50 protein-coding genes and 1 other annotated feature (1 of these 51 running past the window's edge) are annotated in these 57,671 nt (G+C 45.9%); of the genes, 13 read left to right on the forward strand and 37 right to left on the reverse strand.

Annotation, left to right across the window (positions count from 1 at the left end):
- Window positions 1-86: 86 nt before the first annotated feature.
- A complete protein-coding gene (locus tag KGMB01110_RS04355; RefSeq protein ID WP_119297673.1) occupies window positions 87-1,001 on the reverse strand; it encodes a magnesium transporter CorA family protein in 915 nt (304 codons plus the stop codon).
- A 310-nt stretch (window positions 1,002-1,311) separates the two neighbouring features.
- Between KGMB01110_RS04355 and pfkB the strand changes: the two genes are divergently transcribed.
- The 3 genes from pfkB (at window position 1,312) to KGMB01110_RS04370 (ending at window position 5,156) form a co-directional block, all read left to right on the forward strand.
- Window positions 1,312-2,223 (forward strand): 1-phosphofructokinase, encoded by a 912-nt coding sequence (gene pfkB / locus KGMB01110_RS04360; protein ID WP_117888986.1) that lies wholly within the window; start codon window positions 1,312-1,314, stop codon window positions 2,221-2,223.
- A 118-nt stretch (window positions 2,224-2,341) separates the two neighbouring features.
- Entirely contained in the window at window positions 2,342-4,276 is a 1,935-nt protein-coding gene (locus tag KGMB01110_RS04365; protein ID WP_119297674.1) for a PTS fructose transporter subunit IIABC, read from the forward strand.
- A gap of 139 nt (window positions 4,277-4,415) precedes the next feature.
- The gene (locus KGMB01110_RS04370) at window positions 4,416-5,156 is read left to right on the forward strand and encodes a DeoR/GlpR family DNA-binding transcription regulator (protein ID WP_119297675.1); all 741 of its coding nucleotides are present in this window, start codon (window positions 4,416-4,418) and stop codon (window positions 5,154-5,156) included.
- 201 nt (window positions 5,157-5,357) lie between these two features.
- On the opposite strand, the gene KGMB01110_RS04375 is transcribed toward KGMB01110_RS04370, so the two are convergent.
- On the reverse strand, window positions 5,358-6,767 hold the full coding sequence (locus KGMB01110_RS04375; RefSeq protein ID WP_119297676.1) for an alanine/glycine:cation symporter family protein: 1,410 nt from the start codon (window positions 6,765-6,767) through the stop codon (window positions 5,358-5,360).
- Window positions 6,768-6,980: 213 nt separating this feature from the next.
- On the opposite strand from KGMB01110_RS04375, the gene upp reads away from it, so the two are divergent.
- Together upp and KGMB01110_RS04385 are read left to right on the forward strand one after the other, a co-directional pair.
- Entirely contained in the window at window positions 6,981-7,616 is a 636-nt protein-coding gene (gene upp, locus KGMB01110_RS04380) for a uracil phosphoribosyltransferase (protein ID WP_117602708.1), read from the forward strand.
- A gap of 126 nt (window positions 7,617-7,742) precedes the next feature.
- Window positions 7,743-8,016, forward strand: a binding site (T-box leader).
- A gap of 132 nt (window positions 8,017-8,148) precedes the next feature.
- A complete protein-coding gene (locus tag KGMB01110_RS04385) occupies window positions 8,149-9,834 on the forward strand; it encodes a carbon starvation CstA family protein (protein WP_119297677.1) in 1,686 nt (561 codons plus the stop codon).
- A 58-nt stretch (window positions 9,835-9,892) separates the two neighbouring features.
- On the opposite strand, the gene KGMB01110_RS15020 is transcribed toward KGMB01110_RS04385, so the two are convergent.
- From KGMB01110_RS15020 to KGMB01110_RS04455, 16 genes are all read right to left on the reverse strand, one after another.
- Window positions 9,893-10,036, reverse strand: coding sequence for a hypothetical protein (locus KGMB01110_RS15020; RefSeq protein WP_170141687.1), 144 nt, complete (start codon window positions 10,034-10,036; stop codon window positions 9,893-9,895).
- Entirely contained in the window at window positions 10,033-10,212 is a 180-nt protein-coding gene (locus KGMB01110_RS15950) for a hypothetical protein (RefSeq protein WP_408631087.1), read from the reverse strand. The genes KGMB01110_RS15020 and KGMB01110_RS15950 overlap by 4 nt, the downstream gene beginning before the upstream one ends.
- Window positions 10,178-10,426: a hypothetical protein gene (locus KGMB01110_RS04395; RefSeq protein ID WP_243112663.1), complete on the reverse strand. Its 249-nt coding sequence runs from the start codon at window positions 10,424-10,426 to the stop codon at window positions 10,178-10,180. The genes KGMB01110_RS15950 and KGMB01110_RS04395 overlap by 35 nt, the downstream gene beginning before the upstream one ends.
- Window positions 10,427-10,532: 106 nt before the next feature.
- A complete protein-coding gene (locus KGMB01110_RS04400; protein ID WP_119297678.1) occupies window positions 10,533-11,879 on the reverse strand; it encodes an MATE family efflux transporter in 1,347 nt (448 codons plus the stop codon).
- A 246-nt stretch (window positions 11,880-12,125) separates the two neighbouring features.
- Window positions 12,126-13,535, reverse strand: a complete 1,410-nt coding sequence (locus tag KGMB01110_RS04405; RefSeq protein WP_119297679.1) for an APC family permease — start codon at window positions 13,533-13,535, stop codon at window positions 12,126-12,128.
- 20 nt (window positions 13,536-13,555) lie between these two features.
- Entirely contained in the window at window positions 13,556-13,912 is a 357-nt protein-coding gene (locus KGMB01110_RS04410) for a P-II family nitrogen regulator (protein WP_119297680.1), read from the reverse strand.
- Window positions 13,881-14,768, reverse strand: a complete 888-nt coding sequence (locus tag KGMB01110_RS04415) for a helix-turn-helix domain-containing protein (protein ID WP_119297681.1) — start codon at window positions 14,766-14,768, stop codon at window positions 13,881-13,883. The genes KGMB01110_RS04410 and KGMB01110_RS04415 overlap by 32 nt, the downstream gene beginning before the upstream one ends.
- Before the next feature lie 16 nt (window positions 14,769-14,784).
- The gene (locus tag KGMB01110_RS04420; RefSeq protein ID WP_119297682.1) at window positions 14,785-15,912 is read right to left on the reverse strand and encodes a tyramine oxidase subunit B; all 1,128 of its coding nucleotides are present in this window, start codon (window positions 15,910-15,912) and stop codon (window positions 14,785-14,787) included.
- A 137-nt stretch (window positions 15,913-16,049) separates the two neighbouring features.
- Window positions 16,050-17,177 carry an NAD(P)/FAD-dependent oxidoreductase gene (locus KGMB01110_RS04425; RefSeq protein WP_119297683.1) on the reverse strand — a complete coding sequence of 376 codons (1,128 nt, stop codon included), beginning with the start codon at window positions 17,175-17,177 and terminating at the stop codon, window positions 16,050-16,052.
- Window positions 17,170-17,499, reverse strand: coding sequence for a (2Fe-2S)-binding protein (locus KGMB01110_RS04430; protein WP_119297684.1), 330 nt, complete (start codon window positions 17,497-17,499; stop codon window positions 17,170-17,172). Before KGMB01110_RS04430 ends, KGMB01110_RS04425 begins: the two co-directional genes overlap by 8 nt.
- Before the next feature lie 15 nt (window positions 17,500-17,514).
- Entirely contained in the window at window positions 17,515-19,092 is a 1,578-nt protein-coding gene (locus tag KGMB01110_RS04435; protein ID WP_119297685.1) for an FAD-dependent oxidoreductase, read from the reverse strand.
- Between the two features lie 12 nt (window positions 19,093-19,104).
- Window positions 19,105-19,437: a (2Fe-2S)-binding protein gene (locus KGMB01110_RS04440; RefSeq protein ID WP_119299079.1), complete on the reverse strand. Its 333-nt coding sequence runs from the start codon at window positions 19,435-19,437 to the stop codon at window positions 19,105-19,107.
- 253 nt (window positions 19,438-19,690) lie between these two features.
- Complete coding sequence (locus KGMB01110_RS04445) at window positions 19,691-20,572, reverse strand: DMT family transporter (RefSeq protein WP_119297686.1); 882 nt, start codon at window positions 20,570-20,572, stop codon at window positions 19,691-19,693.
- 29 nt (window positions 20,573-20,601) lie between these two features.
- Complete coding sequence (locus tag KGMB01110_RS04450) at window positions 20,602-21,867, reverse strand: MYG1 family protein (RefSeq protein ID WP_119297687.1); 1,266 nt, start codon at window positions 21,865-21,867, stop codon at window positions 20,602-20,604.
- A complete protein-coding gene (locus KGMB01110_RS15245; RefSeq protein WP_330508270.1) occupies window positions 21,864-22,067 on the reverse strand; it encodes a DUF6198 family protein in 204 nt (67 codons plus the stop codon). The genes KGMB01110_RS04450 and KGMB01110_RS15245 overlap by 4 nt, the downstream gene beginning before the upstream one ends.
- Window positions 22,068-22,266: 199 nt before the next feature.
- A complete protein-coding gene (locus KGMB01110_RS04455; protein ID WP_119297688.1) occupies window positions 22,267-23,733 on the reverse strand; it encodes an IS1182 family transposase in 1,467 nt (488 codons plus the stop codon).
- 340 nt (window positions 23,734-24,073) lie between these two features.
- Here KGMB01110_RS04455 and KGMB01110_RS04460 point away from each other — a divergent pair, with 340 nt between their 5' ends.
- On the forward strand, window positions 24,074-27,862 hold the full coding sequence (locus KGMB01110_RS04460; RefSeq protein WP_119297689.1) for an InlB B-repeat-containing protein: 3,789 nt from the start codon (window positions 24,074-24,076) through the stop codon (window positions 27,860-27,862).
- A gap of 101 nt (window positions 27,863-27,963) precedes the next feature.
- Here the strand turns inward: KGMB01110_RS04460 and KGMB01110_RS04465 are convergent, their stop codons facing one another.
- The 19 genes from KGMB01110_RS04465 to KGMB01110_RS04555 all read right to left on the reverse strand — a co-directional run bounded on the left by KGMB01110_RS04465 (window position 27,964) and on the right by KGMB01110_RS04555 (window position 50,568).
- Window positions 27,964-29,358 (reverse strand): alanine/glycine:cation symporter family protein, encoded by a 1,395-nt coding sequence (locus tag KGMB01110_RS04465; RefSeq protein WP_119297690.1) that lies wholly within the window; start codon window positions 29,356-29,358, stop codon window positions 27,964-27,966.
- A 333-nt stretch (window positions 29,359-29,691) separates the two neighbouring features.
- Window positions 29,692-30,054, reverse strand: a complete 363-nt coding sequence (locus KGMB01110_RS04475; RefSeq protein WP_243112665.1) for a hypothetical protein — start codon at window positions 30,052-30,054, stop codon at window positions 29,692-29,694.
- Between the two features lie 153 nt (window positions 30,055-30,207).
- Window positions 30,208-32,007 (reverse strand): S8 family peptidase, encoded by a 1,800-nt coding sequence (locus KGMB01110_RS04480; RefSeq protein WP_119297692.1) that lies wholly within the window; start codon window positions 32,005-32,007, stop codon window positions 30,208-30,210.
- A 144-nt stretch (window positions 32,008-32,151) separates the two neighbouring features.
- Complete coding sequence (locus KGMB01110_RS04485; protein ID WP_117889007.1) at window positions 32,152-33,168, reverse strand: glycosyltransferase family 2 protein; 1,017 nt, start codon at window positions 33,166-33,168, stop codon at window positions 32,152-32,154.
- A gap of 321 nt (window positions 33,169-33,489) precedes the next feature.
- Entirely contained in the window at window positions 33,490-33,795 is a 306-nt protein-coding gene (locus tag KGMB01110_RS04490) for a type II toxin-antitoxin system PemK/MazF family toxin (RefSeq protein ID WP_119297693.1), read from the reverse strand.
- Window positions 33,795-34,037, reverse strand: coding sequence for an AbrB/MazE/SpoVT family DNA-binding domain-containing protein (locus KGMB01110_RS04495; RefSeq protein WP_119299081.1), 243 nt, complete (start codon window positions 34,035-34,037; stop codon window positions 33,795-33,797). The genes KGMB01110_RS04490 and KGMB01110_RS04495 overlap by 1 nt, the downstream gene beginning before the upstream one ends.
- Window positions 34,038-34,125: 88 nt before the next feature.
- Window positions 34,126-35,307, reverse strand: coding sequence for a hypothetical protein (locus KGMB01110_RS04500; protein ID WP_119297694.1), 1,182 nt, complete (start codon window positions 35,305-35,307; stop codon window positions 34,126-34,128).
- A gap of 239 nt (window positions 35,308-35,546) precedes the next feature.
- Entirely contained in the window at window positions 35,547-35,945 is a 399-nt protein-coding gene (locus KGMB01110_RS04505; RefSeq protein ID WP_243112667.1) for a GtrA family protein, read from the reverse strand.
- Window positions 35,946-35,968: 23 nt separating this feature from the next.
- Window positions 35,969-37,066: a UDP-galactopyranose mutase gene (gene glf / locus KGMB01110_RS04510; RefSeq protein WP_117602671.1), complete on the reverse strand. Its 1,098-nt coding sequence runs from the start codon at window positions 37,064-37,066 to the stop codon at window positions 35,969-35,971.
- Window positions 37,053-38,030 (reverse strand): glycosyltransferase family 2 protein, encoded by a 978-nt coding sequence (locus KGMB01110_RS04515; RefSeq protein WP_119297695.1) that lies wholly within the window; start codon window positions 38,028-38,030, stop codon window positions 37,053-37,055. Before KGMB01110_RS04515 ends, glf begins: the two co-directional genes overlap by 14 nt.
- A 42-nt stretch (window positions 38,031-38,072) precedes the next feature.
- Complete coding sequence (locus KGMB01110_RS15250; RefSeq protein ID WP_243112669.1) at window positions 38,073-38,495, reverse strand: DUF3048 C-terminal domain-containing protein; 423 nt, start codon at window positions 38,493-38,495, stop codon at window positions 38,073-38,075.
- Window positions 38,492-39,154: a DUF3048 N-terminal domain-containing protein gene (locus KGMB01110_RS15255; protein WP_243112671.1), complete on the reverse strand. Its 663-nt coding sequence runs from the start codon at window positions 39,152-39,154 to the stop codon at window positions 38,492-38,494. Before KGMB01110_RS15255 ends, KGMB01110_RS15250 begins: the two co-directional genes overlap by 4 nt.
- 28 nt (window positions 39,155-39,182) lie before the next feature.
- On the reverse strand, window positions 39,183-40,580 hold the full coding sequence (locus KGMB01110_RS04525; protein ID WP_119297696.1) for a DUF6020 family protein: 1,398 nt from the start codon (window positions 40,578-40,580) through the stop codon (window positions 39,183-39,185).
- A gap of 82 nt (window positions 40,581-40,662) precedes the next feature.
- Window positions 40,663-43,248, reverse strand: coding sequence for a YfhO family protein (locus KGMB01110_RS04530; RefSeq protein ID WP_170141688.1), 2,586 nt, complete (start codon window positions 43,246-43,248; stop codon window positions 40,663-40,665).
- Window positions 43,241-44,203: a glycosyltransferase family 2 protein gene (locus KGMB01110_RS04535; protein WP_117602666.1), complete on the reverse strand. Its 963-nt coding sequence runs from the start codon at window positions 44,201-44,203 to the stop codon at window positions 43,241-43,243. The genes KGMB01110_RS04530 and KGMB01110_RS04535 overlap by 8 nt, the downstream gene beginning before the upstream one ends.
- On the reverse strand, window positions 44,197-46,407 hold the full coding sequence (locus KGMB01110_RS04540) for a glycosyltransferase family protein (protein WP_119297698.1): 2,211 nt from the start codon (window positions 46,405-46,407) through the stop codon (window positions 44,197-44,199). The genes KGMB01110_RS04535 and KGMB01110_RS04540 overlap by 7 nt, the downstream gene beginning before the upstream one ends.
- Window positions 46,408-46,422: 15 nt before the next feature.
- Window positions 46,423-48,090, reverse strand: coding sequence for a hypothetical protein (locus KGMB01110_RS04545; RefSeq protein ID WP_119297699.1), 1,668 nt, complete (start codon window positions 48,088-48,090; stop codon window positions 46,423-46,425).
- Between the two features lie 18 nt (window positions 48,091-48,108).
- Entirely contained in the window at window positions 48,109-49,377 is a 1,269-nt protein-coding gene (locus KGMB01110_RS04550; protein ID WP_119297700.1) for a lipopolysaccharide biosynthesis protein, read from the reverse strand.
- 147 nt (window positions 49,378-49,524) lie between these two features.
- Complete coding sequence (locus KGMB01110_RS04555) at window positions 49,525-50,568, reverse strand: site-specific integrase (RefSeq protein WP_119297701.1); 1,044 nt, start codon at window positions 50,566-50,568, stop codon at window positions 49,525-49,527.
- A 133-nt stretch (window positions 50,569-50,701) separates the two neighbouring features.
- Between KGMB01110_RS04555 and rfbF the strand changes: the two genes are divergently transcribed.
- The 7 genes in view from rfbF to KGMB01110_RS04590 are tightly spaced (at most 26 nt apart) and all read left to right on the forward strand, a layout consistent with a single transcriptional unit that may run on beyond the window.
- Window positions 50,702-51,481 carry a glucose-1-phosphate cytidylyltransferase gene (gene rfbF, locus KGMB01110_RS04560; RefSeq protein ID WP_119297702.1) on the forward strand — a complete coding sequence of 260 codons (780 nt, stop codon included), beginning with the start codon at window positions 50,702-50,704 and terminating at the stop codon, window positions 51,479-51,481.
- Between the two features lie 6 nt (window positions 51,482-51,487).
- The gene (gene rfbG / locus KGMB01110_RS04565; RefSeq protein ID WP_119297703.1) at window positions 51,488-52,561 is read left to right on the forward strand and encodes a CDP-glucose 4,6-dehydratase; all 1,074 of its coding nucleotides are present in this window, start codon (window positions 51,488-51,490) and stop codon (window positions 52,559-52,561) included.
- Window positions 52,542-54,164, forward strand: a complete 1,623-nt coding sequence (locus tag KGMB01110_RS04570; RefSeq protein ID WP_119297704.1) for an aldolase catalytic domain-containing protein — start codon at window positions 52,542-52,544, stop codon at window positions 54,162-54,164. Before rfbG ends, KGMB01110_RS04570 begins: the two co-directional genes overlap by 20 nt.
- Before the next feature lie 21 nt (window positions 54,165-54,185).
- Window positions 54,186-54,692, forward strand: a complete 507-nt coding sequence (locus KGMB01110_RS15520; RefSeq protein WP_119297705.1) for an NAD-dependent epimerase/dehydratase family protein — start codon at window positions 54,186-54,188, stop codon at window positions 54,690-54,692.
- A complete protein-coding gene (locus KGMB01110_RS15525; protein WP_119297706.1) occupies window positions 54,635-55,108 on the forward strand; it encodes an NAD-dependent epimerase/dehydratase family protein in 474 nt (157 codons plus the stop codon). The genes KGMB01110_RS15520 and KGMB01110_RS15525 overlap by 58 nt, the downstream gene beginning before the upstream one ends.
- A complete protein-coding gene (locus KGMB01110_RS04585; protein ID WP_119297707.1) occupies window positions 55,101-56,036 on the forward strand; it encodes a glycosyltransferase family 2 protein in 936 nt (311 codons plus the stop codon). The genes KGMB01110_RS15525 and KGMB01110_RS04585 overlap by 8 nt, the downstream gene beginning before the upstream one ends.
- Before the next feature lie 26 nt (window positions 56,037-56,062).
- A protein-coding gene (locus KGMB01110_RS04590) for a thiamine pyrophosphate-binding protein (protein ID WP_119297708.1) crosses the window boundary here: on the forward strand, window positions 56,063-57,671 show its 5' portion. 203 nt of this gene lie beyond the right edge of the window; the window shows 1,609 of its 1,812 coding nt (coding positions 1-1,609); the start codon lies at window positions 56,063-56,065; the stop codon falls past the right edge of the window.

Genomic DNA, 57,671 nt, shown 5'->3' on the forward strand with positions numbered 1-57,671 from the left:
TATTTTATTTCTTATTCTTTACACGCAATCTAATCTTGCTTCTTTCTACTCTGCCACTCACCTGACACATCTCGCCTTCTTGTGTTTTACAGCATATTCTTCCTCTTGAAAATGAACACGCAGACCAGAACCACGATCACACTCAAAACTACCACTCCCGGATATCCGCCTTCCAGCCCCGGCATATCCTTAAAATTCATGCCATACCATCCCGTAATCAGAGTCAGCGGGAAGAAAATCGTGGAAATCACCGACAGATACTGCATCGTATTGTTCTGTTTTGCATCGATCTGTGACTGATAGGCATCCCGAACCTGCATGGCATATTCGATCAGATGCATGGTCTTATTCATCAAACGATCCGCACGGTTTGTCACCGTGCCAAAATATTTTAACTGATCCGGGTCAAAAAATCCGGTTTCATTTTCCTCCAGTTCCTGTCCCAGGTCACACAGTTCATCATAATATCCCCGCAGCGTCAGAAGTTCTTTTCGAATCGGCATCAATTTGCTCTGGAAGTCTTCCGTCTTTCCATGCATGATCTCATCTTCCATCCGCATGATCTGCTTCTCATACCGATTCAGAAGGGACAGATCCCGGTTGAGAAATTCTGTGATAAAATTATATAAAAACCGTTCCTTCGTCGGGCCCTGCTGCGGCTTTCGTTTGGTCACTCGCCGTACCAGCCGTTCCGCAAAATCATCATTGTCCGCAATCACAATATATTTTTCATTGATAAAAAACTGCAGCTTGTATCGACTGCCCAGCACATCCAGCAGTCTCGGAACACATAGGGTTCCATACACACTGTCCTGTTGTGTTTCAACCTTACAGAAATAAATTTCTTCCAGTTCCACATCCCCGTCAAAATGAATTCCTACTTTTGCAAGAATATCCTTGCATTCTTTTGAAGTTGTCAGAAATACGGCAGGTATTCCATTTTCCAGCACCTCTTTCGGTGTCACCAGTTCCAGTTGATCTCCTAATGTATATACTAACATACTTTACGTTCCTCTTTTCCGGCTCTTCTTTTCCGGTTCTTCATCAATCTCTTTCCTGCTTTTTTATTATAACACGCCTGTACACTCCGTAAAAGCCTTACTTCATACAGCTGGTTTCACTCCGTCAAATTCGGTCGTTCCATCCTGTTTTCTCCCTTCATTTCTGTATATTTCTGTATATTTTTTTCAGTTTCATCACAGACTATACAAATTCAACAAAAAGATCCCAATTATTTTGTGAATTAGTTTGATTGATTTTGACTGTTTTTGATCGTATAATAAACTTATCAAAACACAGGAGGCACACAAAATGATTTATACAGTTACCTTTAATCCATCTCTGGATTATATTGTCACCGTAGATGATTTTAAACTGGGGCTAACGAACCGTACCACTTCTGAGCTGATGCTTCCCGGTGGAAAAGGGATTAACGTATCCATCGTATTGGGAAACCTCGGAATCGACAATACCGCACTGGGATTCACCGCCGGATTCACCGGAAAAGAAATCGTAAGACGGGTAGAGGAACTCGGCGTAAAATCTGATTTCATCCCGATTGAGGAAGGATTCTCCCGCATCAACCTGAAGTTGAAATCCATCGACGGAACCGAGATCAACGGAAGCGGTCCTGTCATCAGTCAGGAGAAAATCGATCAGTTGATGGAAAAGCTTCACGTACTGACCAGTAAAGATATCCTGGTTCTTGCCGGAAGCATTCCAAGTTCTATGCCAGATGATATGTACAGCAAGATCATGGCAGAGCTTCAGGACACCGGAGCAATGATCGTAGTTGACGCCACCCGCGACCTTCTGGTCAATGTCCTTCAATATCATCCATTTCTGGTCAAGCCCAACAACCATGAACTGGGCGAGATCTTTGATGTAGAACTCAAGACACGGGAAGACGTTGTCCCCTACGCAAGAAAGCTTCAGGAAATGGGTGCCACAAATGTACTGGTTTCCATGGCCGGTGAAGGAGCAGTCCTGGTCGCAGCCGACGGAAGCGTTTCTGCCGCTCCCGCCCCGAAAGGAACCCTTGTAAACGGAGTCGGTGCCGGAGACTCCATGGTTGCCGGATTTATTGCCGGATGGATGGAAAAACACAGTTATGAACACGCATTCCACATGGGCGTTTCTTCCGGAAGTGCCAGTGCATTTTCCGAGCTGTTAGCAACCAAAGAAGAAATTCAGGCTGTTTATCAGCAAGTGATTTCCATGTAATAAAACACGAATTGCCGAATCCTGATTCCTGCGAATTCGGATCCCGGTACTTCTCAGTTCAGAATGTTGCAAAGATATCAAATCTCTATCATAAAGGAAAGAATGAAGGAGGAAAACAATGAAAATTACAGATTTACTCGACAAACGAAGTATCTCTCTTAGCGGTGCTCCCACATCCAAAAGCGAAGCACTGGACCAGATGGTCGAACTAATGGCAAAAAGCGGTAAGATCGACGATACCGAGGCTTATCGCAAAGCCGTGTATGCAAGAGAGGAAGAAAGCACCACAGGTATCGGCGAAGGGCTTGCCATCCCTCATGGAAAATGTGACGCAGTCAACGCTCCCGGACTGGCTGCCATGGTCGTCAAAGACGGCGTTGATTTCGACGCACTGGACGGAGCACCGGTTTCCCTGATCTTCCTGATCGCCGCTCCAAACACGGAAGACAATGTGCATCTGGACGTATTAAGTAAATTATCTGTCCTGATGATGGACGAGGACTTTGCAAACTCTTTAAGAAATGCAGCCTCTCCGGAAGAATTTATGGCAATCATCGATAAGGCCGATGACGAAAAAGCCGGCATTGATGAACGTCTGGCTGAGACTTCTATTCCCGAAGATTCTGCAAACAACTCCGAGGTACCTTCCTTTAAACTGCTGGCTGTTACAGGCTGCCCGACCGGCATCGCACATACTTATATGGCAGCAGAAGGTATTGAAAAAGCCGCAAAAGAACGAGGATGTGCCGTTAAAATTGAGACCCGCGGATCCGGCGGTGCAAAAAATGTACTGACTGCTCAGGAAATTGCAGATGCAGACTGCATCATCATCGCAGCCGATACTCAGGTACCGATGGATCGTTTCGATGGAAAGCCGCTGATCGAGTGTCAGGTTTCCGACGGAATCAGCAAAGCCGGTGAGCTTCTGGACCGTGCCATGAACGGAGACGCTCCGATTTACCACGCTGCTTCCGGTTCTTCCAAAGAATCCCAGACCACAAAATCAGGCGGTGGTGCCGGACACCAGATCTACACCCAGTTGATGAACGGTGTTTCTCACATGCTTCCGTTCGTAGTCGGTGGTGGTATCCTGATTGCTCTTGCCTTCCTGATTGATGGATTAAGCGTAGATATGAATTCTCTGGCGGTTGCTGATCGTGCCAACTTCGGTACCATCACACCGATTGCTGCCTGGTTCAAGACCTTAGGTGGCGTTGCATTTGGATTTATGCTCCCGATTCTGGCAGGATACATTGCCATGGCCATTGGCGACAGGCCCGCTCTGGTTCTCGGTTTTGCCGGCGGTATGATCGCTTCCGGCGGAAAATCCGGATTCTTAGGTGCACTGGTTGCCGGTTTCGTTGCCGGATATGTGATCCTTCTGCTGCGTAAAATTTGTGACAAACTTCCGGAAGCTCTGGAAAAGATTGCACCGGTTCTGATCTATCCTGTTGTCGGACTTCTGATCATGGGACTTCTGATGTCCTTTATCGTGGAACCTGTTATGGGTGGTATCAATACTGCACTGAACAATGCACTTGCAGGCATGGGCGGATCCAGCAAAATTCTGTTGGGTATGATTCTCGGTGGAATGATGTCCATTGATATGGGTGGCCCGTTCAACAAAGCCGCTTACGTTTTCGGTACCGCTGCCATCGCTGCCGGAAACTATGATATCATGGCTGCAGTCATGATCGGTGGTATGACACCGCCATGTGCCATCGCTCTTGCAACCATTCTGTTTAAGAAGAAATTTACCAAAACCGAAAGAGAAAGTGGTCCTACCAACTTTATCATGGGTCTTGCATTTATCACAGAGGGTGCCATCCCTTACGCTGCTGCCGACCCACTGCATGTTCTTCCTTCCTGTATCGTAGGATCCGGTCTTGCCGGCGCACTTTCCATGGCATTCGGATGTACTCTGATGGCTCCTCACGGTGGAATCTTCGTATTCCCGGTTGTAGGAAATGCCCTGATGTATCTGGTTGCCCTGGTTGCAGGTATCGCTGCCTCCACCGTTCTTCTTGGTATTTTAAAGAAGGATGTAGAATAACTGTTTTCTTTTCTCGTAATTTAGTATAGAATAGGGTAAACACCTAAAAAGGTTCACCAGACCTTTTTGGTGTATGCTTGACAACAAGAAGTCTCCTGACACACAGGAGACTTCTCTTAAACTTAAAGGTGGTGTTTTTTTGTTATCTGAACAACGTCATGCAATGATCCTGGATCTCTTAAACCAGCGTCATAGTATCACTGTAACCGAACTGACTGAACTGCTTGATATCTCCGAATCTACAGCACGAAGAGATATTACACAGCTTGATAAAGAAGGTCGTCTGACCAAAGTATTCGGCGGAGCCGTTTCCTCCGACAGTCTCTATCTGTCCCAGGAACCAACCGTTGCCCAGAAAAAAGATCTGAACAAGGAGGAAAAGATCCGAATCGCCCGGTACGCCGCTTCTCTGATCCGCCCTCATGATTTTGTCTATCTGGATGCCGGAACCAGCACCGGATATATGCTGGAACATATTCAGGAAAAGGATGCAACCTTTGTCACCAACGCCGTAGCCCATGCCCAGAAGCTGGCCGCCAAAGGATTTCATGTCATCTTACTGGGTGGTACCCTAAAACAGTCCACCGAAGCCATCATCGGAACCTCTGCTTCACTTATGCTGAATGATTACCATTTCAGCATCGGATTCTTCGGTGCAAACGGTGTCTGCAAAGAAGCCGGTTATACCACTCCGGATACCGAAGAAGCCCTGATCAAAAAATCAGCCGCCCTACAATGCCACAAATTCTACGCACTGTGCGACCATTCCAAATTTAATGTGGTCAGTTCTGTGACATTTGCTCCTTTTGCCAGGGGAATCCTGCTTACCGACAGTTGCCCGGAAGATTATAAGGGTGCAAAGAATATACGGATCTGTTAATTCTCTCCATCCCACAAAAGGATTGCAACGGGAACCGCTTACGCTTACCTCCGCCCCAAAGAGATACTCTTCGAGCTGCGTCTAAAACTTGCTCGAAGGAAGTTCCGGGGCTGCGGATGTTCCCTTATGCAATCCTTTTGCGGAATGATAAAATCTCGTCGGGAATTCAACCTGACAGGCTGACCGACTCAGTTCTTTCTTTTATTTTTTCTTCATGCGTTTCTGCGCCTCATAATCCTTTAACTCTCCCAGTGCTTCATCTGACAGCAGATAGAGGAACACTACATTAAAGACTGTCATCAGTCCGATTCCCACATCCCCAAGATCCCATACAAAGGTATATGCCGCAATTCCACCGATAAACAGCATCACCAGTGCCAGAATCTTGTAAGCCGTCTGGGAAAGCCAGTTATCTCCAAACAGATAGGATACATTACTTCTTGCATAGAATAAAATTCCAAGAAACGTGGAAAAACTAAACATAAACAGCGTCGCCGCGATAAAGACCACGCCAAATTCTCCCAGATGGTATCGCATCGCTGTCTGGAGCAGTTCCATCCCGGATAATCCTGTTGTCATCTCTTCCGGTGCCAGAAGCATGATCATTGCTGTACAGGTACAGATAATGATGGTATCAATAAATACCCCCAACGCCTGCACCAGCCCTGCCTGCACCGGTCTGTGACATTCTGCTGCCGCTGCCGCACAGGGTGCCGAACCGGAGCCTGCTTCATTGGAAAACAATCCCCGTTTTACTCCGTTCATGATCACAGCACCGATTCCACCGGCTGCGGCCTGTTTCAGTCCGAAGGCTTCCCGGAAGATTCTGGAGAACACTGCCGGAAGACTGCCTAAATTGGTAAAGATAATAAATAATGTAATTACAAAATAAAGAGCAGCCATCACCGGAACCAGAAGATCCAGCACTTTTACAGTTGCATTTTTCCGAAGCACGATCACCGCCGCAATAATCACCAACACAATTGTCGTATAAAGTGGCGGAATGTGGAAAGCATTTTCAAAAGAGGAGGCCACAGAATTGCTGATTACCTGACTGATTCCACACCAGCAAATCAAGCCGGAAATTGCAAACAAAACTGCCCAGATGACTTTTCCACCCTTTTGACCAGTTTTCTTTTCTCTTCTCGCCTGCACATAATCATGGATATAATAAGCCGGGCCGCCCCGATATCCCCCATATAACGGATCTTTTTCCTTATGGATCTGTGCCAGGGTTGCTTCCGCGAATGCGGTACAGGAACCAATCAGCGCTGTCACCCACATCCAGAAAACAGAGCCGGCTCCCCCGATGGATACCGCCGCCACAACACCGACCAGATTGCCCATTCCTACTCTGGTCGCCGTGGACACAATCAATGTCTGAAAGGTAGAAAGACTGAAACTTCCCTCTTTCTTTTCCACCAGTGCCCGCACCATATCCGGCAGCATACGAAGCGACATAAATCGAGTCCGAATTGTAAAATAAATTCCGGTCGGGATCAGTAAAATAATCAACAGCGAAATCCCCAATGTGCTGCCTCCCGGAAGTGGAATACGAATCAGGTCTCCCCAAAGCATTCCATATACTTTTTCTATCAGCGCAACTATCATTTCCCCAATTTTCCTCCCTGTCTGTGCAATAGCTTACATTGCATAGTTTCTATATTTATTTAATGCAGTAAAGCATTTTTTAATTATACATGATTTCTTTCCCTCTGTAAAACATAAATTCCTCCCTTTTCCATGGTTCACATTGCATTCTTCGTCATTTTTCTTTATAATCACTAATAGAAATATACTCTAGTAAAAGGACGGTACCTGGCTATGAATGAAAATAATGTACACATCATGACACATCCGCTGATTCAGCATAAGATTTCCATGCTTCGCGATAAGCAGACCGGAACCAATGAATTCCGTAAACTGATCGAAGAGATTGCAACACTGATGGGCTACGAAGCACTTCGGGATCTGCCACTGGAAGATGTGGAGATTGAAACACCGATTGAGACCTGCCAGACTCCGATGATTGCCGGCAAGAAGCTTGCCATCGTTCCGATCTTAAGAGCCGGACTTGGTATGGTAGAGGGACTGCTTGCTCTGGTTCCTTCCGCAAAGATCGGACACATCGGTCTTTACCGTGACCACGTGACCCACGAGCCGCACGAATATTACTGCAAACTTCCGGATCCCATTGATCAGCGTTTGATCGTAGCTCTTGATCCGATGCTTGCAACCGGTGGGTCTGCCATCGCAGCTGTAGATTTCATCAAGCAGCACGGTGGAAAACAGATCAAATTCATGTGCATCATCGCGGCTCCAGAAGGACTCAAACGCCTTCAGGAAGCACACCCGGATATCCAGATCTATGTCGGCCATCTGGATCGTCAGTTAAATGAGGACGCTTATATCTGTCCGGGACTGGGAGACGCAGGCGATCGTATTTTCGGTACTCTTTAGGTTCTGTACCTTCTTTCATAAATACACGGTTGCATTTGCATAACTTTTTCAGTCCAGATCTTTGTACTTTTTCAGATACACGCTTGACATTCGACAAAACAGGACTATAATAGCTTTTATCAACAGACAAATGCGATGAACAGGACACGACTTCCTATTCTGTAAGTGTTTTCAGAGAGTCTTCGGTTGGTGCGAGAAGACAGCATGAGAAAGTGAAGCCATCCCCTGCAAGCAGCTTGGGCCAACACATTTTTACCAAGATTTGAAACGCCAGTAGTCCAAGCCGGGTATCTACCGTTAAAAGGATGCTCATTCACAGGATGAGACTAGAGCGGCCATATTGTTATAGGGCAAAAGAAGTGGTATCGCGGAGATTAGATTTTTAACCTTCGTCTTCTCATGGAGTAATCCAGGAGAAGACGGAGGTTTTTTCGTTTCACCGGAAACAGGTTCTTTTTTAATTTCCAGAATCGGATTTGTTGTTGATCGTATCTATTATCTAAACGTTGTTCTAATAAAGGAGTGTATGAGTATGAACACATTAGTTATCATCTTAATCGCAGCCGTATTCCTCCTTGGAGGGTATATGCTGTACGGTCGTTGGCTTGCCAAGAAATGGGGCATCGATCCTCAGGCAAAAACACCTGCTGTTGTACATAACGACGGAGAAGATTACGTTCCCACCAATGGATGGACCGTATTCGCCCATCAGTTTTCCTCTATCGCCGGAGCCGGCCCTGTTACCGGTGCGATCCAGGCTGCTGCTTTCGGATGGGTTCCGGTTCTTCTGTGGATCCTTTTAGGCGGAGTCTTCTTCGGAGCCGTAACCGATTTCGGAGCGCTCTATGCCAGTGTGAAAAATGACGGAAAATCCATGGGACTTCTGATTGAACAGTATATCGGAAAAACCGGTCGTCGTCTGTTCCTTGGATTCTGCTGGCTGTTTACATTGATCGTTATCGCAGCTTTCGCAGATATGGTTGCCGGAACCTTCAACGCATACGTGGTAACAGACGGAGTTCAGGCTCTTGCCGACGGTGCAAAGACCAACGGTGCAGCCGGAACGATTTCCCTTCTGTTCATCGCATTTGCCATTGTATTCGGACTGATCCAGAAGAAATTCAATTTCAAAGGATGGAAACAGGTTGTATTAGGACTGGTTTTCACAGCCGCAGCTCTTCTGATCGGAATGAATCTGCCGCTGATCGCAACCAAAGATACCTGGTCTTATCTGACCTTCGCTTACATTTTCCTGGCTGCTGTTCTTCCGATGTGGCTCTTGATGCAACCTCGTGATTACATGACAACCTTTATGTTCGCCGGAATGATCATCGGTGCCGTTCTTGGTCTGGTAGTCGCTCATCCGTCTATGAACCTGCCGGCTTACACCGGATTTACCAATGACGCTCTTGGAAATCTGTTCCCGATCCTGTTTGTTACCGTTGCCTGCGGAGCCGTATCCGGATTCCACAGTCTGGTATCTTCCGGTACATCTTCTAAGACTGTAGCAAACGAAAAAGATATGTTGAAAGTCGGTTACGGAGCCATGGTTCTGGAAAGTCTTCTGGCTGTCATCGCTCTTTGTGTAGCCGGTGCCGCTGCTTCTGCAGATGGTACAGCCGCTGTGGGAACTCCGTTCCAGATCTTCTCTGCCGGAGTCGCAGGATTCCTGGAAATGTTCGGTATTTCCACCCACGCAGCACAGTGCTTCATGACCATGTGTGTCTCTGCTCTGGCTCTGACCAGTCTGGATTCCGTAGCCCGTATCGGACGTATGTCCTTCCAGGAACTGTTCAGTGTGGATGATATGGAACATGCAGAAGGATGGAGAAAACTTTTGTGCAACAAATATTTCTCCACCGTTGTTACCCTGCTTTGCGGATTTATCCTTACCAAAGTCGGATATGCCAACATCTGGCCACTGTTCGGAAGCGCCAACCAATTGTTAAGCGCTCTGGTTCTGATCACACTTTGTGTCTTCCTGAAAGTTACCAAACGTGAGAACCGTACTCTGTTCCCGCCACTGATCATCATGCTGTGTGTTACCTTTACCGCACTGGTTCAGCGTTCCATCGCACTGGTCAAGGCATTCAGTGCAGGAACCGCAGTCTTCATGGTAGAAGGACTTCAGCTGATCCTGGCACTCCTGCTGATCGTTCTGGGTGTAACCATCGTGCTTCACTCCGGAAAGAGACTGTTCAAGAAAGAACATGCATAAAAAATACACGTTCCGGTTTGTTCCACTGCCGGGACGTGTATTTTTTTACTCTGACTGTTTATTCTTTCATTCTTATCACAACATTTCCCACATGTTCCACAGCGCCGGCTGTACGTATCGCCTGTTCCAGATCATCCAGTGAAAATTCCTGTGTAATGATATGTTCCAGATTCCACTTTCCACAGGCCATGATCTTTTTCATTCCAAAATACTGAAATAATACAGTGAATGCTCTCTCTTTGCATTTGGAATCAGAATATACTCCGAAAAGCCGCCAATAGTTCCTGCACGCTTCGTGTCGTCTTTTGCATAACGTGGATAAGGATAAACCCTTTCTCCAACTTTAAAATCTGTAACATTCTTCCCTGTCTTCACCACACGTGATGGCCGTTGTACCGCTTCCGATCACATTCATAGAAAGGCACATCCCTACCCCTGCGATCAATGCAGTGATAATCCCAAATGTGTAAACAAACACCGTAGCCGGAAGTTTAGCCTTTGCATCCAATTTGCGAAGGGCGACCACCTTCGATGTATCCTTTGGTGCATATTCATTTACAAGTTGCTCTGCATAAAGTTTATCCGTGTTCATAGCTCATTGCCTCCTTTGTTTGATACTCTTATCTTACCAGCAACAAAGGACGGACAGAACAACACACACAGTGCTTTGTGTCGATTTCAGGTAAAAACTGCTTTTCTCACGCTTTTATATCTCTGTGGCTTTTTACATTTTTCCGATAAACCACCAGCGCGATCACTGCAGTCAGTGTTTCTGCGATCCAGAACGCATGCCAGACTCCCTTCGCCCCCATAATGCGACTCAACAGATATGCCGCCGGAATAATGATCAAAATGTAACGGCACAAAGAGATCACCAGTGAAGGAGTTCCTTTGCCCAGCCCTTCCAGTGCTCCGGATGCTGTTACCGATACAGAAGAGATCAAAAATCCAATACTGATGATCCGAAGTGCCTGCGCTCCTGCTTCCACTGTCTCCGGACTGCTGGTAAACATTCCCATCATAGTTCCCGGTATCGCATGACAGATCAGCGTTCCGGCTGCCATAATTCCTCCACATAATCCCAGAACAATCCAAAACAGCCTGTCCACACGTTTGTACTCTTTTGCCCCATAATTATATCCTACCAGCGGGCGCATTCCCTGGATGATTCCATTTGCAGGAAGATACAGGAAAGTCTGAAGCTTATAATAAATTCCAAGCACCAGAATATACACTTCTGAATAGGCTGCCAGAATCGCATTTAAGACTGAGATCAGAATCGATGGTAACGCCAGATTCAAACTTGCCGGGATTCCTACCGAATAAAGCCTTTTTATCATCCATCCGTCCGGTCTCCAATCTTCTCTTACCAAATGGATCGACATTGGATTTCTCTTCTGAAGCAACAAGTAGATTGCCAGTGTCACTACCTGCCCCAGTCCGGTTGCAAGCGCGGCTCCTCTTATTTCCATCCTCGGGAAAGGCCCTGTTCCAAAGATCAGAACCGGGTCCATTACAATATTGAAAATACATCCACACAACATACTGATCATAGACGCGTTCATTCTTCCGACTGCCTGAAACGCCTTTTCATAGACCAGTCCGATCTGTATGATGATCGTAAAAGAAAACGCGATCACAGAATATTGCCATCCCAATTGAATCACATGTTCTGACGATGTAAACATTTTCAGAAACGGGCGCATCACCAGAAGGCCTCCCGCCGTCATCAGGATTCCATGGATGATTGCCAGTGTCATTCCCTGCGTCAGTGCCTTGTCCGCTTTCTTCCTGTCTCCAGCCCCCAGATAAAACGCGACCACTGCATTCAGTCCGATTCCGAAGCCGATTCCCACCGCGTTGATCAGATTCTGTATAGGATACACCAAAGAAAGTGCTGTCATCGCGTCTTCACTGATCTTTGCTACGAAAAAACTGTCTACTATATTATAAAGTGAATTCACCAGCATTGACAGCACCATAGGCAGTGCCATTGACATTAACAACGGAAATACCGGTTTCTCTTTCATAAAGGTTTCATTCATATATATTTATTTCCTCCCATCTGTAACCTTTTGTTATCCCGTATGTGGACAAAGCAGTCAGGAAATATCTCGGACACGTTTCTGACTTGCGCACGATCGTCAGGCAAAAAAATAGCCGCACAGCCTTCAGACTGCGCGGCGAAAAGATGACGAATCCGGAAAAGTCCACACATATTTTTCAATGTGTATTTTAGCGGGGGAACACCCGGCTGTCAAGAAAATTTTTTACGTATGTCTCCACGATTTCTATCTCCACAATCCTCTCCGTTTGCGGATCGTGTAATACATACTGTTCTCCATTGCCATGACTTTCTCGATTGGAACACTTTTAAATACCGGCATCTTCATTTTATATCGAATCCAGAAGAAGGAATAAATTCCAAGCACCAGGAACGTAATTCCCGTCACCAGCCAGATCATATTGCGCTCCACCGGATCCGTAGAGATATTCCGAATCATATATACGGTTCCTGCAATTCCGATCAGCGGAAACAACGGTCCGCACGGAACCTTGAAGGATCTCGGTGCCTTCGGCAGCCTGTGCCGTAAAATCAGCACATCCATGTGTGCCAGAATATAAGAGATCATCCAGAACACAGATCCCACCAGAATCAGGAATGAAATGGCATCCGAGGAGCCGTCACTCAGTGCGGCAAACACAAAGATGAACACACTGACAAAGATCACCCCAAACCACGGCACTCCATGTTTATTAGTCTTTGCAAAAATCCGCGGCATCATGTTCATTTTGGCCATTCCCTGACAGATTCCGGACAGTCCGTTGACTGTTGAATTCTGGGTACTGACTACCGCCAACGCTGAAACGAAGGTCATCCAGATCTTTCCTGCATTTCCCAGAAGATTTCCTCCATAAAGCAGATGAGGTGCTGCCGAATTGGCCAGTTCACCCCATGGGGTGTAATTATGAAATCCAAGAACCATCACCGACTGCACCATACAGATCAAAGCCAATCCGATCATCATACCAAGCGGAACATTTCTTCTGGCATTCTTTACATTTTTAGAAACCGGGATGACATATTCTGCTCCGATGAACAGCCAGAAAGCGACCGCTACCATGGAAATCATGCTTTTAAAATTCACTGCCATGCTAAACGGCTGCTCTACCATCTTACCGGTTCCCATCCCTAACATTCCGATGATTCCCAGGATCAACATGGAACCAACTAATAAAAATGCAACCAGATCCTGAATTTTTGCAAACATATCAACGCCATAAAGATTGGCAATCATCACAACCACCGTCATGATCAGGGTATACATCAGGCTTGGGATCGGCAAATGGATTGTGGTCGCCATTGCATAGGCAAAGATCGAGGCTTCCACCCCGGAAGACATAATGTTACAGATCAGATAACCTCCCACCATAGAGATCAGAGTCGGAAACGGTCCCATACATGCCAGTGTATACTGCGCCAGTCCGCCCGTCGTATTGGGCATCAATGCATTTAATTCCGACAGAGATGCCACGGTCGTCATATTTAACAGACATGCGATCACCATTGCCCCGATAAAGACAACGCCAATGCTTCCGGCTCCCTGTCCCAGTGATACAAGACAGCTTGTGGCAATAACCAGTCCTACCGAGATGGATACCACACTGCGAAGTCCCAGAGTTCTGTCTTTTTCTTCCATACTAATTCACTCCCGTCTGCTTACAGTGCATCCACACCTTCATCTCCCGTGCGGACACGGATCACATTGGTAATATCATAGACAAAAATTTTACCGTCTCCGATATGTCCGGTGTACAGTTCCTGTTTGATCAGTTCTACAATCTCAGGAACCTTTGCTTTTTCTACCACAAGTGCGATCTGTTGTTTCGGGAGAAGTTCCATCTCATAATTTTCATCCACTTCATATTCCTTGGTTCCCTTTTCGATTCCGCATCCAAGTACCTGTGTCACCGTCATTCCGCGAACACCGGCCTTACTCAGCGCTGACTTTAATCCGTTAAATTTTGACATTCCAGTAATAATTTCAATCCTTGATAATTCCATGTTCTTCACCATTTCTGCCCTCGTTCCTTCCGGTGGATCTCTTTGTTTCCAGCTTTTCTTTTACCAGCTTTTTGTATTGTTCCAGCGTGGTCCCTGCAAACGCCCTGAAATCTTTCAGCATATGAGACTGATCATAATATCCGCAGTTCAGAGCGATTTCTTCGCTGCCTTTTGCTTCCGGCGTCCCGGAAATTTCCGGTGTCCGGGAGATTTCCTGCAAAAACGCCTGAAATCGTACAAACCGTTCAAACTCCTTCGGCGAAATTCCATGGATCTGTTTAAAGATCCGCCGGATATACGCTTCGGAATATCCCGTCTCCCTGCTTAACATCTGAATGGAAATATTTCCATTGGTTGCGTAAATTCTCTGCCGCATATATTGCTCCAGTGTATGCGCACTGTCTCTTTGATTCTCTCGCTGATTCTCCGACAAATATCTCATCAAGATCTGAGAACGTTTTTCCACATCCTGAGCCGCTGCCAAAGACTCTGTCAGACCACTTCCGTAATCATTTTTATCAAGTTCCAGATCTGTGTTCACGATTTCCTGCATGGAAAGCATTTTGGGAAGAATGGATCTTCCCGGCAGGAATCTGGCTCCAAAATAATATCTGCCATCCTCAAATTCCCAGTCCTTTGCTTTCAGAACCGTTCCACCGATCATTACTTTTACATCTTTTTCTCCGATTCCAAAGACAAGATCTGTACTCCCATCCGGTACTGCTTTAAAATTCTCTTCCTTTCCATCCTCTACCCAAAATTCATAGAAACTGGAAATTCCCATTCGCTGAATCATTCTTTCCTGATAATCTTCAGCCTCCATCTTCAGATATGGCTGTACCGGTGTAATCATTTTCTTGTCTTCCATTCTTTTTACTCCTGAATCAGGCCATCTCCGGGCTGTCCCACAGTGGCAGTTTTATTCCGATTCCAAGCTTTTTCGCATTTCGATATACGGTGCCTCCCCAGGCGATATCCTCAACCGGCATTCCTCCGACGGAATAAACGATGACTTCCTCGTCATTCTCCCGTCCCGGATGTCTGTTCTCAATGATATCTGCCAAGTCAATGATATCTTCTTCCTTGATTTTTCCTTCGTGTTTCAGATCTGTAAATTTGGTTCCGATGATCTGCATCTGCGGATAAGTCGGATAGGGATATTCTTCCTCCCAGGCCTCATAGAGTTTGGAATTATCTACCACCAGCTTGCAGCTTGTCAGGAACTCATCGTCAAATCTGGCTGCCGACGGCATACTGATCAATGCACCCTTCTTCACCCAGTCCCCATTGATATAGGGGAAAGAAGATACATCATCCTTTACCGTCGTTGTAAAACTGACGATATCACTGTCTCGGACTGCCTCTTCCACCGAATCACAAATCTCAATGTGTTTGATCTGTGGCAGTTCTTCCCGGATAAAACCGGTAAATGCATCCAAAGATCTCTGGCTTCTTCCTTTGATCTTCACCGTATCCAGATTCGGGCACACACTGACGAACGCTGCCAGTGATGTTTTTCCCATCACACCAGGACCAATGATCGAAACCACCTCAGAATCCTTCTTTGCCAGATATTTTGCACCTACTCCCGGGATTCCACCAGTTCGGTAAGCACTGACCAAATTGGCTGACATCAACGCCAGCGGAGCTCCGGTATCTTTGTCATTGAGCATCATCATCAGAATGGAACGGGGCAGTCCTTTCTGTTTGTTCTCTACATTGGAACCATACCACTTCATTCCTGCCATCTGATAATTGCCACCCAGATATGCCGGCATTGCCATAAATCTTCGGTCATCTGCATTTTTCGGCATTCCATCAAACTGGGGTTCATCCGGAAATGTGATCATACAGCCGTGGGAATTATGATTTGCGCCACCCATAACATAGTCACCTTTGTATAAAGTCACCAACATATCTTCCATCACTTCCACACAGGAAGCCATATCCTTCACACCGGCTTTGATCATATCCGGTTCACTTAAGTATAAAAAATCAATCTTTGCACTCATATCTGTCACTCCTTTATGAATTTCCTGATCGGATACTCACTCCAGAGCCAGCGTAAGCCTGCAATCCCGGAATGTGCCTTTTTGCACTTCCAATGATCGGAAATGAGTATACCATAGATCATCACTTTTGTACACTATCATATCACAGCATGAAATCTGTCATATCTGAATTCTGAAAGATCCAGTGTCGTTTTTTCTTCCCGTGCCAGCTCACTGAGCAGTGTTCCTACGATTGGTGAAATTCCGAATCCGTGTCCTGTAAATGCACAGGCCGCGATCAGCCCCGGAACTTCTTCAATTTCTCCGATCACCGGAATTCCATCAATACACACATCTTCGTAGCCTGCCCAGGTTCTGACGATCTTCGCATCTGCAAGTTTCGGAATATATTTCATGATTCCACGACAGATACATGGAGCCGTCATTCCCGATGTCATGTTATGTCCGTTATCCTTATTGACTGTTTCCAGTCCGGAAGCTCCTCCAAATACAAAAGAACCGTGATCGGTCTGGTGTCCGTAAAAATCAGCATCTGCTGTTCCCAGCATCTGCGCAAACATCTTTGGCTCAGCCTCTGTTACCAGTGCTTCGATCAGATCATTGGACATCGGTATATCTATCCCTACTGTTCCCAGAATCTTTCGGCTGGCATATCCGGCTGCCACAATCACCTTTTCTCCTTCGTACACATTCTTTCTTGTCACAACCTGACGGATCTTTCCTCTGATTTTCCTTAATTCTACGACCTCTTCTCCTGTATAAAATGCCACCCCAAGTCTTCTGGCTTCTCTGTAATATCCCAGAGTTGTCAGTAACGGGTTCGCATGACCATCTGTCGGACACCAGCTTGCGCCCGTTACTTCTTCGCTCAGGTATGGATTGATCGAACGCACTTCTTTTCCGTCAATCATTCTCACATCCAGACCACAGGCCACTGCCTTATCCGTCAATCCCTGGAGAATCTCCATATGATGTTTGGTCTTTCCAAGCCTTAAGTTCCCTTCTTTATGATATTCTACATTGATTCCGAGTTCCTCGGACAGGTTGGGCCATAAACGTTCCACTGCATACATGGCAAGCGGCAGTTCTCTCGGATCTCTTCCTGACTGTCTGACTCCCCCTCCATTTCGTGCGGAACCTCCGTTTCCGATGCTTTCATCTTTGTCAAGGACAATGACAGAAGTTCCTTTTTTTGCCAGATAATAGGCCGCCGCACATCCGATCACACCACTGCCTACGATAATGACCTCTGCATTCTTACTCATTGTCCTCACCTTCTTTCGCATAAATTTTCATTTCCAAAGGTCTCATCGGTGCTCTGGATGTAGCCGGTTCCAACAACGCCGGTGAAATTTTTAATTCCCTTGCAACGATTCCTTTTACCAGTTTCGCACAAGTCTGTCCCTGACACAGACCCATTCCGCAACGGAGGTATCTTCGGATCTCGGTAATGGTGAACATTCCGTCATAAACCGCTCTTCTGATCTCTCCTTTTGTCACCTCTTCACATCTGCATATAATTCTGTCGTCATCCGGTTCCGGAATGTACTCCCCCAGATCTTCCGTTCTGTCATATATAGTTTCCATGTTATCCCCTCCGTCCTATTTTGCCTTATAAAATCTTGCTTTCATCGCCATGTCTGCCGGTACTTTGATAGTCAGCAGATTGGTATGGTCAAAGGCTTTCGCACTTTTCACCGAAACTACTTCTGCCTCACAGACTTTCTGTCCATCTCTTCCAAGACCATATCCTTTTTCTCCCACTTCCGGAAGTGGAAGAAATTCATAAGGAATCGTTACCGTCGCATATCCTGGTTCATAAGTCTCGTCTACCAGGAAAATAGCCTGTCCGGAGCAGGATGCCACGCACATTCCACATCCTACGCAAACTGCCTGATCATCCACTGCCGGAAGAGATGTAATATGTTCTCCGATCTTAATGCAATGCTTCGGACATGCATCCTGACAGGGGTTACAGGGAATATTCTGGGTACATTCCATCACCGGATGGATTCCGACTTTGTGAGTCACGCCCGGAAACCGTTCGATCTCTTCATCGGTTACAAATCCTTTTTTCAAAAGATTCATGGATACATCGATTCCCTCTTCCGTCTTTTCGATCAGTTTGCCCCGGTTCTTCGGTGCAAACATTCCCTGTCTCAACCCTTCCAACGCTGCTTCATTTTTTCTGGCTCCTTCTTCCAATTCTGCATCTTCAATGTAACCCAGATAGTTTGCTGCAGCGATTCCGGCAATTCTTCCTTCGATCATAGCGGAACTTGCTTCCTCGATTCCGGATACATCACCCGCTACAAAGATTCCTTTGATCGATGTCTCTCCGTATTCATCCACGATCGGAACCTGGCCGCCCCGTTTCGGATTATCTTCCATCTCACATCCTGCCATCTTCAGTAGCTGAGACATTGGAGAAAGTCCCACTGCCAGACAAATGGTATCCACATCAAAATGTTTCTCTGTTCCCGGAATGAACTGAAAATGATTGTCCACTTCCGCAATCGTCACACCAGTTACATGGTCGCTTCCTTCTGCTTTAACGATCGTATGGGACAGATAGAACGGAACGCCTGTCCGTGCCACCTTTGCCGCATGAACACCATATCCGCCGATTCTCGGTGCTGCATCTACCAGTGCAACCACATCGCATCCACACTGCTTTAGCTGAAAACTGACTACCAGTCCTACATTTCCGCTTCCCAGCATCAGAATTTTGTTGCCCGGTTTCACTCCGTGAAGATTCATCATGGTCTGAGCTGCTCCCGCTCCGATGACACCCGGAAGTGTCCATCCTTCAAATGTCACCATATTTTCAGCAGCTCCTGTTGCAATCACAATCACATCGCCTTTATAATGAAAGATTTCTTCTCCTCGTTTTACCGTGATTTCTTTTTCCTGATACATTCCGATCACAGTCGCATTCAATTCCACCTCTACGCCCGCATCGTCTGCTTCTTTCAGTAACTCTTCTCCGATTACAAATCCACGGATCTTTGCTTTGTGTTCTTTGGATCCGAAAAATTTATGAATCTGCTTGAACAACTGGCCGCCCGGCTTTTCATTTTCATCAAATACAACGACCTTCAATCCTCTTTTCGCTGCCTCAATGGCTGCGGACAATCCGGACGGTCCTGCCCCCACAACGATCAAATCATATCTTTTCATTTTTCTCATCTCCTACTTCTGATTTTCAAATGGTTCTGCCGATACTCCATACTGTGTCTGAATCTTCATTCCCTCTTTTAAAGGAGTCACACAGGTTCTCACATTCGGAACTCCATCCACCACCATGACACAATCTGTACATCTTCCGATGGCACAAAAGATTCCTCTTGGTGTGTGCTCCTTCTTGGTGTATCTGTGGATCATGATTCCCGCTGCTTTCAGTGCCACTGCGATCGGTTCTCCCTCATATCCCTGGAGCTTCTGACCGTCATATGTAAAATGAACTAATTTTCCCTTTTTAGGTTCTCCCAAAATCGGATGTTCCGTAATTCGTGTTCCCATCATCCATGCCCTCTTTCTTTTTCTTATTACCAGATAATAATCGCCGGAAGAACTCTCATTCACATTCCGGGATCGTATGCAATTACCAAAGACTTCTGCAAACTCATCCTCCGGTTCCTCATCTGACAAGAAAAGGGTGCCTGCATACCATCTGCAGACGCCCTTGACTGACTATAAAGATTTCTTTTTTGAAGTTATTTGCATGATACTCCACTTTGCGAAAAATGTATTGTAAAAAACGATACTACTTTATTCTCTACTTTTTCTGGGAAAGAATCAGCCCCACAAAGATCAGTCCTGATCCAAGAAGGGACACCACGGTCATCTTCTCATGAAGCACCAGAACCGACAATACCACCGTCACCACCGGCGATACATAAATATAGACACTGGTTTTGATGGCTCCGATCCATTTGGTTGACAGATTCCAGAGCAGGAATCCCAGTGCGCTGGCACAGATCCCGAGAAACAGGAAATTCAGAAAAATCTTCGGTTCTCTCATCACCTGCAAAGCCCAGGATGCATGCTGTGCGATCAGAACCGGAATCAGGAAAATTATTCCATAAAAATAGACTCTCCTGGTCGTTGCAATGATCGGGTAATCCCACTCTCCGATCTTTTTAATCAATGCAGAATAGGCACCCCAGGAAATCATCGCCAGAAAAGCCAGTCCATCTCCCAACGGGTTTAAGTTCAGACTCTTCTGTCCGTTTAAACTGATCAGGATCACTCCCGCGATTGCGATCACAAACCCCAGATAGAATGTAAGACCTGTTTTTTCACTTTTAAAGAAGATGCTCACCATAACTGCCACGAAAAACGGCGCACAGGCTACGATAATCCCGACATTTGAGGCATACGTAATGGAAAGTGCCGTATTTTCCAGCATAAAATACAAGACAATTCCAAACAGTCCTGCGCCCATAAATGCTACTTCCTGCTTTGGATTCTTTAGTTTTAACGGATGCGGCGAAACAAGGAACAGCATCAGAAAAGCCAGCACCGCCCGGGTAAACAACACTTCCGAAGGCATAAACTGCTCCAACAATACCTTCGTTGACACAAAAGTTGCACCCCACATGATCTGTGTTCCGCATGCCATCACATGCCCTAAAATCCTTTGTTTCTCCCTTGTCATTCCCATTTTCTCCTACTGTTCAGCTTTGTTTACGATCCGGATGGAATCCGAACCAGTCGTTTCTCCCCATTTGTTTCCACCAGCGTAAGCACCGGAACATGTTTTTTCCGCAGGCTGTGTACAATCGGATATGCAAAAAACAGGCAATCTGCCACGTAAACCGCTTCCGGCTTGTATTTCAGAATCCGTTTCACTTCCTGTTTAATTCTTGCTTTCCACTCCGGTTTTTCCATGGCAACTTCTCCGTAAATCCCCCGTACTTCCAGTTCCGGCAACTCCGGGAAGTCCAGAAAGACAATCTTCGCTGCCTGAAGTTTCGGAAGCTGATGCAGCAATTGTTCAATCTCGCTGTCTTTCCGGTTCACATACACACCATTTTCCTCCGACTTCCTGCTTTCCGCCTCGTCCTCACGCGTCGCTCCATAACAGACGATCACCGGTGTTTCCTGAAATTCTGCCAGACTGATCTCACAGGCTTTTACCGCATCCTCCAGTGTATCCGTTGTCATCAGGAATCCGCCTTTATGGCAGAACCCGGCTCTTTGAAGTCCGGTTGCTTTTACCAGTTCTTCTCCTTCCAGTCCCAGCCATTCCACCGGAAAGCTGCATTTATAATTCAAAGAATACTCTTTTTTCTGAGGCTGAATACAGTAGCCTCCGCGATTGGACGGAAAGATCACAAATGCAATCTCCGTCTCCGACAGGCGTTTCTGACAGGGAACAAATTCCGGAAGTACCAGGATTTTTGTTCCTTCCTTGCAATCCGCCAACAGTTCTTCCACTCTCTGATCTGCGCGTTCATTTCCCTGAAACCGTTCAAATTTATGTTCCAGAATCATTCCCGCCACACTGACCGCCTGGAAAAAAGCTTCATCACTGCCGCCTTTCGCATCCCACGTCGGATTAAAGTTTCCGATCAGAGTGGCCAGTTCATTCTTTTCTCCCGTATTGTCATTCAGATCCAGCGGCTGCACAAAAGACTCATCAAATTTCTCCGCCAGCTCTTTCCCCAGGATTTCTTCTCCCAGTTCTTCCCAGAGCAGACCAAAGGCCGCATAGGGAGTTCCGTTTTTCCTTACACGGCTGTCCTTCTGATGATGATCGTACTCTCCTCTTCCGATATCAAATACGATTCCATCATAATCCTCCGGCACCTTCGTTCCTCTGATAATTTGAATCTCCGGATTCAGATATAATAGCAATGCAGCCGAAAACACATCGTCTGCATGGAATTTCCCACTGTGCGTAAAAGCAGAAGCCCCCTGTTTTCTGATTCTTTCTATTAATTTACTCATTGATTCCTCCATTCTCCCATCCAGCCAATCACTTTTCCCATCGTAAATGCATATGGTACACTGGAAATCGCTGAGATTCCGGAACCGGAATGTAGCATCAGTACTACACCCAGGCTGTTGATCAAAATCACCACCAATAATGCCAGTTCTCCACGGATAACCGAAAGGCTCTCTGCTGTTTTCTTTTTTGTTGTTTCAATTGTCTCATGTCTTCTCTCATCTGTTTTTTCTGTATTCCTTTCTTGTTTCTCTTTCTACTTCCATATTTCTTCTATTTTTCTCTATTTTTCTTTTTATTTCGTTCATGTCAGCTCTTTTTGTTTCGGCTCATTTCTTTTTCACAACTTCTTTCACCGGTTTCCTCACTCAACCCAGTTCCGCTCAGTCTAGTTTCTAAGTTTATCCCTCTCGTCCAAAATTTGCAAGAAAAAAAGGTCTTTTCAGACCTTTCAGACTGTAGACAAAACACTTTTGGGCTCCCCTTTTTCCCTTCCTGGCTATCATCTTTGCCAGTTTTTTCAGATTCATGCAGGCAAACGTAAGCCCGACTTTCATTTCCATCCGGGCTTTTCCTATCATCTGTGTATAGCGGAATCCGTGGTTTTCTTTTGCTGTTCCGAAGAGGCGCTCTACGGTCTCTTTCCGTTGCGCATACACTTCCTTCATCCCAATCGTATGCCGGATATCCTCACACTTTTCCATGTACGGCTCCCAGATATGCCGGGTCACTACCTTCACATGATCCCTGCTTTCTGTGCACTGCTTCAGGTATTGACATCCTTCACAGACGATTCCGCAGCTCTTGTATTCCCGGTATCCGGAACGGTTCGTCGTATGATAAGCCAGCACCTGATCATTCGGGCATACATAGCAGTCAAAATATTCATCATACACATACTCGGCTTTTTTGAAAAAACCATCTTTGGTCATGGGGCGTTTATACGGTAGAAGCGGTATGATACCATCATCCAGAAGTAACTTTGCTATCGCTGGTGTTTTGTATCCTGCATCAGCTACCAGTGTCTGAATGCCAATGTCTTTTATCTTATCATACAGGGATTTAAATGTCCGGCTGTCATGCTGATTGCCGGGATTTACACTATAACCCAGAATCCATCCGTTTTTGTCACAGGCTGTCTGCACGAAATACGCAAAAACATTTTTATGCTCACCCTTTCGGAACCATCCGCTTTCCGGATCCGTTGTACTTTCCTTGACCGTTTTTTCTTCTTTTCCATCAGAGCTGCCACCACAGGAGGGGGGATCTTTGGGATCTTCCTTCTTTTCTTTCAGAGGCTTTTTCCCATGCGCTTCCCGGTCTTCGTTGATTTCCTTCTTTAACTGCTCTTCGAAGAACAGTGCTTCCTCATCTGCAATCCGTTTCCGCATCTTTTTGCTGTTTGCCCGTGCTTTTACATGGGTGGCATCCACGAAGACCTCGGAAGGATCGATCAGTCTGTATTTATAGCATTCCTGCAGGATACGGGAAAAGATCTGTTCAAAAAGATCAGTATCCTTAAAGCGTCTGGTATAATTCTTTCCAAACGTAGAGAAATGGGGAACCTTGTCCATCATTTCCAGACCGAGGAACCATCGGTATGCGACATTGACTTCGATTTCTTTTACTGTCTTGCGCATGCTTCGGATGCCGTACAGATACTGGATGAATGGAATTTTAATGAGCATGACCGGATCCATACTGGGGCAACCATTGTCTGCACTGTATTTATCGATCACAAGTTCATAGATAAAACTCCAGTCGATTGCCTGGTCAATCAGGCGCAGCAGATGATCCTGCGGAACAAGGTCATCCATGCAGAACATCTGAATCTGTTCTCTTTTCTTATCTGCATTCTGTGTCATCATAGGAAACACCGCCTTTATTTTGATACTTTCATTTTGTGAGATTTATCGCAGTTCAAAACACCGTCGTAGCGCAATTCCTCACAAATTGACGTGAAAAATCCGAGGTAATGTGACAGGTTATAGATTCTCGTCGATTTTGTGAAATAGCTGTTGCAAGCGGTATACTGCAATGTTATAATTTCAACGTAAAAATAGTGGATATTCAGACGTTATGCAATAAAGTACCACAGAACGCAAATTATGAGGTGTTCTCTGCATTTTACGTCTTGTTTTTTGTTAATATGCGCTGTTCATCAGTGCTTTGACTGGTTGATATCGTTAAATAGGAGGAAAAATCAATATGAAAAAACGAATCCTATCAGGGTTGTTAGTAGCGGCAATGCTACTCGCATCATTGCCAACAGCCGCATTTGCGGCGGATGATACGAATGCTGAAGCACTTGACACCGGTGAAACCCAAACGATCCTACCTCAATCAGAGGAGGATGCGGAGCAGTCGACTGTCACCGCACCAAGCTATGAAGTATCTACTACAGCTGAACTCAGCAACGCGCTGACGCAGATTGCGACAAGAGCCGAGGATGAAGCGACCATTGTACTGAAGGCGGATGTAACGCTTCCCAACGACGCTACAAGCGGATATATTTCATTTTTTGGTGCGAATGGCAAGCATATTACTGTGAAAAGCGACGAGGGAGAAATGAAGAAGCTCTCCTTTCCTTCTTATGGTGTTCTGACCGGTGACTGCACCTTTGATAATGTCAATGTGACCGGCAGCAGACTGTTCTGCAATGGCTATCATACAATTTTTACGGAAAACAGTCAGATCCATTTAAGCGAAACACTCTACGGCGGCGGCTACAAAACAACAGTAGACAGCACCTATGTGGTGATTGCCGCCAGCGGCTCTATCAACCCGTCCTCTTCTAGTGGTCTGCACGATGTGATCGGCGGCTCCTATCAAGGCTCCGTTGAGGGTGACACCTATTTGGAAATCACGGGCGATATTCAAATGCAGAGCGGCAACCATCTGAACCCCGGCTGCATGACGGGCGACGGCAGCAGCGGCGATGGCAGGGATGTGCCCGATGTCTATGTTGGCGGCAATGCTACGCTGATTTATGACAACAAAAGTAGTACCGCGTCTCCTGCAATTGAAGGCACATACGGCTGCGAAATGAAGGGGGATGTTACTCTGGATGTTCGTGCAGGCTGTGTGGCGGGCATTGTCGGTACGGAGGAGCCGGTCGATAAATCCATCATTCGTGGTAATTTGCATATCATTGCAGGTAATCCTGCTTATGAGAATACCGATCGGATTCTTCGGTTAGGTAGCAACTGGCCGATTGTCGGCGCAGGTCATCTTTTTGCAGCCATGCCCGGTGCTGTGGGCAATTATGCCATCAATGGCAATATTGTAATCGACACCTATGAAAATGTATGGGCATGGGACAAAGGAACTGAGCCCGACTCGTATGATCTGCCAAACATTTACGGAGCCCTGCGCGGTAACGTAGGCGGCAGCATTACGATTAACGTGCACGGCTCCCATGTGGAAGATATAACCGGGGCGGATCGCTCTAATGTTACTGGTAATGTAACGATCAATGCAGTGAATGCGGAGCTGAAAAATTCGTACTATGAAGATGAAGATTACGATGAAGGCGATATTTATGCAAATTACAGCAGTATAATCAATGGTAAATGCTCCATCAATGTGGATGGCGGCGATGTAAATATCATCCAACTGACAAACTTTGAGCAAATCAATGAAGGCTCTCAGATTACAATTACAGGCAGTCCGAAAATCCGCACTGGTGTGGTTTCTACTTCTAATTATGACACAACCCCGGAGAATGTAGCTGTTACGCTGACCGACTGTACTGCAACAATTCCGTTTATTCAATCATCCACGCATACCCATGTGACCAACAATTCTGATGTGAAATTAAACGGCTTATGGCTCACAGGCAGTTTGACAGTTGACGAAGGCAGTATTCTCAAAACCGATGATTTAGACGATATGGAACTGTCTGGCAATGTGGTCGTAAACGGTACATGGGAACAGCTTTTTACCAACAGCTCGAGAGCAGCGGCCTATGATGTCACGATTGAAGGGACGATGACAGTTGGGACAGGCGGTAAATATATTGGTCACGGTTCAACTCATGTTGCTGGTGATGTAAGTTCCTGTGGCATGATGGCGTTGATGAAGCCGTCTGAGTTTGGCGGGAACTATGCAGGCACAAACGCAGAGCTGCGCTTACCGGCAGTCGTGACGAATTACACAGCTGCTGATATCCCGTTGAAAATCGGCGGCCTTTCCACCGGCACCACCACGGTCAACACGGTGGACCCCACCAACTGGCAGACTCTGAAAAAGCCTGCACTTGGTGACAACTATATCCTCTCAAAGAAAAACACAGACGCCCCCGCGCAGGATGTGTTTGTACTGGGCAATGCCGATGCCGTGGGAGACGGCTGGTTCCTCAAGCGCATGTCCGATGCCAATGGCTCGAACGATTACTATATGTGGCAGGTGGCAAACGGTGTCCGCGTCATCTTCGACAAGAACGGCGGCGATACCGAAGCCTCTCCGCGTATTATGTCGCAGGAGAAGGTTGCAGGCAGTGCAAACCATTTTGACCTGCCGACGACCAATCCGACCCGTACCGGCTACCTGTTCAATGGCTGGAATACCAAGGCGGACGGTACAGGCGATGCCTTTACCGCTACGACCGATGTCAAAAATAATATGACTGTCTACGCGCAGTGGAAGCCGGATGAAGCGTATGCCGTTAAAATCGCACCGATGAACCTGACGGTTTATGTCGGCGGTGACGGCTATCACGGCGTGATCGGTGAAGATGGCAAGTTTGCTGCGAATGATCTGCCGGATATCGGTTTCTATATCACTCTGCCGGACGATATTAACACAATGCTCGGCGGTACAGATGAAAACCCGGTTGATTTGAGCGACAAACTACGACTGACCTCTGACGACGACAACGGTACAATGCGCAGCTGGAGTCTGGAGCTGTACAGCGATGAAAGCAAGAGCCATGTTATGGAGAACGGACGTCGGGTCTATATCTACAAGCTCCGCCAGATCGACGACGGCGAGGAGACCGTCCCCCGCGTACAGTTCACCGGTGCGGACGGCTCGGTCATGACTGAATCGAAGTTTCAGGCGCTGCTCACCGACCAGTTCCGCAACTACAAGATCAGCGTGTATCAGGGTCTGCTGGATGAACAGATATACAAGGCGACTTTAACCGCGGATGGCCAGACCTTCACCCGTCCAATCAAGCTGGGCACTGGCACGCTGAAGGTCCGCGGCAACAATGATACGACTTATCGTGCTATCGAGAACAACACGATTCCGAGCGTTAATCCGCAGGAAAAGGATATCATGCTTGTCAGCACTGCACAGACAGACACGCAGTATTATATCAATAACAGCGGTATCAGCGCATCCTCTGACGGTGTAAAACTGATGGTCGATCACAGTCTGGATGATGCACTTTTAAGTGCGTACATCAATCGAACCTCCAACACCGAAGGCAAGTATTCATATCAGTTCCGTTATCTCGATCTGGTTGATACCTCAAACGGCAATACCTACGTTACCATGGGTGCTGGTCAGAAAATGAACCTGTACTGGCCGGTCCCCAGCGATGCAAAGTCAAACTCTGAGTTCCGTATCATCCACTTTAAGGGCATCGACCGCGACAGTGACGCTGATGTGAATGAACTTTTGACCACTCGTATTCCGGAGGAACTGACATGTGAAACGGTTACAATCGGCGGACAGAAATTCGTTAAGTTCGCAGTTGACTCCTTCTCTCCGTTCGCACTGCTATATGAAAAGGATACGTCTACGCCAACTCAACCATCCGGCGGCGAAGCTCCGAACCAGCCGGGCACCCCGGATACCCCCGTCACACCGAATCAGCCGAACACCCCGGACGTGCCGAGTAACCCCGGTACGCCGGATCGTACCCCCAAGACAGGTGATACGATGAATCTGGCGCTGTGGCTTTCCCTGATGGGACTGTCTTTGGCTGGATTGTTTGGTTCACTGATCGTTGTGAAAAAGAACAGCTATCGTGGCAAACGGATGAAATAAGCCATCAGGAGGCTGGGAGATTCCCAGCCTCCTTCAGACCTTTTTCCCTTTTCTTTCTCTCCATACTTCTTTCTACTTCCAACTTTTTCTTTTCTGACCGCTCATTTTTTCCCTCGGATTTCTGGTTGGAACGCCTTAATATCTTTTGCAATCTCCCCACTCAGCAACAGCATACAGATCAGGTTCGGGATTGCCATCAATGCATTTGCAATATCCGAGAAATTCCAGACCAGACTCAGAGTCTGTGTACATCCCACATATACGACCATCGAAAATACCACACGATAGATCATGTTATATCTGTGAGTTCCCAGCAAATATTCAAACGCTTTTTCTCCGTGATACTCCCATCCTAAAATCGTGGAAAATGCAAACAGCGTGATTCCAATCGTCACAAGCCATCCGCCTGCCGAGCCCAGAATCGTCTCAAATGCGGCGATCGTCACATCGGAACCTGTCAGCAGTTCTCCCGCCGCATCGGTCATTCCAAGTACACCGGACGATGCAATCGCCAGTCCGGTAATCGTGCAGACAACGATCGTATCCCAGAAGGTTCCGGTCATGTTGATATAGCCCTGCCGCACCGGATTATCGGTCGTTGCCGCTGCTGCCGTGATCGCTGCCGAGCCCATTCCTGCTTCATTGGAGAATACACCTCGTGCCACACCGAATCTCATCGCGCTCATCATAGATGCTACGATAGAACCACACATTCCGCCGCCGACTGCCTTGACAGAAAATGCCATTTTAAAGATCATAGCCAAACCTGTCGGAAGATTGGACAGATTTCCGAGAATCACGATTACTCCGCAGATCACATAAAAAATCGCCATCACCGGTACGACAACCGATGATACTTTTGAAATGGATTTGATACCGCCCACAATGATCAGCAAAGATAAAATCGTAATGATAATTCCAGTCATCCAGGTTGGAACGGCAAAGGTCGCATGTAAGGCACTGGCAATGGAATTTCCCTGCGTCATGTTTCCGATACCAAAGGATGCAATCACTGCAAACAACGCGAACAGCCACGCCAATGTTGCTCCGAATGTTTTATTTTTCAGCCCCTTTTTCATGGTATACATCGGGCCTCCACTCATCTCACCTTTAGCGTTGACCTCGCGATACTTAATTGCCAACATACATTCACTGAATTTTGAAGTCAGGCCGAAAGCTGCCGAAATCCACATCCAGACCAGTGCCCCAGGGCCACCGGAGACCATGGCTGTTGCCACTCCTACAATGTTACCGGTACCAATGGTTGCCGCAAGAGCCGTCGTCAGTGCCGAGAATGGGGACACATCGCCCTCGCCTCTGCTCTTTGTCCTGGCTTCTTTGCTCAGCGTGTTTTTCAACGCATAACCCAGATTTCTCCAGGTCAGAAATCCGGTCCGAATCGTCAGGAACACTCCGGTTCCTACCAATAGAAGCAGCATCACCGGTCCCCAGACGAAATCATCCACTGCCGTTACGATTGCATTTAAATTTTCCATACCCTCACCTTTCTTCCTTCTGCTTTCTCCATCTTTCACTACATGTTCCGGGATTGTATGCGGTCGTCAAGGGCTTAAGCAAACTTAGACTTTGGCTCGTCGCTTCGCGTAAAAAGACTGTGTCCTGACACATTCCGTCGCCTGTGGCGGTCACACGACAAAAAAGAGCCATGTTTTGAACAACATCGCTCTTCTTCTCCATGTATTGATTTTTCTGTATTATACGTTCAAATCGGCCTTCTTGTCAAGCCTGAATCTCTATTTCTATTCCCAGAATTTTCCCGGCAGTTGCCGGATCGTTACCGTTCAAACCACGGCTGATCGCTACGCTGATCAGTCATGAGGATGCGAGTTTTGGCTTGAATGCGTTGCGTCTTTCTGGTTCATAATCAGCATCTGCAGACGATTCTCCACATTTGCAAAACTTACATCCGGATCGTAATCCAATGGCAGGATCTGCGCGTCCAGGTAAAGTTCTTTTAATCTTTTTGAGATACCTCTGCCCACCACATGATTCGGCAAACAACCAAACGGCTGTAAGATCACGAAGGTCCGGCAGCCTTCCTCTGCATGGTGTAAAATCTCTGCCGGAATCAGCACGCCCTCTCCCGCATCAAAGGCAGCTATCTTTGTGGTGGTAGACCCCACATCTACACCGACAAGAACTGCCTCCTGCTTTTCCTGCTTTTCAACCATGTTTTATCTGTTTCCTAGTAATTCTCTTCATAATATAATGGAATTCCTCTCCATTTTCCATTCCATTATATTATCCCTCTGAATTCCGAAATTCAACATTTTTTTGAAAAGTGTTCAGATTCGGACATTTTAAAACAGTCTGCAAATTCATTATCATCCTGGCAAACTTCCCTCCAAACACAACCGCCCAAACCCCTCCCGGTTATCCGGCACCCGCTCCATCTCCGGCAGCGCCTTCGCCCCTCTTCTTAAATAAGCTTTCACCTTTTCCCCATATAAAAAAGGATCATTTCCGCGCACAATCCCCCATTCCATCAAAAGAGCTGCACTGCCCGTTACAAAAGGTGTCGCGAAGGAGGTCCCGCTGAATTCCCGATAAATCCCGGCGGATGCCAGAGTTACGACTCCCACTCCCGGCGCACACAGATCGGGCTTCCATCCTCCGATCGCTGTTGTTTCTTCCGCACGCACGAGCTGACTGACACTTCCTCTTCCCGAGAAATCTGCATAAGACAGTGTCCGGGCATCGTAAGCGCCCACCGTGATCACCCTCTGCGCTGTGGACGGGATGGTCAAAGTTGTATTCTGCCGTGGAAATAAAAAGGCAGTTTCCCGATTCAACACCGCCTGTGACGGCAGCCAGAATGCCACCGTTCCCAGCACAAGCTTTCGCGGAATCAGATAAATTTTCCAGATTCCATCCGCTACGTATGCATTTGCCGACAGAAAATCCAGATAAATCTCCTGGTTGGTACTGTACGGACTGGGTTTCCCGTAGTACAGCAGGATTTCTGTGCCATCCAGCGTCAGCCGCTGCGTTCCGAGTCTTTCCTGAATCGGCCCTGCTCTTTGACCGGACGGACTCTCCAGTACAATCTCGATCTCATCTGTATAATTTTTCCAGATCTGCACATTCAACACCGGTTCTCCTGCCGATACCGCAAACTGTACCTCCTGCGAGCGGCCCGTTTCCAGTTGAACAGCCGTATGTCCTGCAGAATTCCCCTCATTTCCGCTGCCCACACAGATCACAGATTTCCAATAATTTGATAAATCATCTATAAAACGCTCCAGTAAACTATTTCCATCATGTGCTCCATAAGTATTTCCGAAACTTAAATTCACTGCCACCGGACGCCTGTACTCCAGAGCCTTTTCTACTACATAATTTAATCCCATCATCAGTTCGGTGGTTCTGGGAAACCCTTCCTGTCTTGCATTTCCAAGCTTCACCACCAGCAGATCCGATTCCGGTGCGACTCCTGCATAAGCAGTTCCACGCCCTCCCCCATTTCCGGCTGCGATCGCTGCAACCGGAGTCCCGTGTCCCGAAAAATCCGAACTTGGAATCCTCTGCCTTCGTTCTTCCGGATTCTGCAACCGAAGCGCCTCGTCAATCTGCACCTTTGTGTATTCCGTTCCCCTCCCGTAACCTTTCGGCGGATTTCCCGGTATCGTCTGATCCCATAAATTTAAAATCCGGGTACTCCCGTCTTCATGACGAAAGTCCCGGCTTTCATACGCAATTCCGCTGTCTAATACAGCCACCAATACGCCCCGTCCTTTTAAATTGCTCCTTCCTGTTCCCTCGCGATCGTTGCCTCTGTCTTCTGTGCTTTCCGACTGCAACGGAAAGATACAGGAGGCTGCACGTCCTGCTGCCACCTGAAAAAACAATCGTTTTGGTTTTTCAATATATTCAATTTCCGGAATCTCAGACAAACGGTCGATCTGAGATTCTTCGATCAGAATCACTGCATATTCATTGAGAAGTTCTGTTACGGATGCTCCAAGGGCTCGAACTGCTTCAAGGCTTCCCGAATATTTTACGATCAGTTCCCATGTTCGCTCCGCCGGTTCATAGCCCACATCCAGTTCCAAAGAACGTTCTCGTTCCTCCGCCGTCGCATCCAGCGCAAGATTTAACAGATTTTCTATCTTCTGATCCTGCAAATGCTTCACCTGCTTTACACAGCTCTTCCTTCATCCTATGCTGATTGCAGGTCTTTCGTGCGTTCTGATTTCACAGATTCAGCTCACTGTAGTTTCACATTGCATTGCCCGGTTCATCCCTGTTTCCCGATTTTGATCATTTCCTTAATTAAATCCGATCAGTCTTCTCGCCACAGAATATGCCATCGAAGAAATCTTTCTTCCCGGACGTCCCGGAATATTCATGGTCTGACCAAGGATTCCGTACCGGATCCTTAAGAACGTCTTTCCGTCTCTGTCCTTCAGATACTGCCACAGTTCTCTCTTCTTTCTCAGGTTCTCCGGATTCTTAGAACGAATACAGAGAATCGAGGAAACCGTCATCATGATTGCCAGATAATTCAACATATATTTCCGCAGTTTCTTGCTCTTGATCTTCTTTAACTGGTACATATCGATCATGGATCTGGTCACAAACAACTGCTGGTCGATCCGGCTGATCATAACCTTTTCATTGACAGACTGGTCTTCTCTTCCGATATAATATCTGTAAAAATCCACATCAATATAATATAACGTCCGCACATGTGGCAACGGATAATATACATAAATATTGTCCACATAGAATGTATGTTTCGGCAAACGCAACTGGCAAAGTTTCAACAATTCTGTCCGATATAAAACAGAATGCATCAGAATGTACTGATCCAGATGGAATCTTCCGATATCATCCCATCGGAAAATCTCATTCTGCGGAAGCACATTTCGATAATGGATCACCTTTTTATGCTCCATTCCAACCTTTTCATAGACATAGTTGGAAATCACCATGTCCACTTCCTTCTTTTGCTCCACAAATGATTTCACCACATCCAGAATCTTGAACAGGGCTTCTTCGTCTACCCAGTCATCACTGTCCACTACTTTATAATACAGACCAGTAGCATGATCCAGTCCTACATTGACTGCATCTCCATGTCCGCCATTTTCCTTATTGACTGCCTTTACAATCGTCGGATATTCCTTCTCATAGCGTGCGGCAATCTCCGCAGTCTCATCCTTCGATCCGTCATTTACCACAATAATCTCTACGTCTTCTCCTGCCGGTAAAATAGACTGAATCGCATGTTCCATATATTCAGCGGAATTATAGCAGGGGATTGCAAATGATATATACTTCATTTTCTTTTCCTCTCAATGTCTTCATTTTCTCTTATCCATAGTCTCTCTGTCATTATACTTTACTCCCCCTGATTTTCCAACCCTCTTTTCGTTCACAATTTGTTCATTTGTCATTCAAAAAACTTTCATCTATTCCTCACGATTTCTTCATTTCTCTTCGATATACTAACATCATCAAATAAAGAAAGACCACTGACTAGTAAGCCTGCCAAGGCAATACTATTTTGAATAAACTTTTTCATAATACATGCCGGGAATCGCGAAAGCGGTTACCCGGCATCCTCCCTTTTCAGGGGAGTTTTTCTTTTTTATCCCTTTTTCTCAGACATAATCAAAAATACCCTGAATTGCATCTGTAATCTCAATGATCTCCCTCATTTTAATACAGGCAATCATAGAAAATCCTCTTTGCCGCATATCCAGCAGTGCCAGCTTTTCACACTGCACATATCCTTCCACCTCTTTTGTTTGTACTCGAATATGTAACGGACTCTGTGTTCCCGCTCTAAATATCGGACAACCTATGATTTCTCCGGTCTCATTAAAAAAATTCTTACTGACTACCAAAACCGGATGCCTTATCTTTTCAATCTTTATAATTTCGCCCTGATGTAACGCTTCTGTCATTACCAAACCTCTCTTCCGACCGGTTCGCCCCAGTCATATTCTCCGTCCAGGTTCAGTTCACCGCCAAACACCTCTGCACGTTCTTCCAGCGTCTTATGACGAAATGTTTTTTGCAAAATGATCTTTCCTTCTTTCACTTCAATATCAATCACTTCATCTACCTCCATATTTGCCGCTTCCAGTATTTGTTTTGGCAGGCGAACCCCCTGACTGTTTCCCCAATTTTTTATTTGTGTTTGCATAAAATCAACTCCTTTTGGTATATACATAGTATATACCAATCTCGCTGTTTCTGCAACCTTTGGCTGCACACACTTCTTCACTCGCTGATCAGACTCCTGATATTTCTTCACTTTTCTCATTCTTCTGCGCTTCTTCCCCTTTAAACCGCTCCTCATACTGCTTTAATATTTCAGACTCCGGAAACGCTTTCTTGCCTTCTTCAAATGTCGCCTTCGCCTGTTCCTTTTTATCCAATTCCAGTTCCAGCCGAATTTTCTGCGAATAAACTTCTTCTTTCAACGTTTCCGTGCACTCTGACTTTACCAGCGTTTCATACAAGGAAAGGGCTTCCTCTTTTCGTCCCTCTTCTTCATACGCCTTTGCCAGATCATAGGTTGTCTTCTGATACTCCTGATAAATCTGTTCCACGCCTGCCGGCTCCTTGGCTTTCTCCGCAAAGACCGCTTTCAGTTTCTCCTTCTGTAAATCGCCTTGCTCCGCTAAGATTACTGTCCCTGTCTTTTTGCTTTCCCCGATTCCTTGTATACTTCTTTCTGACGCTCCATGTTCTCCCGTCACTATCGATTCCTTTCTCAAAAATATCCCGACCAGGATGACTGCCGCAATTCCCGCAACTGCGAATCTACGTTTTTTCCTTCTGCTTTCAGCTTCCATATATCGCCCTCCTGATCGGTCTGATCGCCCAAAGCGTCTGTGTCTCTTTTCCTTTGGCAGATCTTTCAGCGCTTCTTTCAGGTTTCCATAGCGTTTCTTCTCTTCTGTCTGGAGACATTTCTGAATAAACCGGGTCAGTTGATACTCTTCCCAGAACCGAAATCCCGGCAGACTCTCTGTACAGGCAAGAAGGAACTGCACGGTTTTCCCCAGACCATACAGATCCACCGCTATTTTAGAATTTTCTCCGAAAGTCTGAACCGCACGCACAAAATGATGCCGCATGGAACGCTTCTGCATATTCTTCATCACGAACTCATTTTGCGGATCTTCCAGATTCAGAAGCATCACCTGATCCTCCCCCGTAATCAGTACGCTGTACGGATTCAGATACCGATAACACCGGATTTGCTCCGGATTTTCCCCGCTTCTCTGGTACAGGTCCAACTGCGTCACCAACTGACGAATCCATTTTATGACCCGTTCCTTTTCCATGCATTTTTCCTCCTGAATCCGATAGATCAGAAGAGTCCCCTCCACCTCGTCCACTGAGAGATGACCTACTCCGTCATGTTCCACTAATTTCCATACACCATAACTGCGCATACTCTGCATGCACATTCCTCCTTCCTGTTTGCACGCCCGAGAAATATTTTTAAAAGCGTGCTACACTACATTTTTCTTTGTTCTCGTTACTAAAAAATGGATTTCATGTGCGAGTCGCACAAGATGACGTAAGACCCTACGCCGTTTGAAATAAAACGATAAGAATGTTACTCTTGCGAGTACTATGATCATACGCGATTCCATAAAAAAATGCAAGCCTTTTCAGCCTGCATTTTCCCTTTTTCCCTTTATTTTCCGTTTTCCAGAAAAATCTTTCTCGTAATGAAATTATAAACCATCACGATCGCCGTTGCCCCGATCTTAGAGATCATATAGAAAATATGAAACTTGTCCACTGCAATCCACATGATCAGAGAATTAATCCCCAGCCCGATCACACTGAGTACGATAAAGACCGCAAAATCCTGTGTCTGGCTGCGTTCCCCGGATACGTTGAAGACCCATTTCACACTCATGATGTAATTAAAGATAACCGAAACCGTAAATGAAATGGCACTGGAGATCAGATAATTCAGTCCGCCTACTTCCGTCAGGAAGATCATGACGCCATAATCGATTACGAATGCACCACCTCCCACAAAGGCAAAGCGGATGATCTGTTGCATTAATGTTGTTTTGTTGTCCAAAGTCTTTCCCCTTACTCCGTTCTTTACAGCTCAGCCACTGCCTGAAGTGCAGCCTCGATTACTTTATCCATATCATAGTATTTATAGTTACCAAGTCTTCCACCGAAATGTATATTCTTTTCCTCTGCTGCCAGTTTCTGATATTCTGCAAATAATGCATCATTCTTTTCATTGTTGACCGGATAATATGGCTCTTTTCCTACGGTCCACTCGGAAGAATACTCTCTGGAGATCACAGTTTTCGGCTGGGTTCCGAATTCAAAATGCTTGTGTTCAATGATTCGTGTGTACGGAACTTCTCTTGCTGTATAATTGACAACCGCATTTCCCTGATAATTCTCGCAGTCCAGCACTTCTGTTTCAAACCGAACCATACGGTACTCCAGCGCTCCCAGCTTATACTGGAAATATTCATCGATCATTCCGGTAAAGATGATCTGATCTGCAATATCCGGATTTTCTTTTCTGAACTCGAAGAAATCCACACCGGTACGAACTTCACAGCCTTCCAGCATCTTTTCTACGATGGCAGTGTATCCTCCGATCGGAATTCCCTGATACCGGTCATTAAAATAGTTGTTGTTGTACGTAAAACGGAAAGGAAGACGCTTGATGATAAACGCCGGAAGATCCTTGCAGTCTCTTCCCCACTGCTTCTCCGTATATCCCTTGATCAGCTTTTCATAGACATCTTTTCCACCCAGAGACAATGCCTGTTCCTCTAAGTTTTTCGGCTCCGTAATGCCTGTCTCTGCCACCTGTTTTGCGATCATATCCTTGGCTTCCTGCGGAGTTTTGATATTCCACATTTTACTGAATGTGTTCATGTTAAATGGAAGATTGTACAGTTCATCTTTATAGATTGCAACCGGTGAGTTGATGTAGTTGTTAAATTCTGCGAACTGATTGATGTAATCCCAGATTTCTTTATTGGAGGTGTGGAAAATGTGTGCGCCATATTTGTGCACATTGATTCCCTCGATTTCCTCCGTATATACATTTCCTGCAATGTGATCTCTTCTGTCGATCACCAGACAGGATTTTCCTTTCTTGGTCAGTTCATGAGCCGCAACTGCCCCATACAGTCCTGCCCCAACGATCAGATAATCATACTGTTTCATGTTCTTTCTCCTTCTCTTTTTCACTCTCGTGTCTCTTTCCGACTCCCGCCTGACGCAACTGATTCAGTTCCAGTTCATACAACTGCCTGTGTTTCTTCACGATCACATCCAGGATCACCCCACAGATCCACATCAGTGATCCGATGGTTGCTGTCACTCCGCATACGATCACGGTCGGGAACTTCCTGACCAGCCCGGTCTTAAAATACTCCAACAGAACCGGTACAAAAAATACCAATGCAATGATCCACAAAATTCCTGAGATCCAGGAAAAGAAGTGGAACGGTTTGTACTCCTTAAACAGAGAAGCAATGGTTTTCAGCACCTTAAATCCATCAGAAAATGTATTCAGCTTCGATTCACTTCCCGCCGGTCTGTCGCGGTAAGTCACCGGGATCTCTTCGATCAGAAAGTTCTTATCTACTGCATGGATCGTCATCTCTGTCTCGATCTCAAACCCTTTGGATAATACCGGGAAAGATTTGACGAACAGCGGGCTGAATGCACGATAGCCCGTCATAATGTCCCGGATATCATTATGGAATAATTTATTGATCAGATCTCTTACAATCCGATTTCCGAAATTGTGGAACGGACGCTTATTTTCCGTAAAATAAGTAGAAGACAGTCTGTCTCCAACCACCATATCCACGCCCTTTTCCAATACAAGATTTACCATTTCCCTTGCATTTTCCGCCGGATAGGTATCATCTCCGTCGATCATCAGATAGCAGTCCGCATCAATATCACGGAACATGCTCCGAATCACATTTCCTTTTCCCTGTCGATACTCATATCGCACAATCGCACCCGCTTCCCGGGCAATCTCATCGGTATGATCCGTGGAATTGTTATCATACACGTAGATATCTGCCTCCGGAAGTGCTGTCTTGTAGTCCTCCACGACCTTTCGGATCGTCAGACTCTCATTATAGCAGGGAATCAGCACTGCAATTTTATTCATTTTGTTTCTCCTGTGTCTTTCTAAACCTTTCAGCTTTTCGTTTTATTGGAACGTTGCCTGATTTGCATAATTTACTGCAATATAAGTCTTTCCTCTGTTGATCGAGATTTCCTGACCGTTTTCATCATAGAATCTCAGTCTGGACCACTCATTATTGGCCTCTTTTGCCCAGTGAATCTTCTGGATTCCGCCATTGGAAATATAATATCCTGTGGAATCCATACCTCCCTGCCAGTCTAACTCTTTATGTCCCACATCATCCCGGACAGAGATTGAAGTTTCCAACACGAACACATTGGTAAATGCCAGTTGATTTCCTGTCTTTCCGTCGATCTGCGGTTCTCCGGAATTATCCTTTTTATAGGTCTTGCTCGCTTCATCATAAGTCAGTGTCGCGGACTGTGCCCCGAAATTGATGTCCACTTTCGTACAATCTCCACCGGCTGGTTTCAACTGTTCACTCATTCCGTTAAACCGGAATGCAGTATCCTTCTTATCATCCGCCAGATCCGTACGCTTTCCTTCCGCCTGTACCACAGAAGCAAATCTGGTTCCGTCAAAATATCCGGTGTGTTCCAGAGGATATCCTGCTTTCTGCCGTTCCTCATCTCTTCCAAACAATCCCCCGGATTATTCATTCCATCGTACTGATCCAATCCCAGAGACTGTAAATAGTCTGCAATACTGTCATCGATTCCCCAGTTTACATAAAAGGCATCAAATCCCTGTGAAAATGCCGGGAAATAATAACGGCAGCTACGAATCGCGCAGATCTTAGGCAGCTTCGTATAGTCTGCATACAGTGCCATAAACCGAGTCTGATCTCCCTCCACCGGGATTTCAAAGATCACATCTGCCTGTTCCACACCGTACTGCGGCATTGCCGCCGGAATATTATTGACCATCACTGCCACCGGACGTTTTCCAATGGCTTCTTCGCTCAAGTCTCCCAGACCTGTCAGCAGATTCTGATTGGCCGGGATCTCTTCTTCCGGTTCTTCCTCTACCTTCGGTTCCTCTTTTTCCACTTTCGTTTCTTTCTTCGGTTCCTCTTTTTTCGAGCAAGCCGGAAGCAGCGTCGCTGCCATCAGTACCGCTAACAAGATACATACTTTTCTTTTCATAGATTTCGTCCTCCCATACTGTCCTTTATTATAACTTCCCATCCGTTTTATTGCAACACATAGCCCAGACAACAGGCAGACAGATCAACAGCGGATACCCGTATCGGAAGACCACCACCGGAGACAACATCAACGTTCCCCACAGTCCGATCAACAAAAAAAACGGCACCGCCATCTCATAACGCTTCTTCCGGATACAGACGATGATCCCGACCACAATCAGCCAAAACGCAGTGGCCGCGCTGTAAAGCAGGGAAAGCAGCGGAATTCGGTTATAGCTTCCCGCTTCCGTCATTTTCTCATAGAACCAGTCCAGCCCTTTTCCCACCGGAGTCTGCCGGATAAAGATCTGATGTTCCCAGGAGATCCCCACCTGATCCAGGTCTGCTCCGTGATACGGGATATACGGTAGATAGGTGTCCGGATTGGGATAATACGCAAACGGATTCCAGAACCCTTCATTGGTTGCCAGGAACGCCTCCACATAAACCACCGGGCACTTTAATCCCACCTGAATCCACAACTTTACAAACCGCCCCGGATCCATTTCAAACAATTGAACATTGAATGTATCTTTTGCCGGATCTGCCACCGCCGAAATGTATTTAGAATAATCCGGAATATAAGCCTCCACCTGTGCCTGCTGTTTCTCCGTCAGTTCTTCCGGCGCATCCACCATCACACGGGACAACTGCTGGATCGGCACACACAGCATTTCCGCACTGCTTCCCTTTGTGATGCCCAGACGCTCGTAAACCGGTCCGGTAAAGATTCCCCAGAGCACCACCACCGACAATCCAAGTGCCAGTACACGTTTCCAGTATTTCCGACAGACAATCAGCATAGACGGCAGTGTAAACAGGAAAATGTAGATTCCCGTATTTCGAAATCCGCACATCAGAAATGTCAATATCACATACTCCACCGCCTGTTTCCAGGATGCAAAAAATGATTTCTGATCTTTGACCATCTCGTAGGTTTTCCACACTACCAACAGGAAAAATCCCGCAAAAATCGTATCTTTTGTCGTCGTTACGGCAGAAATGCTGTGGTACGGCATCAAGGCAAAATATGCCAGTACCATCCACCACACGATTTTTCCGGATCCGCCCTTTCCAAACCTGTCTTTCAGTCGATACAGCACATATGCATATACGAAAGAAAGGAACAGCATCTGCAAAACGGCGAGAAGCGCAACGCCCGCCTCATAAGATCCCAGTATCTGTTTTCCAAGTTTCAGGCATCCGCCCAGTAAATAGGTATGAAGGATCGGATGATGGGCACTGATCGTTCCTTCCAGATACCACTTCATCTGAAACACATTGTCCACCACAAAAACCCCCGGCCACGCAGCCAGAAGTCCCGGTATCCACGCCAGAAACATCAAGCCCCATATCCAAATCCACGATTTCTTTTTGTTTTTCATCCCGCCTCTTCCATTCTGATTCTACCTGTCTCTCATAACTGTGTCTTTCTATATTAGGTGATTCCTACTTTTTGCTGCCTGCTTACTCCTTACATTTTCTTTGTTTCCCATGTTTTTCCAATGTAAGCCACACTCCAAATACGAATACAGCTCCAAGTGACAACACCCGTCCGGTCCGAACACCCGGTACCTCGTAGACCAGTTTTACTTCATTTTCTCCCTGTGTCACCGGAATCACGCTCAGCGCATTGGCTCCTTCTCTGATCCGGACCGACTCTCCGTTGACCCAGGCTTTCCATCCCTCATCGTAAGGAATGGTAAGCAACAGATTTCCTTCCGGCTCCTTACATTCATAAGTTCCTTCTACCCGTCCGTCTTTAAACACCTCCGGTTCGAATCCATTTTTTTTCAGACGATCCGTCACCTGCTCCAGCGTTTTCAAATCCAATTGATAGAAGGATCCGTCCACATCCTCTGCCGTTCCCGCGTAATCCGTAAAGGAAACCGTATGCGGCTGTTCCGATTCTCCCACTGCAAACACCAGATAACTAAGCCAACAGGAATACTTACAACGATACGTTCCATCCACATAAAGTGTGGTGTTCAGCTCCCCGATCTTCGACTCTACATCTCCGTAGAGTAAGCTGCCCTCGCCCAATGCCGGGAACTGATAAGATAAGACTCCGTCCTGTACCACCGGTTCTGCCTCAATTTTTTGGAACAACTCCACGTTTTCTCCCAACAACTTCGAATACAACTGATTCTGAAATTCGAAAGGATTGCCCGGCTCCGTCCAGTCAAAGACCTGATCCGAAACGCCCATGCCAATTCCCAGTGCGTAAGGATTCTCATAGACCTGTTTCTCATTGACCGTTCCGAGACGCTCCACCTTCTGAAGTCCCAAAAGATCCTGTCTGGACAATACATAACGGATTCCAAACAGAGCATCCGCCGGCAGAATCGGCTCCGTGTAAATGCTCAGATCATAAGTCGAAGAATATCCCAGATCATGAATCATATCGCTGATGTTGGTATCATAGGTTGAAGAATAATGGGAAATCCCGTGATAACCATATGCCATGGAATCATTCAGATACGCAGAACAATGGCTCTCCTCATTGTACCGCTTGGACACCGTTTCCATCCTGTAAAATGTCGAAGGTTTCGCAGATTCCTTTACCAGATCCGCCTGAACCTTTGCTTCCTTCGCATAAGTCTGATACGCTTCCACCGATGGATTCCAGCCATAATTAAATGCAAAAGTAATCACACCGTTTGCCACCAATTCTGCTCCCAGCAGAATACTCAAAGCACACCATCTCGCCCGATCCTGCTTCAGAATCAAATAAATCAGTACATAAAGGATCAAGCTGATCATCGTCGCATAAAACGTCTTAACCTCATAACCTTTCCACAGGTGTGAGGCAAGAAAAGCGATCAAAATTCCGCCGAAAATTGCCGCCATCTTCCGGTTTTTCTTCCAGATTCCACCGTGTTTCTTTTCTTTTTGCTCTCCAATCGCTTCTTCTGATTTTTCCCACACAAGGATTCCCCTGGCCGCCAGATAAAGCACCAGAAAGATCACCACAAAACTATAACGGAACCGGAAGCTTGCCACATGGCGCACCCCGCTCCAAATGCAGTCCAGCGGCACAAACCAACAGCTTGCAAACATGAACAATACCGCGACTGCCGATAAGATCTTTTTCTTTTTCTCCACGCTCTTTGCCAGAAAATAGTACACGAAAAAGCCGAAAAACAAAAGCCCGCAATATAAAGACACCGTTCCGGCAATGGTTCCCACGCCGAATCCCCGGAAAATGTCAAAAAAGGAATCATAAAATTCCGGTGCAAAAATCGTAGGATCCCAGACAGATTTTCCTTTCTGCAATCCCTTGAAAACCGGATAGAACACCACCATACTTCCAAACAGCCCCAACAGCATGACACCGGCGCACTGGAAACTGTCCAAAAAGAAGCGTTTCCATTTTCCGGATGCAGATTCTTTAAATAACATCAGAATCCGCTCGTACAGATAATAGCAGACACCGAACAGACAGATCATATATCCGGTATACCAGTTAATCATAATGGAAAACGCCACGCACAAGAACAACGGCACTTTCCGTTTTTCCGTTACAAACCGGTAAATCGAAAGCAACAGAAGGGGCAAAAAGATCACGCCGTCCAACCACATAATATTGGAACACTGAAGCATGGTATACTGCATCAGACCATATCCAACAGACAGACCTGCGGATGCGAAAAGAGAGAGCTTTTCAAATCTCCCTCTCATAAATGCAAATGACGTCACTCCGGCAGTTCCCATTTTTAACATGGTGATCAGGAAGACAAACAGCGGTAAATGTTCTGTATCAAAGAATACCACCAGAAGGTTAAACGGACTTGCCAGATAATATCCGAACAATGCCACCAACGAACCTCCCAGTGATTTGGAGAAAGAATACCCAATCTGTGCCTTTCCCAGCAGCACATCCCGGTAAAACGCAAAATAATCCACATACTGGATGTCCTCATCCCAGAGCAGATTTAATTTGTCCCCAAATGGATAAAGCCCACTCAGTGTCTGAATCACCATATATAAAATTGCGATTGCGGCAAACACAAGGATTGCCGCAAAAAGAGTCCTTCTTTTCTTTTTATTCATTTGTCTGGTTTCCTTTTGCATCCACATTTGTCTCTTTACAGATATAGATCGGGCGCTTCTTCGTTTCCAGATAGGTCTTGGACAGATACATGCCCAGAATTCCCATGCAGAACAACTGAATTCCACCCAGCATCAGTATAATACAGGTCATAGACGGCCATCCTGCCACCGGATCCCCGAAACATAAGGTTTTTACCAGAATCACAACCAGGAAAATAAATGCCACACAGCAGAAAAAGATTCCCAGTACTGATGCCAGTGCCAGCGGCGCCGTAGAAAATCCGATAATCCCTTCAATACTGTAAAGCAACAGCTTCCAGAACGACCACTTTGTTTCCCCCGCACGTCGTTCCACATTTTCAAATTCGATCCATTTTGTCTGAAATCCGACCCAGCCGAAAATGCCTTTGGAAAACCGGTTGTACTCTTTCATATCCAGAATTGCTTCCATAAACTGTCTGGTCATCAGACGGTAATCTCTGGCACCATCCATGATCTCTGTGGTAGAAATCCTGTTCATCAGCCCATAAAAGCGACGGGCGAAGAACGATCGTACCGGTGGTTCTCCCTTTCTGGTCACACGACGGGTAGCCGCAGAATCGTAGCCCTCTTCCTTAATGGCATGAATCATTTCCGGCAACAGCTCCGGCGGATCCTGAAGATCTGCATCCAACATAGCGATATAATCACCGGAAGCATGTTCAAATCCGGCATAAATCGCTGCTTCCTTTCCAAAATTTCTGGAAAACGAAATATATTTCACTCTGGAATCTTCGGTCGCAAATCCCTTTACGATCTCAAGTGTCCGATCTTTGGAACCGTCATTGACGAAGATGACTTCCAGAGCATACTCCTTTAATTTCTCCGCTATCTCGCAAAACGCCTGATAAAAATAAGGTAAAACTTCTTCCTCATTATAACAAGGTACGATCAACGAAATCTGTTCTTTTACCATTCCTGTCTTCCTTTCCGTTTCCAGAGCAGATATCCGATCCATCCCAGGATCGTCAGCAGACTCACCACTTCTCCCACTCTGTATATCTTTCTTCCTTCAAACCGGACTTCCAGGTGTCCGGCTGTTTTTCCTTTCGGAAGCTGTACCTGCACCTGATGGCTGGCACTTTCTGTCGTTTTCAGTGCTTCTCCATCTAAATATACTCCATGGAGCTCATAGTTGTAAATTGGAAGTTGTAAAACAGTGCCCTCTTTCGCTTCTTTCAGATCCAGAGAGAACTCCACGCCCTTCCGTTCATAATGTTCTATCGTAAGCGGCTGATCCGATTTCACTGTATCCCCCTGCGCCCACAGTTCATCCAACGGCGTGTCTTCCTGATAATAGTCCAAGACATCCGTATCAAAACTGGTCAGATTCCCTTTTCTCTGCAACAACACTTTCCCGTCCAGATATTCATCCACACAGTGCACCGACATAACGAAGGTCAATACCACCAGCACTCCCGCTATCATCTGGCGTCTGTCCTTCAAAAGTTCTATCACGGCGATCGCTGTTACCACCGATAAAAACAGAGACGCATATGCCAGAAATCTCCACGGGAACTGAATCAGTCCCAGAATGCTGTACAGCCAATCCGTATCCTTCACCACGTTCCACGGAAAGGCACTGGAACACAGATAACAACTGACGATTCCAAATCCCAGACAAACATTACCGATTCTCTTTACCCAGCTGTCTAAAGACTTCCGATAAAATGCATAGTAACTGTACACAAAGATTCCCAGCAACAAGACTGGTCCGATGGAAATAAACAACTGCCGGTTCACCACCTCTGTTGTGGAAGATCCTTCATATTCCACGAACAATCGGAAAATATCTCCGATTTCCAGTGCACTGTTCTGCATATCCGTCCCCTGGCCTTTGATATAATAATCATCTCCCACATGGCTCAGGAACGGAATGAGAAACCAGAGATTCAACAGGATTGTCATGCCCGCCGCTTTTCCCATGGCAAGCATTCGCCGGCCCAGATTTTTCGGTGTTTCTGTTTTTCTGTACAGCCGGTACGGAATGAAAATCAGAACACCGGCTGCCACAAACAGCACACTGATCTCCACGCTGATAATATGGCTCTGGATAATCCCCGTTGCTGCCAGAACTGTGATCCACCATTTTTTCTGGTCACCGCAGATCAGTTCATACACGCCCCAAAGCAATAAAGGCAGGAAAATCTGCGCCAACATTTCTCCCACAGCCGCTCTGCAATACATATTAACCAGCCGATACGGATTCAACAGATATAACAGCATACAGCACAGTCCCATCCGGTCCGATCTCAGCAAATTCCGGAAACTGACATACCCCACACATGCCACTGCCAGATTGATCAGAATCATCAGAAATTTATAACTGGTCATCAAGGAAACGCCCAACATACAGAGGATTGCCGGAATATATAAGAATAATTCCGGATACAGCATGTCCACTGAAAATCCATACCCCGGCATAAAAGCCGTACTCAGCCGCACCGGGAACTGACCGCTCTCCATCGCTCCGGTCATTCCGATGATCCGCTCCAGGTGGAACCCAATATCATGTCCCGTATTCAGAAATCCGCAGAAATACGGCATCGACGTCAGCAGACCACTGAGCAGCACCACCGCCCAGGATCTCCAGTCCTTCCAGTCCGGCATCAAAATGCAACTAACAAATGCCAATACCATCATACTGATCCAGATCAACAGATAATCCGGTCTGTGATTGTTCTGGAGTTTCATGATCCAGTATCCCATCTGGACATTCGGATCTTTGGTCGTAACAGAAAGGGTCAGCTTTCTGCTGGCCTTTGACAACGTAAAGAACTCCGTCGGACCGCTTTCTCCATCACGTAATGTTCCCGAAGCGACCACCTTCCCGATCTGGTTCTTCCCATTATCCTGTTCCAGATCCAACAATTCATATTCCAGATCTGCCTCTGAATGATAGACCACTTCCAGAGAATATTCTCCTTTACTGACCTTCTCCGTAAAACATTCCATCCGCCAGGTACCATTCCCCTGATCCTGCCAGGCAAAGGTTGCCGGATCATCCAGCATCCCTTCCCAGTGTTCCCGGTTGTTTTTATACATTCCAAACACCAACACCGTAAGAATCACCGACAGAATCAAAAACGGCTTCCATCTTTTCCGTAATTTCAATCTCATTTTACAGTCCCATCCTCATTGTCTTCTGTAACTCTCTTTGTTTTCGTTTCTTCGTTCATACTCTGCATTTCCTTTTTCAAGAAAAATCCGATCGTCCAGTCTCCTTGCCAGATCAGATAATCCCGCTGCCGCGTAAGGAATCAGAAGCAACAGATACGGAAAGACATATCGGCTCTTTGCTTCCCACAACATGGTAAACAAAATCCCTCCGAAAATTCCGATCAGTAGACTGTAACCATCTAACGATTTCCTTTTTCTCCTGTCCCCTTTTGGACATGCACTAAGAAGCAGAGCCAGAACTCCACCATAAAGTGCCAGCTGATACCAGTTCATCCACCGGTCGATCACTGTCCGCAGCCAACCGAAATATACACTCTCCGCAAGTCTCGGCTGTTCCGCCTCCAGACAGTTATTCATAGAAAGCCCCTGATACATAGGGGTGCTCCACTGCGTCACAAATTTTCGAAAATAAAAATCCACGCCATAAGACGGTTCGGTCTTGATCTTATAGGCAAACTCGCGCAGATCCGCCTTTGCCACCGCTTCTGCCTTTTCCCGGTCACAGCCCTGGCCTTCAAACGTCAGGAAATTATAACCGTCAAACCATCCGGCTCCCAGATCCGTCTCATGGGTTCCCATTGCCACATAGAGAATTGCCGGAATCGCCTGCGCATCCTCCGGACGGTGTTTCTGATAGAATCCCTTTAACATTCCCTGAAACAGAAGTAGGCCGGCCAATACACAGCATCCCACCAACAGCATCTGCTTCTTTCTGGTACTGATCCATTTGATCACAGCCACCAGCAGATATCCGATCAACAGAATCACCGTATTTTGCCGAAGCATCACCGCCGCTCCCGCTGACAACGCCAGACCGATTCCATTGCCGATTGTCAGATGATCCTGACATTCCAGAAACATCCATGCCGATAACATGGCAAACGCCGTAGACGAAATCTCCCCATACACAAAGGGCACGTACAGGTAAAGCGGCACACAGCTCACGATCAGGAGCAAGTAGAAAATTTCCTCTGTCACAAATCTTGTCGGAGACATTTTGCTTCTTTTTGGCAGTTTCAGCTCCGCAAGTTTTCGCACAAACCGATCTCCCGAATAGACCAGCACCGGAACCAGACAGGCCGAAACATACTGAAACGCATGATAATTATTTTCTCCAAACAGCTTGAAAATCACCCGAATCCAGGTAATCAGGCCTAGCTGGTGAGGACATTTTGCCACATAACCGCCCCACGCCAGACCACTGTAATCCCCCTGATTAAACGCATGCGCGAACTCACAGACCACCTTCTGATCCGCCTGCGGCATAGTCTTACTCATCCACACCCATAATATAGAAGCAACCGTCATTCCTGCCAGAATCACCGACAGAATATATCTTCGATTCCAACTCTTTCCATATCGCTGAAAACACCGGATGATTCCCACGTCCAGTGCCAAAAAGATTCCGATTCCCAGCAGATTTCCCCAAATGGAATCCCTCACAATATAGACCGTCTCTTCCATAATGTCCAGACTGTTTTCCCCGGACAACACAAAACTAAGTCCAAACAGCACCGCAAATGTCAGAATACTCAGTACCAGAAAAACACTGGCAGAAAATTCCTCCAGTTTTTCCAGCTTCTTCCACCAATACCGCCGCGGTTCCTCTTTCCTTTGTTCCATCACTTTCCCTCATCCATATTATAACGTCTTCTTCTGCTTCATCACACCATAAGCAAACAGTCCCACAAAAATGACACAGAGAATTGCCATCAAAAGTGTATACAGAACTGCCGCTCCCATCATTCCGTACATTCCTACGATCCGGTTGGAGCACACCAATGCCAATAACGCCACTACCGCATATCCCCACATCAGGCTCTTCTGGTAACGAATAATCGTGATCACCGCATTTAACAGACCGGACAGTCCCAGAAAACCGCCGCCCAGAAGCAGCAACAACAATTCCGCCTTATACGGTGCCAGATCCGTATTGTAAAGCCAGGACAACACCGGAACTCCCAGCAAAAACGCTCCAATGATACATACCAGCGTAATTCCAGCCACGATTAGGGACTGAAGCAGGATTTTTCTGACAAACTGCCCTACTCTCCCATCATTCCACATCATCGAAAGCTTATATAACATCGGATTGAAAATAAAATTGTTCAACAGACCAATCACAAACACCGGCATCGCGATAAAACCGTAGCACGCCTGCAATTCATCGGTCAGCATGGCATCGATCGCATATTTCGGTGCATTTCCTATATAAAAAGAAAGAAACGCTCCGGCAAATAACGGGAAGCACACTTTCAAAAGCGCAAAAACCTGCTTCCAGTCCACCTTTTCCTTCACCACATCGAATGCTCCAATGGTCCATTTTGTAAACAACACAAATAAGCCCGTCGTCAGAACCGTTGCAATCATCAGCGAAACCAGTTGATTTCTGAAAACAATCAGCCCCATTCCATAAACCACGATCGTAATTCCGATCCGAAGCGTCATGCATTTGGAGCCCACATCCAGACGATTCTGGTTCTGATAAAATCCATGATACACATCTTCCACCGCATCCACGACTTTAAACAGGCACATCCAAACGATCACCTGCGTCTTTTCCGCAGAATATCCGTTACTCATTGCTGCATAAGCCGTATACAATACCGCCGTCACCATCATCGCCAGAGATGACACCACACGGGACATCCGATAGTTCACAAAAGAAAACTGTCCCTTCATATCCGAAATCTGAAAGTAGCGCATCCCGTACTTTCCAACCGTCAGGAACAGGTTGGCATTTGCATAAGCAATCGTAAAAATCCCCGCATCTTTCAGGCCCAAGGTGCGGGTTAAAATCATCAGCATGATGACCGACTGAAACGCCATCAACATACTGCCTGCCATATTCCAGATAAAACTGTCTCTCTCGATCTTCTGATCCTTCAATAAAAATGCTTTTATCTTCAATCGTACATCCTCGTTTTCTAAATTTCCGCATACTCCAATTAATCATATCACTGTTATAGCTAAAACTCAACAGACCAGAGCACTTTTCGACAACGCCTCCCTCTTTTTTCTCTACTTTCACTATAAGAGTTAACCTTATTCCTTTTTTTATATCAACTCCACACACCGCTTCTTATCCTCCCACTGCGGATGCACATACAAATTCAACGTCAGATTCACCGACGCATGCCCCAGCAACTCACTGACCACCTTATAATCCGCTCCCTCTTCTACACAGCGTGTTGCAAACGTATGCCGCAGCCCGTGAAAATGAATATGTTCCGCTTCCTTCTTCTCCAGGAATCTGGCATAATGCTTTCGATACAGCCGCGGTTCCATATACCGCCTGCTGCCCGTCACCAGAAAATGTTCCGGTGCTTCCCCGCAAAACGGCTGCATCAGATCATACAATGCATCCGCAATCGGAATCTCCCGAATGGATTTTCTGGATTTTGGCGTTGTCAGCAAAATCTTCGTTCTCCCCTTTTCCCTGCTCCTCTTCCTGCTTCCCTGTTTATTCTTCCTTTCATTGCCTTCAGACTCTGTGCGTTTATCTCTATCCTCTCCATCCTTGATATTCCCCCGGTTCTCCGGATTCTTCAGATAAATTCTCTGGATGGTCTTTGAAATGCAGATAGATCGTTGCTCAAAATCCACATCTCCCCATTTCAACGCACACAACTCCCCGATCCGAATTCCTGTATAGAGCGTTACCGCATAGCCCAACGTCTCATAGTTCAATTCCTGCCGGATCCATTCCAGCAGCTTCTGTTGCTGTCCCTTTGATAAAACCGCCCGCTTCTGTCTGTTTTCCTCCAACTGTCTGACCGGTAATTCCACCTGCCATTCCGGCATCGTCCGGCCATATTTTCTTCCATAATCCCTCAGACACATTTTCAGGATCATCAGAATGTCCCGCACCGTCTTTTGTGAAAGCCCACCCGCTCCATTGATCCGTCCCCATTTCAGCCAATGCATGACCGTATGTTGCAATATCACCGAGTCCAACGCTTCCACTTCTATCATTCCCAAATTTGGAAAGACCTGCCGCTCCATCAAAAACAGATAATTGGCGTAGGTCGATTCTTTCACATAATCTCTCTTGTATTTCAGCCATTCCCTTCCCCACTGCTCCAATGTCATTTTCTTCATAGTTTTTTGCTCCTTTGTCGAATTTTGTTGATAAATGAATTTTAGCACGACCCTTTAGTTGTCCACTTGAGGAACGGATTCCTTTTTTAGATTTAATCGAGGGGATCAGGGAGATTGAGAAAGGAAAACTGACATGAAAGTTGTAATTCTGGCGGGCGGTTTTGGAACACGTATCAGTGAAGAAAGCCATTTACGCCCAAAGCCGATGATCGAGATTGGGGAAAAGCCGATTCTCTGGCACATTATGAAACAGTACAGTGCTTACGGGCACCATGAGTTTATTATCTGCTGCGGTTATAAGCAGCACATGATCAAAGAATATTTTGCAGATTACTATCTCTACAACGGAGATGTAACCTTTGATTTCGGTCATGAAAATAAAATGATCGTACATAACAATGTATCAGAGCCATGGAAAGTAACTCTGGTAGATACCGGCTTAAACACCATGACCGGTGGACGAATCAAACGGATTCAGAAATATGTGGGAAATGAACCGTTTCTGATGACTTATGGAGATGGAGTTTCAGACATTGATATCAATGAACTGATTCATTTCCACGAATCTAAAAATCAGTATGCGACCCTGACAGCCGTTCATGTGGGACAGCGTTTCGGTGTACTGGATATTGACAGAGACAGCCGGGATATTAAAGGATTCCGGGAGAAATCTTCTGCAGACGGAAGCCGGATCAACGCAGGATTTATGGTACTGGAGCCGGAAGTCTTCGACTATATCGAGGGCGACAGCACCGTCTTCGAGAAAGATCCATTAGAGCATCTGGTTGCCGACGGACAGTTAAACGCCTATAAACACAACGGATTCTGGCAGTGTATGGACACCCAGCGTGAAAAAGAACAGTTAGAAAAAATGTGGGCATCCGGCAATGCACCGTGGAAGGTATGGGAGTAGAGGAACATGACAGATCTGAAGTTTTTCCAGAATAAAAACGTATTGATTACAGGGCATACCGGGTTCAAGGGAACCTGGCTTGCTCGGATTTTATTAAATGCAGGGGCAAATGTGACTGGATATGCGTTAGAACCGCCAACATCCCCAAGTCTGTTTGGACTGATGCATCTGGATCAGGAAATGCATTCTGTGATTGGGGATATCCGTGACCTGAGTCATCTGAAGCAGGTGTTTGAGGAAGTTCAGCCGGAAATCGTCCTCCATCTGGCCGCGCAGCCGATCGTTCGGGATTCCTATAAAGATCCCGTCTACACCTATGAGACAAATGTAATGGGAACGGTCAACATCTGTGAATGTGTCCGATTAAATCCCTGCGTCAAATCCTTTTTAAATGTGACAACGGATAAAGTCTACCATAACCGGGAATGGGAATGGGGCTATCGTGAGACGGATCCGCTGGATGGATACGATCCGTATTCCAACAGTAAATCCTGTTCCGAACTGGTAACCCACAGTTATATCCATTCCTTTTTTGATGAAATGGAAGTAGCGGTATCTACGGCAAGAGCCGGTAATGTCATTGGTGGCGGCGACTTTGCCAATGACCGGATCGTGCCGGACTGCATTCGTGCAGCGGCGAAAAAAGAGCCGATCATCGTAAGGAATCCGCATTCGACCAGACCTTATCAGCATGTTCTGGAACCACTGGCAGCTTACCTGATGATTGCACAGAAACAATATGAAGATCCAAAGTATGCCGGATTCTACAATGTGGGACCGGATGACTGTGACTGCGTAACTACCGGAGAACTGGTAGATTTGTTCTGTAATGCCTGGGGGGAAGGGCAGACCTGGGAAAATAAATTTGTAGGCGGCCCCCATGAAGCCAACTTCCTGAAATTGGATTGTTCCAAGTTAAAGACTGTCTTTGGCTGGAGTCCGGTATGGCATGTGGACACGGCGATCGAGAAGACGGTGGAATGGGCAAAAGTATTTGTGAACGAGGGAAATGTAACCGAATGTGTGGATCGACAGATTCGGGAATTTTTCGGAGGTGCATATGCAGACAGCAACAAGTGAATCTCATATTAAACTATTAGACTGCACATTACGGGATGGCGGCTATGTCAATGACTGGAAATTCGGACATAACAATGCCATCAGTATGTTGGAACGTCTGGTCAGTGCCAATATCGATATCATTGAAATCGGCTTTCTGGATCAAAGGCGTCCATATGATATCGAACGCAGCATTATGCCATCTACAGATTGTGTAGAAAAAATCTATGGAAACGTAGATAAAAGAAATGCCATGATCGTCGGAATGATCGATTATGGTACTTGTGGAATCGAAAATTTACAGCCTTGTAAAGACAGCTATTTGGACGGAATTCGCGTGATTTTCAAAAAGCATATCATGCATGAAGCAATTGCATTTTGTAAGCAGGTAAAAGATCTGGGATATAAAGTTTTTACACAGGCAGTTTCGATTACCAGTTATTCCGATGAAGAATTGTTAGAGTTGATGAGTCTTGTCAATGAACTGGAACCTTATGCTGTATCCATGGTGGATACCTATGGATTACTTCATAAAGGGAATCTGATGCATTATTTCTCTTTGATGGATCAACACCTGAAACCGGAAATCGGCCTGGGATATCATTCCCACAACAATTTCCAACTGGCCTACGCCAATTGCATCGAAGTATTAAAATACAAGACCGATCGAACCATTGTAGTCGATGGAACTCTTTACGGAATGGGAAAAAGTGCCGGAAATGCTCCGATCGAACTTTTGGGAATGCATTTAAACGAAGAATACGGAAAAGAATATGATGTCAATCAAATGCTGGAGGCGATTGATGGAAATATCATGAAAATCTATAAAGAAACTCCATGGGGTTATAACATGTTTTTCTATGTGGCTGCCTCCAATCACTGTCATCCAAACTATGTAAAGTTTTTGATGGATAAACATACCCTTTCGATTAAATCCGTGAATGAAATTCTGGAATGGATCGAGCCTGAGAAAAAGCTTCTTTATGATCAATCACATATCGAAGAACTTTATCTGAAATATCAGGCAAAGGAATGTGATGATACACTCGACCGGGCAGCGCTGAAAACAGTAATTGCCGGGAAAAAGGTTCTGCTTCTCGGACCTGGAACCACGATGAAATCACATGCAAAAGAAATTCAGGATTACTATCAAAAGCAACAGCCGGTCGTGATTGCAATTAATCATCTTCCTGAAGTTTGTCCGGTTGATTATGTGTTCTTGAGTAATCCAAGAAGATATATTCGTCTGATTAATGCATTGAAGTCTCAGAACCATCATGGGGTAAAAGTGATTGCGACTTCCAATGTCACAAACGCCGAAGATGCATTTGATTATACGGTAAATAATGAAAAACTTCTGGACAAAGACGCCGTTGTGATTGATTACTCCTTTGTGATGCTGTTGCGTTTATTAAAAGATCTGGAACCGGAACAGGTCGTCTGTGCCGGAGCAGACGGCTATGCAACTACCGGAGCAAATTACGCGGATGAAGAAATGGAATACTGGTTCACCAGCAGAAAAGCGGATGTTTTGAATCAGTATGTACGGGATGCATTGCAACAGATGGCGTCAGAACTGGATGTTTCATTCCTGACCCCGTCTTACTACGTAGAAAAAAATTAAGAAGAAGGATAAATCGGAATAATGAAACATGTAATTATTACCGGTGCCACCGGGATGGTTGGCGCCACGATGATCGAACAGATGCTTGCAGATGGAATCAGAGTTACAGGAATTGTAAGACCTGCTTCCGCAAAAATGAAGAATCTGACTTCACATCAGAATCTGGAAATCATAGAATGTGATATTGATAATCTGTTGAGCCTGAAAGAAATATTGTCTCATGATTATGATACCTTTTTCCATTTTGCATGGAACGGAACTTATGGGGCAAGCCGTGAGGACATACGGCTTCAGACACAAAATGTCATAGATACACTGGATGCGATTGAACTGGCACATGCAATCGGATGTAAAGCGTTTGTTGGTGCCGGCTCCCAGGCAGAGTTCGGACCGGTAGAAGGGACCATATCTGATGCTGTTCCTAAGAATCCGGTACCGGCTATGGCATTGCAAAACTGGATGCCTGTCGCATGGGAAAAATCCTGTGTGAACAGTACGGTATTCGCCATAGTTGGGGAAGAATCGTAAGTACCTACGGTCCACGCGATAACTCTTACACGATGGTGATGTCCAGTATTATTAATATGCTGGATGGAAAACGGATGCAGTTTACAAAAGGGGAACAGACCTGGGACTATTTATATGGCGGAGACTGTTCCAGAGCCTTTTATCTGATTGGAAAATACGGAAAACATGGTAAAGCTTATACCATCGGTTCCGGACAAACCCGACAGTTGAAAGACTATATTACCACGATTCGGGATACCGTAGCGCCCTCTCTGGAAATCGGACTGGGTGAACGGGAATATTATCCGAATCAGGTCATGCATTTATGTGCAGATATTACAGAACTAAAGGAAGATACCGGATTTGAACCGGAAGTTTCTTTTGAAGAAGGAATCCGGCGGACGGTACAATGGTATCAAGGACAAAACAATGGATAAAAAACTAATTTCAGTCATGACTCCCTGTTATAACGAGGAAGCCAATATTATGAATCTTTATCATGCGGTAAAAGCTCAGTTTGAAGCTATGCCGCAGTATCAATATGAACATATTTTTATCGACAACTATTCCAGTGACAATTCCCGGAATATTTTGCGGGAACTGGCAAAAGAAGATAAAAATATAAAAGTTATTTTAAATGCACGAAATTTCGGACCAAATCGTTCCGGAAGCTATGGGATGCTTCAGGCGAAAGGGGATGCATTGATCTGTATCGTGTGCGATCTTCAGGATCCACCGGAAATGATTCCGAAATTCTTAGCAAAATGGGAAGAAGGCTATAAAGTTGTTCTTGGACAAAAGCTAAAGAGTAAAGAAAATTTCCTGATGTTTCAGGTACGAAAGCTTTATTACACGCTGATTAACTGGCTTTCTGAAACGCCACAATATGAAGGAGTCACCGGTTATGGATTGTTTGATAAAGAATTTTTAGATACCATGCGCTGGATGGATGACCCGGATCCATATGTGCGTGGCTTAGTACCCGATTTGGGGTATAAAACCTATCTGATGGAATACACCCAGAACAAACGGGAATTCGGAAAATCCAGCTATAACTTTAACCGGTATTTCGATTTTGCAATTACGGGTGTGACTCACGTATCTAAAAAACCACTTCGTATCGCAACCATGGCGGGGATGATGATGTCCGGGATCAGTTTTCTGCTTGCTATTATTTATTTAGTTTTAAAACTGATCTATTGGGATTCTTTCGCAATGGGAACTGCCCCGATTCTGATCGGAGTCTTTCTGCTTTCATCGGTGCAATTGGCATTTATCGGCGTAATTGGCGAATATATCGGAGCAATTCTTACACGGGTAACAAAACGCCCCATGGTGGTGGAAGAAGAACGTATTAATTTTTAAAAGAAAGAGCTTATCTGGAGGAAAAAATGAAAGTAAAAATCTCAGACTGGATTGCACAATTTTTAGTAGAACAGGGAATTCGATACAACTTTACCGTCCCTGGCGGTGGAGCGATGCATCTGAATGTTTCCTTTGGTCATCAGGAAGGACTGACCAATATTTTCGTACAACACGAACAGAGCGCTGCAATTGCAGCGGAAGGATATTTTCGTGCCAACAATGAATTGCCTATGGTATGTTGTACAACCGGACCGGGCGGAACCAATACATTAACCGGTGTACTGGGCGCCTGGCTTGACAGTATTCCGATGTTGGTGATCAGCGGACAGGTTCGCTATGCAACAACTGCACGAGCCGCAGGAATTCCGGTTCGTGCTATGGGAGATCAGGAATATGATATCACGCCTATGGTTGCACATATGACAAAGTATGCTGAGATGATCATTGATCCGAAAACTGTGAAATATCATCTCCAGAAAGCATTATACCTTGCAACCCATGGTCGTCCGGGTCCGGTATGGCTAGACGTTCCGTTGGATGTACAAGGTGGATATATTGATACCGATGAATTTATAGAATTTGATCCATGCAAACTGAAAGAGGTAGATCCACCTGTTACAACAGAGGAACAAATCGCAATCGTTCTTCAGAAAATTAAAGATGCAAAACGCCCTGTCCTGAATGTAGGAAATGGGATTCACATTGCGAATTGTGTAGATCTAATGCGTAAAGTTGCTGAAAAGTTAAACATTCCGGTAGCTGTTGCATATGATTCCACAGACCTTATGCCAACGGAACATCCGCTTTATGTTGGACAACCCGGTTTAATCGGGGATCGTGCCGGAAACTGGGCAGTTCAAAATGCTGATCTGGTACTCTCTGTCGGATGTCGTTTGAGTTGCCGTCAGGTAGGATACAATGTTCACAGTTGGGCAAGAGAAGCTTTTGTGATCATGGTAGACATTGATAAATATGAACTTCAAAAACCAAGCATTCATGTAGAACTGCCCATTCAGGCGGATGCAAAAGATTTTCTTGAAAAATTAGATGCTGCATTGCCTCAAGCATTGTCTCCACATGAAGAGTGGCTCAATATCTGCCGGGAATGGAAGAAAAATTATCCGGTTGTGACGAAAAAACAACATGAAGCTGAGGGATTGGCAAATGCATACTGTTTCTTGGATACAATCAGCCGTCTTGCACCAGAAGATCAGACGATTGTGCTTGGAAATGGTACTGTAGAGGCATGTCTTCATGCAATCTATATCAAAGAAGCAACTCGCCTGATCTGTAACAGCGGTGCAGCAAGTATGGGCTATGACCTTCCGGCAGCAATTGGTGCCTGTTTTGCTCTTGGAAAGAAACAAGTTCTGTGTCTGTCAGGCGACGGAAGTATTCAGATGAATCTTCAGGAATTACAAACCATTGTATTCCATAAATTACCGATTAAGATTTTTGTCGTCAATAATCAGGGATACCATTCCATGCGTCAGACCGAAGGGAATTTATTCCCGGAATATACCAAAGTCGGAGTTGGGCCTGAAAGTGGAGATTTAAGTTTCCCGGAAATGAAAAAAATCGCAGGCGCTTATGGAATCCCATACTTTACCGCAAGCAGCAACCAGGAACTTCCAG

Origin of the sequence: Mediterraneibacter butyricigenes (assembly GCF_003574295.1) — a bacterium.
GTDB lineage: Bacteria > Bacillota > Clostridia > Lachnospirales > Lachnospiraceae > Mediterraneibacter_A > Mediterraneibacter_A butyricigenes.

Bases quoted from the DNA above. Each gene is read 5' to 3' on its own strand.
- KGMB01110_RS04535 (WP_117602666.1), bottom strand. From the start codon at position 44,203: ATGGTAAAAGAACAGATTTCGTTGATCGTACCTTGTTATAATGAGGAA.
- KGMB01110_RS15255 (WP_243112671.1), bottom strand. From the start codon at position 39,154: ATGAAAAGAAAAGTATGTATCTTGTTAGCGGTACTGATGGCAGCGACG.
- pfkB (WP_117888986.1), top strand. From the start codon at position 1,312: ATGATTTATACAGTTACCTTTAATCCATCTCTGGATTATATTGTCACC.
- KGMB01110_RS04490 (WP_119297693.1), bottom strand. From the start codon at position 33,795: ATGACAGAAGCGTTACATCAGGGCGAAATTATAAAGATTGAAAAGATA.
- KGMB01110_RS04450 (WP_119297687.1), bottom strand. From the start codon at position 21,867: ATGAGTAAATTAATAGAAAGAATCAGAAAACAGGGGGCTTCTGCTTTT.
- KGMB01110_RS04460 (WP_119297689.1), top strand. From the start codon at position 24,074: ATGAAAAAACGAATCCTATCAGGGTTGTTAGTAGCGGCAATGCTACTC.
- KGMB01110_RS04545 (WP_119297699.1), bottom strand. From the start codon at position 48,090: ATGGAACAAAGGAAAGAGGAACCGCGGCGGTATTGGTGGAAGAAGCTG.
- KGMB01110_RS04375 (WP_119297676.1), bottom strand. From the start codon at position 6,767: ATGATAGTTGCGCTGATAGAAAAAGTATATGGAATGCTTTGGGGAGAC.
- KGMB01110_RS15520 (WP_119297705.1), top strand. From the start codon at position 54,186: ATGAAACATGTAATTATTACCGGTGCCACCGGGATGGTTGGCGCCACG.
- rfbG (WP_119297703.1), top strand. From the start codon at position 51,488: ATGACAGATCTGAAGTTTTTCCAGAATAAAAACGTATTGATTACAGGG.
- KGMB01110_RS04530 (WP_170141688.1), bottom strand. From the start codon at position 43,248: ATGAATAAAAAGAAAAGAAGGACTCTTTTTGCGGCAATCCTTGTGTTT.
- rfbF (WP_119297702.1), top strand. From the start codon at position 50,702: ATGAAAGTTGTAATTCTGGCGGGCGGTTTTGGAACACGTATCAGTGAA.
- KGMB01110_RS04400 (WP_119297678.1), bottom strand. From the start codon at position 11,879: ATGAATGAAACCTTTATGAAAGAGAAACCGGTATTTCCGTTGTTAATG.
- KGMB01110_RS04555 (WP_119297701.1), bottom strand. From the start codon at position 50,568: ATGAAGAAAATGACATTGGAGCAGTGGGGAAGGGAATGGCTGAAATAC.
- KGMB01110_RS04540 (WP_119297698.1), bottom strand. From the start codon at position 46,407: ATGAGATTGAAATTACGGAAAAGATGGAAGCCGTTTTTGATTCTGTCG.
- upp (WP_117602708.1), top strand. From the start codon at position 6,981: ATGAATGAAAATAATGTACACATCATGACACATCCGCTGATTCAGCAT.
- KGMB01110_RS04515 (WP_119297695.1), bottom strand. From the start codon at position 38,030: ATGAATAAAATTGCAGTGCTGATTCCCTGCTATAATGAGAGTCTGACG.
- KGMB01110_RS04570 (WP_119297704.1), top strand. From the start codon at position 52,542: ATGCAGACAGCAACAAGTGAATCTCATATTAAACTATTAGACTGCACA.
- KGMB01110_RS04525 (WP_119297696.1), bottom strand. From the start codon at position 40,580: ATGAAAAACAAAAAGAAATCGTGGATTTGGATATGGGGCTTGATGTTT.
- KGMB01110_RS04415 (WP_119297681.1), bottom strand. From the start codon at position 14,768: ATGGAAGACAAGAAAATGATTACACCGGTACAGCCATATCTGAAGATG.
- KGMB01110_RS04445 (WP_119297686.1), bottom strand. From the start codon at position 20,572: ATGACAAGGGAGAAACAAAGGATTTTAGGGCATGTGATGGCATGCGGA.
- KGMB01110_RS04585 (WP_119297707.1), top strand. From the start codon at position 55,101: ATGGATAAAAAACTAATTTCAGTCATGACTCCCTGTTATAACGAGGAA.
- KGMB01110_RS04365 (WP_119297674.1), top strand. From the start codon at position 2,342: ATGAAAATTACAGATTTACTCGACAAACGAAGTATCTCTCTTAGCGGT.
- KGMB01110_RS04420 (WP_119297682.1), bottom strand. From the start codon at position 15,912: ATGAGTGCAAAGATTGATTTTTTATACTTAAGTGAACCGGATATGATC.
- KGMB01110_RS04395 (WP_243112663.1), bottom strand. From the start codon at position 10,426: ATGAACACGGATAAACTTTATGCAGAGCAACTTGTAAATGAATATGCA.
- KGMB01110_RS04410 (WP_119297680.1), bottom strand. From the start codon at position 13,912: ATGGTGAAGAACATGGAATTATCAAGGATTGAAATTATTACTGGAATG.
- KGMB01110_RS04475 (WP_243112665.1), bottom strand. From the start codon at position 30,054: ATGGTTGAAAAGCAGGAAAAGCAGGAGGCAGTTCTTGTCGGTGTAGAT.
- KGMB01110_RS04465 (WP_119297690.1), bottom strand. From the start codon at position 29,358: ATGGAAAATTTAAATGCAATCGTAACGGCAGTGGATGATTTCGTCTGG.
- KGMB01110_RS04485 (WP_117889007.1), bottom strand. From the start codon at position 33,168: ATGAAGTATATATCATTTGCAATCCCCTGCTATAATTCCGCTGAATAT.
- KGMB01110_RS15250 (WP_243112669.1), bottom strand. From the start codon at position 38,495: ATGAGTGAACAGTTGAAACCAGCCGGTGGAGATTGTACGAAAGTGGAC.
- KGMB01110_RS04455 (WP_119297688.1), bottom strand. From the start codon at position 23,733: ATGATGACACAGAATGCAGATAAGAAAAGAGAACAGATTCAGATGTTC.
- KGMB01110_RS04500 (WP_119297694.1), bottom strand. From the start codon at position 35,307: ATGCAGAGTATGCGCAGTTATGGTGTATGGAAATTAGTGGAACATGAC.
- KGMB01110_RS04495 (WP_119299081.1), bottom strand. From the start codon at position 34,037: ATGCAAACACAAATAAAAAATTGGGGAAACAGTCAGGGGGTTCGCCTG.
- KGMB01110_RS04430 (WP_119297684.1), bottom strand. From the start codon at position 17,499: ATGGAAACTATATATGACAGAACGGAAGATCTGGGGGAGTACATTCCG.
- glf (WP_117602671.1), bottom strand. From the start codon at position 37,066: ATGAAACAGTATGATTATCTGATCGTTGGGGCAGGACTGTATGGGGCA.
- KGMB01110_RS04355 (WP_119297673.1), bottom strand. From the start codon at position 1,001: ATGTTAGTATATACATTAGGAGATCAACTGGAACTGGTGACACCGAAA.
- KGMB01110_RS04440 (WP_119299079.1), bottom strand. From the start codon at position 19,437: ATGATGGGAACACGAATTACGGAACATCCGATTTTGGGAGAACCTAAA.
- KGMB01110_RS04405 (WP_119297679.1), bottom strand. From the start codon at position 13,535: ATGGAAGAAAAAGACAGAACTCTGGGACTTCGCAGTGTGGTATCCATC.
- KGMB01110_RS04435 (WP_119297685.1), bottom strand. From the start codon at position 19,092: ATGAAAAGATATGATTTGATCGTTGTGGGGGCAGGACCGTCCGGATTG.
- KGMB01110_RS15020 (WP_170141687.1), bottom strand. From the start codon at position 10,036: ATGAAAAAGATCATGGCCTGTGGAAAGTGGAATCTGGAACATATCATT.
- KGMB01110_RS15525 (WP_119297706.1), top strand. From the start codon at position 54,635: ATGGGAAAAATCCTGTGTGAACAGTACGGTATTCGCCATAGTTGGGGA.
- KGMB01110_RS04425 (WP_119297683.1), bottom strand. From the start codon at position 17,177: ATGAGTAAGAATGCAGAGGTCATTATCGTAGGCAGTGGTGTGATCGGA.
- KGMB01110_RS04385 (WP_119297677.1), top strand. From the start codon at position 8,149: ATGAACACATTAGTTATCATCTTAATCGCAGCCGTATTCCTCCTTGGA.